This window comes from Methylosinus sp. RM1, assembly GCF_011378635.1.
GTDB classification, from domain to species: domain Bacteria; phylum Pseudomonadota; class Alphaproteobacteria; order Rhizobiales; family Beijerinckiaceae; genus Methylosinus; species Methylosinus sporium.
The window spans coordinates 53,832-108,370 of record NZ_WOVC01000007.1 but is presented as its reverse complement, the minus strand read 5'-3'; the positions used below and the strand labels follow the sequence as shown (position 1 = coordinate 108,370).

The window sequence follows — 54,539 nt, the reverse complement described above, 5'->3', positions numbered from 1 at the left end:
TCCTCGCTATGCAATTTCGTGCAGATTGCTTCGAGCAAATCCACGGGCCCGCTCAGATGGACCACTGGATTTTCGCGATCCGCGATCAAGACTCGTAATGTCTCTATGAGGCCGGCCAGCATCCGCTCTCGGATCTCGCGCACCACGAAAGGCTCGAGTATGTGCTCGACATCATCGCCGATGCGCGCGGAGAAACGGCTCAACGCGTCTCGAAAATCGCGAGCGAGCTTTTCGCCTTCCTCACGCGACCAGCGGCGACGCTCCTCCTCCAAGCGCTGGGCGAAGGTTGCGCGCTCGCGCTCGATTTCTTCATCGAATTGGAGCTCGGCGGCCGCTCGCCCCTCCTCGAGCAATTGCTCCCGCAGTTCATCGGTCAGCCGCGGCCACAAATCTTCCGGCTCGGCCTCTGGGATTTCGAGCTCCGGCTCCGGCTCTACGACCTCTAGCGCGAGCGCGAGCGGAGGCGGTTCGGGCGCGATGATCGTCGGCGGCTCGTCGAAGCGCGGGAGATAAAAGGCGACCGAGCGCGCCATCAGACGCGTCCCTCCGCATACATCCATTGCTTCAATATCGCTACAGCCTGCATCTCATCGGCTTCGATCAGCTGCTCAAGCCGTTTCTGCTGAGTGAATTTTCCGTGATCGGCGATGTCTTCGATGAGACCTGTGTCGACGGCCGCGGCCATTGTGAATTCCGGCGCTTCGAGCGGCGTGAAGGGCAGCTCCACCGCATTATCCATATCGAGCATCGGCGCGGCATCTTGGGCGAGAGCCGTCGCCGGCGTCTCGGCGAGCAAAGCGCGCGACGCCGGACGCAGACCGAAAACGACGAGCATCACAGTGACGGCGATCAGCGCAAAGGCGTTGATGACCGAGCCGAGCTGGTGGGTGAGCGCGTCGGCCCAGCCCGGCGCCTCGACCGGGCCCATGTCGTTCTCATTCGGCATGAAGTCGACGGCCGAGACCTTGACAGTGTCGCCACGCTCCTTGCGCAGGCCGGCCGCGGTGGAGACCAATTGCTCGATCTCCTTGATCTGTCGCTCGATGGCTTCAGGCTTGGGTCCGTCTTTGCCCGGCCCGCCGAGGCTCGCGCGATTGACCAGCACCGCGATCGAAATGCCTTCCACCGTATAGCCGCCGCTCACCGTGGTGATCGTCTTGGACGAGAGCTCGAAATTGGTGAGCTCTTCGTTTTTCTTGTTCTCGTCGTTGGACTGCTTTCCCTCGGAGGCGGATGGCCTATTGTCCTGCGGAATGTTGCGGTCCGCGCCGGCGGCGCCGGTGGTGCTGTTGTTCTGCGACGTCGAGTTCTCCTTGACGACGCGCACCGATCGCTCGATCCGCGATTCGGGATCGAAGATCGTCTCATTTGTCTGCTTGCGATCGGTGTTGATGCGCGTTCGCACGCTGACCTGGAAATTAGACATGCGCAGATAGGGCGTCAGCGTGCGACGGATATTGTCCTGAATGTCCTTGGCGACCGTGCGCTCCAGCGTCAGCGTCTTGCTCGGCACGGCTTCGTTCTCGTCGCCGGCGGAAGTGGTGAGCAGCATTCCGTCGGTGTTGAGCACCGTCACCTGATCGACCGACATGCCGGGAATGGAGGCGGCGACAAGATGGCGTATAGCGTGCGCCGCCTTCGAATCGTCCGGACTCTCGGTACGAATCACGACGGAGGCCGAGGGCGGCTGCTTGGCGCGGCGGAAGGAGCCCTCGTCGGCGAGGACGATATGGACGCGCGCCGCCTTCACTCCGCGAATCAGCTGAATGGTACGGGCGAGTTCGCCCTCGAGCGCGCGAATGCGCGTGACCTCTTGCATGAAAGAAGTGAGGCCGAGCGATCCGACCTTGTCGAAGAGCTCGTAGCCCGCATTGGCGCTCTGCGGAAGGCCGCGTTCGGCGAGCATCATGCGCGCCGGCGCAGTCTGACCATAATGGACCGAGACGGCGTTGCCCTCGGGATTGATATCGAAAGGAATGCCGCTCGACTTCAATGCGGCGCCGATACGGCTCACATCCTCGCGATCGAGGCCCGCATAGAGCACTTCGAAGTTCGGACGCGAAAGATAATAGGCCCCGACCCCGGTCACCGCCAGGACGAGGACGAAGATCATGGCGAGGGCCGCGAGCTTGCGGGGACCCAGTCCGAGCAGATTGTCTCGCAGCTGATTTAGGCGGTCCATCGGGAGCGTTTCATCGGGTTGACGCGATGCGGTGCCCCAATGTGCCGCCTGTGGCTTGTGCGAACTTTGCCGAGCGTCTCAATTCAAAAGAGCGAGGGCCTCGTCGCCCCGGCGAGGCCCTCGCTCGAATGCCGGTCAGCGCTCACTGGAAGAGCTTGAGGATGATCTGGCTGTTCTGGTTCGCGATCGACAGGGACTGCACGCCGAGCTGCTGCTGCGTCTGCAGCGCCTGCAGGCGCGTCGAGGCCTCGTTCATATCGGCGTCGACCAGCGAGCTGACGCCATTGGTGAGCGCTTCGTTCAGCGTCTTCACGAAGGCTGCCTGACCAGTGACAGTCGTCTGCGTCGCGCCGATCTGGGCGGCGTATTTGGTGAGATCGGAGATCGCCTTGTCGGCGTTGGTCAGAGTGTCGGTAATGACCGAAGTCGAGCCGACATCGGTCGCCGTCAAATTGGTTAAATCGGTCGCCGCCGTGGCTCCTACGCCCTGAGCGGCTTCGAGAATGCCCGAGCCGGCCGGGACGGTCGGCGAGGCGCCGCCGCCGCCGATCAGCGCGGTCGCGGTGAGATTGATCGTGTTGAGCGCCGAGGCCGTCGCGCCGCCGCCATCGGTGTAGGAGGCGATGAAGGCGAAGGAGCTTTGCGAGCCGTCGAGAATGTTGAGCCCGTTGAAGCTCGCCGAGGCGACGATGCTGCGGAGCTGATTGCTGAGGCCGGTGAGGCTGGTGCCGATCTTGGCCGTGTCGGCGCCCGGCTGAGCCGCCTGCGCCACCGCCGATTTGATGTTGTTGAGCACCGAGATCGCATTGGTGACGGCGGTCTGAGCAATGTTGAGAAGGGACGAGCTCACCGCCATCGAATCGCCGATCGTCGACAGCACGCCCTGATCGGACTTCATCGTCTCGGCGATCGACCAGGTGGAGGCGTTGTCGCTGGCGCTCGAAATCTTGAGACCCGTCGAGACTTCCTTCTGCGTGTTCGCGAGCGCCTGCTGCGTCGAGCGAAGCGATTGAAGGGCCGTTATGGCCGAGGAGTTAGTGAGAATGCTGGACATGACTCATCGATCCCTTTTGGGGTGAAACTAGTGACGAATGGCATCCCGGAATTTCACCGGCTCGACGGAAACGGCATCATGCCTTTGGGCTCATAAGCCCTATCCGAAGCAGTCATCGGCGGAGCGCCGGCGCATCGCGGGAGCCGATCCACTCGACGACCCGTCGAAACCAGCACGGTCTCGACGGCTACAGCACAGCCTGCACGGTGGTTAACCTAACTAGATAACCTTAATAAAAATCTAAACGACCAGAGCCTTCGCGTTGTGCAAACGACAAAAAAGCCGCGCCCCGAAGGGCGCGGCTTCCGTGAATTGAGAAGAGGTAGGAGAGCAACGGATTACTGGAACAGGCGCAGGATGATCTGGCTGTTCTGATTGGCGATCGACAGCGACTGCACGCCGAGCTGCTGCTGTGTCTGCAACGCCTGCAGGCGGGTCGAGGCTTCGTTCATGTCGGCGTCGACCAGCGAGCTGACGCCGGCCGTCAGACCCTCGTTCAGCGTCTTGATGAAGGCGGCCTGACCATTCACGCTGCTCTGCGTGGCGCCGATCTGTGACGCGTATTTCGTGAGATCGGCGATCACCTTGTCCGCGTTGGACAGAGTGTCGGTGATCGCCGTGCTCGAGGCGACGTCGGCGGAAGAGAGGTTCGTGAAATTCGTCACTCCGCCGGCGCCGACCTGAGCGGCCTCGAGAATTCCCCCGCCGGCCGCGACCGCCGGAGTGGCGCCGCCGCCGCCGATCAACGCAGTCGCGGTGAGATTGATCGTGTTCAGGGACGAAGCCGCAGTGCCGGATCCGTCGCTATAAGACGCGATGGATTTGAAGTCGGCCCGCGAACCATCGAGCAGGTTCAAGCCGTTGAAATTCGCCGAGGTGACGATGCTCTTGAGCTGGTCGCTGAGGCCGGAGAGGCTGGTGCCGATCTTGGCCGTGTCGGCGCCCGGCTGCGCGGCCTGCGCGACCGCGGATTTGATGTTGTTGATCACCGAAATGGCGTTGGTGACCGCCGCGGTGGCGACATTCAGCACCGAGGAGCTGACCGACAGCGAGTCGCTGATGGTGGAGAGAACGCCCTGGTCCGATTTCATGGTCTGGGCGATCGACCAGGTGGAGGCGTTGTCCGTGGCCGAGGAAACCTTCAGGCCGGTCGAAATCTCCTTCTGAGTCGAAGCGAGGGACGATTGAACCGAGCGCAGCGACTGCAGAGCGGTAATGGCGGAGGAGTTGGTCAGAATGCTGGTCATGACTCGTCGATCCTTGGATGAGGTGAACGCGACATCCCGGAAATTCACCGGCTCGACGGAAGCGGCATCATGCCTTGGGCGCCCTCGCCCTATCCGAAGAACTCTGTCCACGGCGCGTCTGCGGTCTCGCAAGGCCGCGCCGGACAATCGGATATTACACGCAGGGCGAAGGACCGCCACAATTCGCAGAAAATGCGATTAATGAAGGCCTAACAGAGAGTTGTGCCGGCGGAGCCGGGCGCAGCGCGCACGCCTATGAATAGGATCGAATAAGGCTGCCGACGAGCAGATTCCACCCGTCGATCAAAATGAAGAACAGCACTTTTATGGGAAGCGAAATGGCCGTCGGCGGCAGCATCATCATGCCCATCGACATTGTGATGACGGCGACGATCATATCGATGACGAGAAATGGCAGGACGATGAGAAACCCGATCTCGAAGCCGCGGCGCAGCTCCGAAATCATGAAGGCCGGGGCGAGCACTTGAAGTCCGAGCTTGTCATAGTCGGCGGTGGGCGCTTTGTCCTTGGTGAGATTCTCGAACAGCTTAATGTCCTTGTCGCGGACATTGGCGATCATGAAGCGTCGGAACGGCTGCGAAATCTTCTCGAACGCCTCGACCTCGGTGATCTTATTGTCCATCAATGGCTTCAGTCCGTCCTTCCAGGCCGCGTCGAAGGTCGGCGCCATGACGTAGAAGGTCATGAACAAGGCGAGGCTGATGAGAACGAGATTGGCCGGCGTGCTCTGCAACCCCAGTCCGCTGCGCAGAAACGACAGCGCAATGGCGAAACGAGTGAAGCTCGTCACCATTATGAGCAGACCGGGCGCAATGGAGAGCACCGTCAATATCACGAGGAGTTGCACGATCCTCCCGCTCGCCGAGCCCCCTCCGGAAGGCAGCAGAGCGTTGAGATCGAGCCCCTGCGCAAAGACGGCCGTCGGCGCGAGCAGAAGAATGAGAATCGCAGCCGCGCGCTTCATTGAACGACCAGCGCTTGAATAATGACCTCCTGAATATGTCCCTCGGAACGGATCGCCGCCCGATCTGTCAGATCTTCATGCAGCCGCCGCAGGCCGTCGGAGCCCTCGAGCGAGGCAAGCGTCATCGTCCGCAAAAAAGCGACAATGTCCGCGGTCACCTGCGAGATCAATATGTCGGGCTGCGGCACGGCTTGGGAATCATAGACGATGGACGCCTGCAGCCGCACCCAGCCGGTTTCCGGCGAAGCCAGATTGGTGACGATCGGCGCCAGCTCCTTGAGCTTCATCTTCGCCTGCCCCGCCCCATCTTTCCCGCCATCGCTCTGCGCCACGGCGCCATGTCCGCCGCCATGTCCCTTATCCGCCGGCTCGGCGCTCTTTTTCGGCGCCGAGGACTCATGCTGCGGCTCCACCGCCGGCGATTTGGCGGTCGCCGCCGGATCGCCCGTCAGCGTAAAGCCGAGAAAGCCGCCTCCGCCGGCGCCCAGCGCCGTCGCCACGATGAGCGCGAGCGCCAGCTGCCCAGAGGAGGACGATTGTGAATTGGCGGCGGTGGTGGAGGCAGGCGGCGCGGCCAAATTCCCCTCCCTGTCTCAGAACGGCGCGAATATGTCATAGGCCTGCTGGCCCCATGCGGGCTGCTGGACCTCCGACAATCTGCCGCGTCCGCCATAGGAGACGCGCGCCTCGGCGATTTTGTCGTAAGAGATCGTATTGTCCTTGCCGATGTCGCGCGGTCGCGCAATGCCGGCGATCGTCAGCACGCGCAGCTCGTAGTTGACACGAATCTCCTGCGATCCGCGCAGCATGAGATTGCCATTGGGCAGAACCGCAGTGACGACCGCGGCGACCGACAAGCGAATCTGCTCCGACCGATTGATCGACCCCTGCCCTTGAGTCGAGCTGCTCGACTGCAGATCATTATTGACCGAACCCGTCCATTTTCGTTCGGGCGGCGTCGAAGACGCGCCAGCGAGGAAGTCGAACAGAAACGACCACGTCGTCTTGACCTTGGCGTCGCGCGAGCGATCCGTCGAATTGCCGAGCACGGCCTTGTCGTCCATCGAAATATTGACAGTCACGACGTCGCCGACCGCCATCGCCCGAACATCGCGATAGAGATTGACTCGGTTGTCGTCGAGGCGCATTTGCGGCCCGAGCGCCGGCGGCCGCGTTGCGCCCGTCGGCAGCTGATCGTCATAGGACGACAGACCGCTGCCGACGGGACTCATATGCGGCTCACGCCCTATGTCGCGCGGGTCGGTGGCGCATCCGGCGAGCGCAAGAACCGAACCGATCGCCATACCCAGTCTCTTCATTGCTTCTTTCCGCCGCCGACGAGACTCGACAATGAGGCCACCTTTTTGGTCAGCAGGACCGCGCGCGACGCCTCCATCTCGTTGAGAATCGCGCTGGACTGCTTGGGTTGCAGCCGCATCAGCATCGCCGCCGCCATGTCTTCTTCCATATTGGCGAATTGCGCCGCGGCGGCTTCCGGCCGCATACGTCCATATATAGACACCAGCCGCTCATCGGTCTGCTTGAGCAGCGTGTCATAGCGATCCAGAACCTCCTGCAGCTCGGCGCGTTTGGCTTCGAGATCGGCGGTCCGCTTGGCGATTCGCTGCTCTATGTCGAGCAGCTCCTTCTCCTGCCGCGCATTGCGAGCCGCGCCCGCAGCGGCTGCGACGTCGGCGCAATATTGACGCGCATCGGACGGCGGCGGCGCGACGCGCGCTTCGCGCACGCGCGGCGCCTCCTCTTTGGCGCTCGGCTCCGCCTTTTTCTGCTCCGCCCCGATGGCGAAGGCGCAGGAAACGAACGCTGTCGCCACGACGAGCGGAAGCGCCTTTCGCAAATTTGACATTGGCTTGGCTCGACGTCGATCTTTGACGGAGCACAGGCTGCCCGATCCACCTTGCGTGTGGCTTGCACCGCGCCAGATCGACGAGCGCGGCGCCGACTCGCGCTCGTAAAAGAAGCATCGCTTTATTTGGTTACTATTTCGTTGACGCCGCGGAATCGATGCGGCTAAGTAGTCGCTATAGTGATTCGCGCAGATTGCCAGGGCGAGACGCATGTCAAGGGGACGGCAATGTTCATAATCGTCGATGAGCGTGAACTGGTGACGAGTGGGTATGCGCGCCACTTCGGCCAGGAGGGAATCTCCTCGGCGGGGTTCTGTTCCGGGCAATTCATCGATTGGGTCGACTCCGCCGTCGAGACGGACATGCTCGCCGTCGAAGCCTTTTTGATCGGAGAATGCCCGGAGCGCGAAGAGCTGCCGAAGCTCATTCGCAAACGCTCCCAAGCTCCCGTGATCGCGATGAACGAGGCGCCGTCGCTCGAGCAGACGCTGGGACTGTTCACGGCCGGCGTCGACGATGTCGTGCGCAAGCCGATTCATGTGAAAGAGATTCTCGCGCGCGTCTACGCCATTCGGCGCCGCGCAGAAACCCGTCGCGATCATGCGGTCGTGGGGCCGATGCAGGTGTTCTTCGACGGCCGAGATCCGCTGGTGCGCGGCGAGGCTTTCAACCTGCCGCGCCGTGAACGCAGAATTCTCGAATATTTCGTGATGAATCGCGGACGCCGTCTGACCAAGTCGCAGATCTTCAACGCCGTCTACGGGCTCTTCGACGATGTCGTCGAAGAGAATGTCGTCGAAAGCCATGTGAGCAAGCTGCGTAAGAAGCTGCGCGCCCGCCTCGGATATGATCCGATCGATTCTCAACGCTTCCTCGGCTATATGCTCGTCGGTTGAAGCGTCTTTTCGAAAGTCGTCACAACTGAAGGCTCGGCCGGCGTTTCGCCGGCCGAGCCTTCTTTCGTTTAGTTCTAGTGTGGGATATCGTCCTTCGGGACAAAGGCGAAGCTTTTGACCAGTGTCTCGCGAACGAGTTCCGCGCCGAGGCGCTGATTGATGCTCTTGGTGAGTTCCCTGGTCAACGAATTGAGATCGTATTTTTCGATTCGTCGAAAATCGAGGCTATTATCGGCATAGAGGCGGCGAAACGCTTCATCCATTACATAGCTGTCCGCATCGACTGCGCCGCCTCCACTGCCGTGCGACGTGTTCGAGGCTTCCACGACATAAGCGAATTCGGCGGAAATATAGCCTTTCAGCATTCCGTCCGAAATAATCGGAACCGTGATCGGCTTGACCTTTTTGACTTCGAGCTTTTCGATATGCGCCGCGGGCTCCGCCGGCGCGCTGTGATGGGATTTCCAGTAGGACGCGCCGAAGGTCGAAGCCAGCGTAACCACACAGGCCCAAATTCCGATCAACACCATACGCATCATCGACGGGGCTCCAATTTCAACGTTCCGCCGACGACCTTGTGGAATAGGTTCCGTCGGACTCCGACATTTCGATCGTGCAGATCATTATGCCCGCGATCTCTCTCATAGCGCGCAGGCGGCGTTCCAGCAGCTTCCCATTCTCGACGAGCGTGGAGCGCAGGCTTTCGATCTTCGCTTCGATCGCCGAGGAACGCGGCGCCGAATAGGCGCGCGACGCACGCGAGAATTCCAAAAGCGCGTGAGTCTTGCGCGCATTGAAGTCCTCGAAGTCCACGTTGCCGCGCGATCGCAGCGCGTCGCTCTCGCGCTCGATGACGCGCGTCAACCGATCCACGCAGCTGATGAAGGCCGCGCGCCTCGCCTCCTGAGCGTGGTCGTTCCGAAAACCCGCTCCACTCACTTTTTCTTCGCTATGCCGATGCCCAGCCATTTCCTTGATCCATTCGAATCGCGTCCCGACCCTAGTCGTCGACGCACTCACTAAGTTTTCGTTCTTTCCGCCCGCAACGCTAAATCGTGATCGAGCAGCTTGCGTAGACCGAGTCCGCCCGCCTTCGCGATCTGATCGCCGATTTGTTCCGCGATCATGGATCGCCAGACGTCGCCCGCCGTTCCGCGACCAAAAAATCCTCCTTCCGACTTCGGAAGAATCGCCTCGAGCGAGGATTGAATTATGAAGGCCTCGAATTTCTGTGTCGCGTCGGCTGAACGAATGTCGCGCGACGCCGTCGCGGCGGCATCGATCATGACCGGCCTTGCAGTGATTGTCGGCGTCGCCGTCGAAGACGCATCACGACGATCTGCAACGAGCGTCGCGAAACCGTCGACCGAATTCGGCGTCGCGTTGGAAATCTCGCTGAGGCGCGCCACGGCCGCATTGCGACGCGCGGGCTCTGCAGCCTTGGCGACTTCGGTCACGAGGTCGGTAGCGGGAAAGATCGACATGGATCTCCAATCCTTCGACGTCGGATCTCATATATGAGAAGACTTACGGCGCGCTGAAGTCGCGCTGCGTCGCGTAATGTTCGATGACCTCATGAAGCTCCTCGAGTTCCATGATACGATCTCGCTCCATCTGTGCATCCGCGACGAGCCGCTCCGCCTGCTTCACGCGCTTGGCCTGTTCCAACGTGACCTCAGTCTGCCGATCGACCTCATTGCGCAGATCCTGTTGCTGACGGATGTTGGCCTTCAAGCGTTGCAGAACGACTTCCGGAAAAAGCGCGATCAAGTTTCGATTGCCGTCGAGACATTCGACAATACGCGCTTCCTCAGCCTTCAGTTCCCGCGCCTTGCGTTCAAGCCGCGACAATCTCCCGACCTCTATGCGATGCAACTGCTCATGCACCGCGAGAATTCGTCGTTGATTTTTCCAATTCATCGCCCTTATCCCGACAAGAGCCAAGCGCCGAACGCCGACGTGAATGCCGTGAAGAAATCGTCCGCCATCACATAAAACCAATAAATGCCGAGCGCGATCAGCAGAGGCGTCGAAACGAAATACACCGGCACCGATGGAGACATTCGATTGAGAAAGCCGAAAGCGAGATTCACGATAAATCCAAACAGCAGAAACGGGCTGCTGATCCGCAGCGCGAGAAGGAACGCCTGCGACAGAGCCTTCATATACTCCCGCAACATTCCATCCGTCGCTATTCCATCCCTGACTGGTATCGCTGTATAAGATGCGAATAGCCCGCGGATCATTTCCCAATGCTGGTCGAGCACGAAGACGAGAGTCGTGGCTCCGAGCATAATGAACGAGCTCATCGCCGGAAGCTGCTCCGCCTCCTCCATCGAAGCTCCCAATATGTTGCCGAGGCCCGTCGTCATCGCCGCCGCTGTGGTCATTGTCTCCAGCGCAAAGAAGAAAAGGCGCGCCATCGAGCCGATCAGCGCGCCGATGAAGAGCTCACCGAGCAGCACGAACAGCACGCCCGCCGGCGTCGCTTCGACCACGACGGGCGCCACGGCCTCCGAAAGCGCCGGAGCCAGCGCGAGCGTCACGGCGATCGCAGTATAGAGCCGCGCACGCACGGGAATCCGCTGGCTGGAAAATCCGGGTATGGTCATGATGCAGGCGCCTATCCTGCAAAACAGCACGAACAGCGTCGTGACGACGTCCGTGAGGCTCATCGTCACGCAATTGTCCCGAGCGATTTGATCTCCACGCCGCGAGCGATTTCGAGATGCGAAAGAACCGGAAGCGCAGCGAACAGGCGACCGATGATCATCTTCACATAAGGACGCGCCTCCGGCGTCGTCACCACGGCAAAAATGTCCCCGCGCTCGATCCGTTCACGAATCGCTGTGGCAGCCTCCTGACCAAATTGCTCGATGAGCGATGGCTCGGCGTTGAATTCGACGATTTCTCCCTTTGCGTCGCGACGGAGACTCTCGTGGAAAAATAAATCCCACCGAGCGCCGAGTCGCAGAACGCTCAACGAACCGTTCACCGCTATCTCTCCGCAAATCTGCGGCGCGAGGCGCGTCCGGACATGCTCGACGATCGGCTCTGCACGACGCGCATAGGGCGCGACTTCGCCGACCGCCTCGAGAATGAGATCGAGATTGCGAATTGACACGCGCTCGGCGAGCAGCAGCTTGAGCACCGAATGGAGGCCTGAATTGGAGATGAGATTTGGAACCATTTCATCGATCAGCTTGCGGTACTCCGGCTCGAGGCGATCGAGCAACATACGTGCGTCGCGATACGACAGCAGCTGCGAGAGATTATTGCGCAGCACTTCGGAGAGATGCGTGAGCAGCACCGAGATCGGATCGACGGGCTCGAAACCTTCACGCCTCGCCTCCGCCACCAGCGCGTCCGGAATCCAAAAGGATTTGAGACCGAAGGCGGGATCCACCGTCTCGTCGCCCGGCAGATCGGGCTGACGTCCCTGCCCTACGATGATGAGATGTTGACCGAGCTGCAGTTCCTGCGTCGTGACGACCGTACCGTGAATCTTGATCTGATAGCTCTTCTGCTTCAATGCGAGATCGTCGGTAAGCTTGATCTCGGGTATCACGAAGCCATATTGGCGAGCGAAATTTCGACGCATCTTGCCGACACGATGCGCGAGCTCGTCCTGTGACATCAAGAGACGGGCGGAGAGCTGCTTGCCGAGGCACAGCTCGACGCCCGGCGTCTTCAAGTATTCACGGATCGAGTCCTTGGCTTCCGCCTGAGTCCGCTTGTCGTCTTCGGCCTTTTTCGCTTCTTCGGTGGCGCGCAGCTTGGCCGCCTGCTTCGGCATCGAATAGGCGACGAAGGCCATAGCGCCTCCGAGCATCATGAAAGGCGTGAGCGGCAACCCCGGCATCAAGGCCAGCACGAACAGCAAGGACGACGCGACATATAGCGCTTTGGGATAATTGCCGAGCTGCCGAACGATATTCTGCTCGGTCGATCCGCGCGTGCCGCCTTTCGACACGAGAAGACCCGCCGCCAAGGAAACGATGAGCGCTGGGATCTGTGACACCAGACCCTCGCCGACCGACAGCTTGGTGAATACGTCAGCGGCGCTCGACAGCGGCATTCCATGGCGCGTGACGCCGATGACAATGCCGCCGAAAATATTGACAGCGAGAATGACGAGACCAGCAATGGCGTCGCCGCGAACGAATTTCGATGCGCCGTCCATCGAGCCGAAGAAGGAGCTCTCCTCTTCGAGCTCCCGTCGCCGCAGCTGCGCTTGCTTCTCGTCGATCAAACCGGCGTTGAGGTCCGCGTCGATCGCCATCTGCTTGCCGGGAATCGAGTCGAGGGTGAAACGCGCGCCGACTTCGGCGATTCGCGTCGCGCCCTTGGTGATGACGAGAAAATTGACTGTGACGATGATCGCGAACACCGTCAAACCGATGACGAAGTCTCCGCTCATCACGAGCTTGGAGAATCCGGCGATGATATAGCCGGCCGCCGCCGTTCCCTCGGCGCCATGCCCGAGGATGAGGCGCGTCGTCGCGATGTTGAGCGACAGCCGCAATATCGTCGCGACGAGAAGAATTGTCGGGAACGCGGAGAATTCGAGAGGTTTCTGGATCCAGAGAGAGACCATCAAAATCAGCACTGCGAGCGCAATGGAGAATGCGAGACCCATATCGATGAGAAACGGCGGAATCGGCAGAAAGAAAATGCATAGGATGAAGATGATCGCCAGAGCGAATCCGACGTCCTTCGCACGTCCCTCCGGTGCGGCTCCAACCAATGCGACGTCCGTCATAGAATTGTCCCCTGCAGCGCCTCGCGTCCCGCGACGTCGCGGGAGCGGTCGCGCTCAGAATCCCTTCTCGATGCGAGAATACGCGTACTCGGTGAATGCCTGAATCTGAGCGCCGACAAATGGCGCCGATAGCCCCAGAGCGACAAAGATCACAATGATCTTCGGCACGAAGGTCAAGGTCATTTCCTGGACCTGAGTGAGAGCCTGGAGGAGCGCGATAACGATGCCGACCGCCATGGCCGCGCCCACGATCGGACTCGAAACGACGAGCACGGTGAAGATCGCGCGCTGCATGATTTCGAGGGCGTCGGCCTCGTTCATTCGCGCACCGTGACGCCGGCGTCGAGGGAAATGGTCGACCCGTCAGTGAGCGTCGCGGTTGCTCCGGAACTCGATGTCGAGACCGAAGCGACGACGCCGGACGTCGATCCGTCGGTGGACGAGACTGTCTTGCCGATCAACGAGCTCGCCTGGGTGAGCAAATTGGAGTTCAGGATCGAAGTGAGCGTCGTATTTGTTTTGACTGCCTGCTCCACCGACGAAAACGATGCGAGCTGGGAAACCGTTTCAGTCGCATCCATCGGCTCGGTCGGGTCCTGATACTTCATCTCGGTGATGAGAAGCGTCAGAAACTGATCATAGCCCAACGTCTGCGTCGAGCTGCTGGTGGAGGATGTCGTTGTCGAACTGGACGTCGCGGTCGCATTGGTGATGGCTGTCGTCGAAGACACAGTCACGGTATCGCCTCCTCAGGCTGCTTTGCCGCTGTCCTGCGTCGAGCTCGGATTCAAAATCTCCGATTCGAGTGGGAACAGCGTGCGGATTGTCTTCAACGCGTCGAACATGCGCTTGTCGTCGACATATTTGGCGACGAGCGCCAGACCGTTGAGGATTCGCGGATCGGGAAAGGCGGTGTTGAGCGAAGCGAGCATACCGCGGCACATGTCGATCGCCGCCGCGGCGTCATTCGGCGACATGAGCATCAGCTGCACCACGAAATAGAGCTGTCGTAGCGGCGATGTAGCGTCCTTTGCCTGCATCACGTGATTTTCGAGCAGAAACGTCACGTCATTGAGAAGCTCGATGCAGACTTTCCGATCGGCGCGAATGACCGCGCCATTTAGATAGAGCTTTTCGCCCCGCCGTAACGAAATGTTCATGCCGCCCTCAGCTCAGCCCATCGGCGATCATCTGATTGATTTCGATGACCCCGTCGAAATTGTCCGACCTACCGCAGTCGATCGCTTCGAGCTCGCGCAAAATCCAGAGGCCGATAGAAATGAGCGAGGCGCGAAGCGCTTCCGGAAGCGCATTCCCATCGCTGCCGAGGTCTTCGATGAACACCGTCCAAATTCGCCGCATGTTCGCCGTCGCCTCGAATGACTCGCTGCTTCTCACGCCTTTGACCTTGGCGACGGCGAGTAGCCGGATCGCGCGTTCGAGCAACGCGCGTTCGCGATGCCGCGCAGCGGCGGGAGATTCTTCTACCGTCTGAGCGTAGACATTACGATACATGCGATTCTCTTCGGGTCATTCGTGCGCTCAGATATATTTCGACAGAGTCAGCTGTTGAATCTTTCCCGTCAGCGTATACGAGGTCTCGAGCTGAGTGGTGAGATTGTTCACCCGCGTCGAAGCCTCGAACGGATCGACGTTTTCGAGCGAGCCGATCTGCGTCGCGATCATATCGCGTTGCGCCGACAGCGATTCATTCGCGTCTGATACGCCTTTTTGCATCACGCCGACTTTTGCGCGCAATGTCGTCAGTTCCGAAATAGCGTCGGACATTGCCACTGACGCCGTTTCGAGAATCTGCCGATAGGCCGAACTGCTCATCGTTTCGACGCCGAGATCGGCGACCATCGTATAGGCCTGCGCGATCTTTCGCAGCGCTGCTTCATTCGCCGACACGGATGTTTCGGAAGTCTGCGATAGAGATATCCTGTTCTTCGTGGTCTCATCCGTCGCGCTGGACCAATCGCTGCTCCAGGACGTCGACGAGAATAGATCCGCGAATGGCCCGGACAGGAATGTCTGGATCTGCTGATCAGTGATAGAGGCGGCGCCGGCGTCTCCCTGGGCAACTCCGAAGGCGCCGAAAAACGCCTGATCGACGGCCTGTTTCGCCGTCGATGGCGGATCGGAGAAGTAATCTGAAAGCGGCGCCACATCAGTGTTGACGCCTCCGAAAATCTGCACCCCGTCGACGCTGGTGTCGAGCGTGGAGATCAGCGACTTCAAGCCTGTCTCGGCATAGCCGCGTATGGCGCCGGGATCGCTTCCGGCGGCGGATTGCGCGCTGATCAACGTCTCGAGAAAATTCTGCGCGGTGCTCGCGATGGAACTCAACGCCGTATCAGTCGCGCTGAGGCGCGTCGAGACGACATTATTGCTGGCTGTGAGCGCCGCGAGATCATCGGAGCGAAATCCATAGGCATAGTCCCGTTGAATCGCAGCGCCGAGACCAAGACCAAGGTCCGCGATGCGTCCGGTCGAGACTTCGGCCTGAGCTTTCGACAATTGCGTCTGAACGTCGAGAACGGACCGCCTCAGCGCATTGGTGAGCGTTTGGGTCGATGTGATCGAGACCATTTGTCCGTCCGTTCGTCAGAGCGCTTGGAAGAGCGCGGTATACATGGCGTCGATCGCAGAGATGAGCTTCGCCGACGCCTGATAGGAATTTTCGAGATCGAGCATTTTCGACATTTGGTCGTCGAGATTGACGCCAGTCGCGTTGGAAAGGGCGTCGGTCGTCTGCGACAACAGCGTCGACTGATAGGATTCGGTCTCGCTGGCCTGCTGGCGTTGCGCCTCGAACCAGCCGAGCGATGACGTCGCATAATCCATCAGTGATAGACTGGAGCCGAGGCCCGCGGCAGGATCGAAGCCCTGAGCCGTCGAAAAGGATGCGACGAGCTCGTTGATTCGATCGGTGTATCCTGCCGCGCCGGTCGTCGTGTAGATATAGGCGGAATTTGTCGGATCCGAAATGCCTCCGTCGCGTAGTCGGTCGAGATCGCCGCCCTGGCTCGGATCCGCATTCGGATTGACGATGATCTGACCGGCGAGACCGGGAACGACGCTCGCGCCGGGCACGGACGTGGCCCCGGAATAAGTGAACAAGCCGGGAGCCGGCGAGCCCAGTCCGGATTGGTCGGTTTCAGCAAAGGCGGCGATCAGCCCGCGCGCGGTCTCGTCGAGCTGATTCTGATATTGAGGAGCGACCACATCACGAAGCTGAGTGAGCCCCTGCAATTTTCCCGATTGGATCGCCATCGCGGCGGAGGCGCCTGTTACAGGGACGCCGTCGACATAGACCGCGTTTCCTGTCGTCGACGCCGTATAGGAGCCGTTCGCCTGGAATGTGACGGAGCGCGGGCTCGTTTCGAAGAGCGTGGCGCCGCCATCGGCGTAGATCACCATATCATTATTAGCTCGCGTGACCGTCGTCACGCCGATTTCGGTCGACAGCGATTTGAGCAGAGCGTCTCGCTGGTCGAGCGCCGACGTCACATCGCGCCCGGCGTTCGTTCCGGCGACGACCTCCGAATTCACCTGCTGGAACTGCGAGAGAATCGAATTGATATTCGCGACCGACGCCGCAATGTCGCTGTCGGATTGCGCGCGCAATTGCTGCACGGTCATATCGGCGGTGTTGAGCGCCTGCGCTACCGCCTTGGCGCTCGAAAGCACATTTTGCGCGACAGTCGTATCGGATGGCGACGCACTGTAGCTCTGCAGCGCGCCTTTCAGCGCGGACAGCAGCGCTGCGGGCGAGCGATTTGTGGAGGTATCGGTCGCCGTCCCGGACGATAGTCCCAGAGCCTGATCGATCTGGTCGAGCCCGGATGACAGCACCGCCGCGGCCGCTTCGGTAGCGGAGGCTTGAAGGGAGTTCTGGAACAGCGCGGCATTGGTGGCGCGCGCTACGCCGCCGACCTGAGCCGCGCCATTGGAGGTGGTCGAAACGAGAGCCGTCTTGGTCGCATAGCCGGAGACATTCACTCCGGCTATGTTGCGCGAGACGACACTTATTTGAGCTGCGATCGTTCCGAGCGACTGGTTGGCGATCGCTCCGGCATTAGTGAGTGACATGGAGACCGCCCATCATTGCGTCGCTTACTTCAGATTGTTGAGCACTTGCATCACTTCCGACGCGACCTGAAACACTTGACTGTTCGCCGTGAAGGAGCGTTGCGCGACGATCATGTTCGACAATTGGGTCGCGAGATCGACAGTCGAGCCCTCGAGCGTGGATGACGCGATCGATCCCATGCTTCCGGAATTCGCATCGCCGAGATAGGCCACCCCCGAGTCCTTGGTGACGGCGAATATATTGCCGGATTGCGCTTGCAAATTGGTGGGGCTGGCGACCCTGGCGAGAGGGATTTTGCTCGCAGCCACCGACTGGTCATTGCCGAGCACATAGCTCAGCGTGCCGTCCTTCGAGATGTTGACGCTGGTGACCTGCGAAGCGGCGTTGCCATTGATCGTCGGATTGACGACAGAGAAGGAACTGCCGCGCTGCGTCATTGCGCTGAGATCGAGTGTGAGCGTGGAGCCATTGGGAACGTCGATCGAGGCGCTGGAGCCGCCGGTGAGGCTTCCGTCCGTCGAGGAGAAGGTGAGAGACTGCGTGGTGAGCGGACCAGACGAATAGGGGAAGCCGCCATCGGTCGCTGTCGACGCGTCGAACACCGACATTTCCCATTCATTGTCGGATGTCTTGGAGAAGTAGACATCGAGCGTGACGGCATTGCCGAGATTGTCATAGGCGGTAGCGGATGTCTTCTTTGAATAGGTAGAGGTCGAGGCGTTCGCCGAAGGGAGATCGGCGGCGCCGACTACATCGGCGGTCTGCGGAAGATTGGCGCTGAGCGTTCCTTCGGTGGATGGCGTGCTGATCGTCGTCCCATAGGGGATCGTGATCACCTGCAAGCCCGCGGGATCGGATGGCGCGGATGCCGCCGAGGCGCTGTAGCCCATGAGATAGTAGCCGGCCGTATTGTAGAGCCGGCCTTGCGTATCGGGAAGGAAGGAGCCTGCGCGCGTCAAATAGGTGTTGCCGCTCGCATCGCTCACGACGAAAAAGCCCTCGCCTGAGATAGCGAGATCGGTCGCCGATGTCGTGTTGAGCGTGCTGCCGGCTTTGGTGATTTCGATGACATTGCTCGCAGAGACGCCGCCGTCGATGTCGGCGCCGCCCTGCACGCTCGACAGAAGCGTCTGAAACTGCGTCGTCGCTTCCTTATAGCCGACGGTTCCCGAATTCGCGATGTTTTCCGCGACCGCGCTGAGCGCCGTGGTCTGCGCCGACATGCCCATAACCGACGTGTTGAAAAGCGCGCTCGCCGTCATCTGCCGTTCCTTCATATCCGTGAGACGTCGGGATTAGAAGTCTCAAAGCTTGCGTGAAGCTGTCGACTGCGCACGAATGGACCATGCGAGGAAAACGGTTAACCTTGAAATAATCTCGTTCTCATATCTTGCGACTGCCAGCGCGGGTTCTGCATTTCCAGGTTCGTTCGGCGCAACCGACAGAGGGACATTCGAGGTGAAGAGACGAGATGCGATCAAGCCACTGCTACATGGAGCGAAGGCGAACGAGATAAGCGCCGGCGCATGGCTTCGGCGGGTCACGTCTCGAATGCTTCCACGCGAAGGCGTCGTCACCTACTCGGTCGTCGTGGAAGAGCGGCCCTCCTTCGTCGAAAGGCGACGAGAAGCGCGGCGCCCGGTGCATTTGCAATCGGGCAAAATTCTCGATGGCGGCGAGCGCTTCCTCACAGAGTTTCTCTATAAGAACCGCACCGGCGGAGGAATCAGGCTGCGCCTCGCGCAGCGCGTCCCGCTCCCCCGCTCCATTCTTCTCTACGATGATCAGCAGGGAGCGCTGCTCGCTGCGAATGTGGTTTGGCAGAGCGGCGTCGACGCCGGCTGCCGGATGAGAGGGCGGTGGCCGCACAATGAGAAACTGCTCCTGCGAATGAGCGGTCCATACTATGCCGTTCAATGATCAGCGGGGCGGAGGCGTAAGCCTCACACCAGATTTGATTACTAATTTCTTAACGACCCGCCGTTCCTGGGAGACCTCCATATGCATCCGATCAATGAACTGAAGCAGCTCCGTGAGCAGATGATCGAACAGCTCACTCAGATACCCGAGTATCAGGCGTTGAAGGCTATGGAGCGGTTCATCGGCGAGCTGTCGAACATCTATGAGGGCGCCAACGCTCCCGCGCAGAACGAGGCCTCCCTTCACAAGGCGACAGTGGCCGCGCTCGACAGCCGCCACAAGAACGACGTTTCGAGCGGGTCTCCGCGCGTCACTCCTTATATCCCAGCGCATCGCGTGGCCTGATCCGTTTTTTTGGGCGATGCGCCGAGCGCTCGGCGCATCGGCGTGTCCCATATCGCGGAGCGCTCGCTTACGGCGGGCGTTCCTCGCTCGCTAATGAAGATTTAACCGCCCATCGCTAGGCTGAAAGCATATCGGGTTGGCCAAACGCGTTCGAGCGTCGGTCAAAAGCATGACGCTGCCTCGATATGCCGGCGATCCGGCATGTCCCCGTCGGGGCGCCTCCCTCCACACGATCAGTCGAACCCGCGCGACGCCGCTCTTTGCGAAAGAGCCGTGTGCGCACGACGAGACATCTCGTCCTTTCGCCTGTCCGAGGAATCGAGAGGTCGCACGCTGCGACGGAGCCCGGTCGTCTTTACATCAGCAGCGAGGGCAGAGCGGTGAAATTCTACGCGACTCTTTTTCCGCCCGTCATCGGGATGGCGATCGGACCGCTCGTGTCGCTCGGTCCTCACACGCTGCTGAGCGGCGCCGCCTTCGATCCTCTTTGGGGAGCCGCCGGAGCGGGCGTCACGCTTCTCGGCGCCGTCGGCGCCTACCGCGCGATTGCGAGCCGCGTGGCCAGTCCCGCGGCGCAAATCGTCGCCTCGCTCGATCGAATTCGCAGCGGCGATATAGAAACGCCGATCGCGCCGGGCGGCAAAGGCGGCGAGCTCGACGCCGCTTTCGACGCGTTGGAAAAGCTTCGCGCCGCATTGCAGGACGACACGCGTCGACGCGCCGAGGCGGAGAGCGCCGAGCGGCGTGCGGCCGACGAAAGGCGCATAGCGCGCGACGCCGAGTCGCGCGGCTATATCGATGCGCATGAATTCTTCATGAAATCCTTCACCGAAGGCTTGGAGCGCCTCGCCGCGGGCGGTCTCGCGCATCGGCTCGACGCTCCATTTTCCGCGGATTACGAGAAAATCCGACACTGCTACAATTTGGCGGTCGATAGGCTGCGCGGCGCCTTTGTGGATATAATGGACCATATCGACGGTCTGACGTCGCGAACGCGGGAAATCGCCGGCGCGGCCGATGCGCTGGCGCAGCGCACAGAGCAACAGGCGGCGAGCCTCGAGCAGACATCCGCGGCGCTCGAAGAAATCACCTCCACGGTTCACAAGACCTCCGATGGAGCGCAGCGCGCCGCCGGCGTCGTGTCCGAAGCTCAGGCCGATGCGACGCGCAGCAGCGAAATCGTGCGCAATGCGATCGAGGCGATGGGGCGGATCGAGACGTCCTCGCGCCAGATCGGCCAGATCATCGGCGTGATCGACGAGATTGCGTTTCAGACCAATCTCCTCGCCTTGAACGCCGGCGTCGAGGCGGCGCGGGCGGGGGAAGCCGGACGCGGATTCGCCGTCGTCGCCTCCGAAGTGCGCGCGCTCGCGCAGCGTTCCGCGGAAGCGGCGCGCGAGATCAAGAGCCTCATTTCGACATCATCCTCTCAAGTCGAAGACGGCGTCGCTCTGGTCGCGCAGACCGGCAAGTCGCTCGGTCGCATCGTCGATCAGGTAGTGGAGGCGAACAAGGTCGTCGTCGAAATCGCCAATGGCGCGCGCGAGCAGGCGACGGGCCTCGCCGAGGTCAATACGGCTGTCGCGCAAATGGATCAATTCACGCAGCAGAACGCCGCAATGGTCGAGGAGACCACGGCTGCGAGCCATGGCCTGAAAAGCGACATAGAGCGGCTGTCGATATCGGTCGCCGCGTTCGATCTCGGCGAGCGCCCAGAATCTGGCGCCGGCGCCGTGAAGCGGATGAAGCCGCAATCGGCGAGCAAAGCGTCGCCGCAGCGGCGTGTCGCGACGCGTGGCGCAGCGCTTCCGAAGGAGCAGGCGACGCCGATCGAAGAGGGCTGGGAGGAGTTTTGATCATGGCCGAGGCATTTTCCCGCGTGGCGACGAGCGAGGCGAAGGAATTCATCGCCTTTCATATCGGCGCGCAGACATTCTGCATCGACATTATGGCGGTTCGCGAAATCCGCGGCTGGACGCCGGCGACGCCTTTGCCACATGCGCCGAACTTCGTGCGCGGCGTCATCAATCTGCGCGGCGCCGTGCTGCCGGTCGTCGATCTCGCCACGCGCCTCGGCCTGACGCAGAGCGAGCCGACCGCGCGCCATGCGGTCATCGTGGTGCAATCGGCCGGTCAGATCGTCGGCCTTCTCGTCGACGCAGTGTCGAATATTTTGACGTTGACGCCCGACGCGATCCAGCCGACCCCGGAAGTCGCCTCGGAAATCGCGCGGACTTTCGTGAAGGGCGTCGTCGCCGCGGGTGACGAGATGATCAGCGTGCTGACCATCCAGAATCTCCTGCCGGAGCCGGTTCTCGACGCGGCGTGAGCTCGAGCCGGCGCCCCTCCCGCAACGACATCGAGACGAGCCCATGATCATTGTCCGTCTACCCGAAATCCTCGACATACGCGCGGCCTCTCCGCTCGCCGCGGAGCTTCTTCATGCGCGCGGCAATCCGCTCACCATCGACGCATCCGACGTCGCCAAGGTCGGCACACAGTGCATTCAAGTGCTGCTGTCCGCACATGCCACCTGGACTGCGGACGGCTTGCCGCTGAACGTCGCGCATCCATCCGAGACTCTGCTCGACGCCCTGGAGACGCTCGGCATTCCCTTCACCAAAATTTCCGAACAGGAAAGCACGAAATGAGCAAGACCATTCTGACCGTCGACGATTCTCGAACCATGCGCGAAATGCTGATGCTCGCGCTCTCCGAGGCGGGCTTCAGCGTCGTGCAGGCAGAGGACGGCGTGCATGGGCTCGAAGTGCTCGAGAAGGCGACGCCCGATGTGATCGTCACCGATATAAACATGCCGCGCATGGATGGTTTCGGATTCATCGAAGGCGTGCGCCGGCACGAGAAGCATCGCGGCGTTCCGATTCTCGTGCTGACGACCGAGAGCGACGGCGAGAAGAAGGACCGCGCGCGCAGAGCCGGCGCGACCGGCTGGATCGTCAAGCCGTTCAATCCCGTGAAGCTCGTCGACGCGATTCGTCGCGTGGCCGTTTGAGAACGTAGCCTTGTAAGGGAGTGCGCCCGTGGATCCGATGGCCGCCATCAAGCAGACATTCTTTCAAGAATGCGAGGAGCAACTCGTCGAATTGGAGAGCGGACTGCTGCGAATGGAGGACGGCGACGACGATCTCGAGACCGTCAACGCCGTGTTTCGCGCCGTCCACTCGATCAAAGGCGGCGCGGGCGCCTTCGGCTTCGACGAACTCGTCGAATTCGTCCATGTCTTCGAGACCACGCTCGATCTCATACGCTCCGCCAAGCTCGCCGCGACGCCGGCGGTGACAAAGACGCTGCTTCGCGCGTCCGATGTGCTCGCCGATCTCGTTCGCGCTGCGCGTGAAGGCGGCAGCGCCGACGCCGGCGCCGTGAAAATCATCGCCGACGAGCTCAGCGCGCTGCTCGGCGGCGCGCCGCGGCAGGACGACGACGGCAAGGTCAGCGTCGACTCTCTCGACTTCGAGCCTGTCTGCATCTCGCTCGACTCGATTTTCGACATCGGCGAGCCCGAAGCCCCCGCGACGCAGGATTTCATCCTGCGCTTCAAGCCGGCCGTCGGACTCTACGCCAAGGCCAATGAAACGCTGCGCCTGCTGCGCGAGCTCGGCCGGCTCGGCGAGACGACCGTCGAATGCGACACGACCGAGATTCCGCTGTTGACCGAGCTCGATCCCGAAGGCGCTTATCTCTGCTGGACAATCCATCTGACGACGAGCGCGCCCGAACAGCAAGTACGCGGGATATTCGAATTCGTCGAGTGGGATTGCGAGCTTTCGGTGGAAACGGCCGATGTCGGCAAGCTGCTCGAGGCTTTGCAGGAGTCGCTCGAGCCGCATGAGGCGCCGCCAGCGCCGATCGCCGTCGCGGAGCTGCGGGATACCAGCGTCGCCACCGATCCCGCGCCGACCTCCTTCGCCGCGCCGAGCGACGATCATCCCGTCGCCGCCAGGGCGGAAGCGGCCAAAGGCGAGGGCTCCGGCGCGGTTCAGGCGACGATCCGCGTCGATCTCGATCGCGTCGATCGCCTCATCAATCTCGTCGGCGAACTGGTCATCAATCAAGCGATGCTGTCGCAGCGCGTGTCCGAGGCCGGCCTCTCGCGCGCCTCTTCCGTCGCGATCGGACTCGACGAGCTCGAGCAGCTGACGCGCGATATTCAGGACAGCGTGATGGCGATCCGCGCGCAACCGGTGAAGCCCGTGTTTCAGCGCATGTCGCGCACTGTGCGCGAGGTCGCGTCCATGACCGGAAAGTCGGTGCGGCTCGTCATGGACGGCGAGACGACCGAAGTCGACAAGACCGTCGTCGAGCGTCTGACCGATCCGCTCACACATATGATTCGCAACGCCGTCGATCACGGAATCGAAAAGGCGGAAGACAGAATCGCCGCCGGCAAGCCCGAGGAAGGCTCGCTGCGCCTCTCGGCGACGCATCGCTCCGGCCGCATCGTGATCGAGGTCGCCGACGACGGCGCCGGCATCAATCGCGCGCGCGTGCGCCAGATCGCCGTCGACAAGGGCCTCATTCCGGCGGAAGCCAATCTCACCGACGACGAGATCGACAATCTCATCTTTCTTCCCGGCTTCTCCACCGCCTCCTCCATCTCCAACATCTCCGGCCGCGGCGTCGGCATGGATGTGGTCAAGCGCGCGATCCAGGCGCTCGGCGGCCGCATCTCCATCTCTTCGGTTCCCGGACGCGGCTCGACCTTCTCGATGAGCCTTCCGCTCACGCTCGCCGTTCTCGACGGAATGGTCGTCACTGTCGGCGGCCAGACCCTGGTCGTTCCACTGACTGCGATCATCGAGACTCTGCAGCCCAAGAAGGAGAGCGTGCACGAGCTCGGCAGCGGCGCGCGCGTCATCGCCACGCGCAATACATTCACCCCGCTGATCGATGTCGGCGCCGTGCTGCTCTACCGCGACGAGCCGATCGAGCCGACGTCGCAGGTCGCGCTTCTCGTCGAGTCGGAGAGCGGCGCCAAATGCGCATTGCTCGTCGACGCCATCCAGGGCCAGCGGCAGGTGGTGATCAAGAGCCTCGAGACCAATTACGGCCATGTTCACGGCATTGCGGCGGCGACGATATTGGGCGACGGCCGCGTCGCTCTCATCCTCGATGTCGATGCGATCGTCGCACGCCCGCGCGCCGATATGATCGTCGCCGACATGCCCGCTGCGGCCGAATAAAGTGTTTTTTGGACGCCGGCGCGTGGAATGCGCGACATGACAAAAGCCGAAGTCTTTCCTCGTCTCGCGAGAGCGCGGAAAGACTGGAGGCCGCCCCGCCATCGACATCGCGCCCCGCCTCGAGAGGGGCCCACGACAAAAAGAACGTAAGCAGCCGCATGAAAAACCGCCACTTCGCCACGGCTCCGCTCGTCCCTGGGGAATTTCTGCTGACGCAGGAGGATTTCCGCCGGATCGCCTCGATTCTGCACGAGGACGCCGGCATCTATCTGCCGGACTCCAAAGCCACGCTGGTCTATTCGCGCCTGGCCAAGCGGCTGCGCAGCCTCGGGCTCGAGAATTTTCGCGACTATTGCGCGCTCATCGTCAGCGATGACGGCGTCGACGAACGCCAGAAAATGATGGCCGCGCTCACCACCAATGTCACGCGCTTCTTCCGCGAGCCGCATCACTTCAAGCATCTCGAGGAAAATGTCCTCGCCAAGCGCGCGGCCGCGGTGCGCAAAGGCGCGCGTCTGCGCATCTGGTCGGCGGCCTGCTCCAATGGCCAGGAGCCCTACTCCATCGCCATGTCGATCCTCTCCGTCATACCAGAGGCGGCGGAGCTCGATGTCAAGGTTCTGGCGACGGACATAGATCCGAACATGGTCGCCGCCGGCGCCAATGGCGTCTACGGCCGCGATGTCATCGAGGCGGTGCCCACGCAACTGCGCAGCCGCTGGTTCACGCCGCTCGGCGGCGGTCGCGACGAATGGGGCGTGACGGAGGAGCTCGCTTCGCTCGTCTCCTTCCGCGAGCTCAATCTCATCGGCCATTGGCCGATGACGGGACGTTTCGACGCCATCTTCTGCCGCAACGTCGTGATCTATTTCGAAGAGAAAACGCAAGAAAACATTTGGAGCCGCTTCGTTCCGCTCTTCAATCCGGACGGGCGGCTCTACATCGGCCATTCCGAACGCGTTTCGGGCGCGGCCGCATCCGCCTTCGAATATGACGGCGTCACCACTTATCGGCTTCGGTCCAGAGGAAATTCGTAAGATGGCTGTTCGTGTGCTGATCGTCGACGATTCCCCAACCATGCGCGGCCTCATCGCAGCGACGCTCTGTCGGGATCCTGCAATCTCCGTCGTCGGCGAGGCGGCCGATCCACTCGAGGCGCGCCAGGCCATCAAGACCCTCGATCCGGATGTGGTGACGCTCGACGTCGAAATGCCGAATATGAACGGACTCGATTTTCTCGAGAAGATCATGCGGCTGCGCCCGACGCGCGTGATCATGGTCTCGACGATGACGGAGCGCGGCGCCGCGACGACGATCAAGGCGCTCGAGATCGGCGCCTTCGACTGCGTCGCCAAGCCTTCGTCCAAGGATCCGCGCTCTTTCGACGAGCTGCCCGCGAAGATCAAGGCGATCGCGGCCACGCCTATCGGCCGCTACGAGCCGCATCGCGCCGAGCCGATCCGCGTCGAGCCGGCGGCGCTGCGTCGCGAGCCGCAGTCCGCGGCGTCACGCTATTCGCCTGACGGGCGATTGGTCGCGATCGGCTCCTCCACCGGAGGCGTCGAGGCGTTGCTCACGATTCTCTCGCAGTTCCCGGAAAATTGTCCGCCCACGGTCGTCACGCAGCACATGCCGCCCGTGTTCACGGCGAGCTTCGCCGCGCGTCTCGATCGCATGTGCAAGCCGCAGGTCGCGGAAGCCGTGGACGGCGCGCAGATCCTGCCCGGCCGAGTCTATCTCGCGCCCGGCGGCGCCGCTCATCTCGAAGTGGTGAAGCATGTCGGCGGCTATCGCTGCCGCCTCACCAATACGGAAGCGGTCAACGGCCATCGTCCCTCCGTCGACGTTCTGTTCAACTCCGTCGCGCAATGCGCCGGCCGCAACGCGCTCGGCGTGATCCTCACCGGCATGGGCCGCGACGGCGCGCAAGGCTTGCTCGCATTGCGCGATGCGGGCGCCGAGACAATCGGCCAGGACGAGGCGAGCTCGCTCGTCTATGGAATGCCGAAGGCGGCCTTCGAGATCGGCGGCGTCGCCAAGCAGCTCACGCTGCAGCGCATCGCCGCGCACATACTCACTTCGACGAACCAGTAAAAGCAAGGGGGGAATCCATGTCCATCGCCGCCCAATTGAGAGTCTTGATCGTGGACGACACGAGCACGAGCCGTATGCTCATTCGCGACGGCCTCGAGGAGCTCGGCGTGCGCAATATCTTCTTCGCCGGCGACGGCGAGCAGGCCCTGCAATTCATGATGGCCACTCCCGCGCATCTCGTCATCTCCGACTTCAACATGCCCAAGCTCGACGGCCTCGGCCTCCTGAAGGCGATCCGCAATTACAATCCCACCAAGAAAGTGCCGTTCATCATGCTCACCGGGCGCGCCGACAAGGCGCTGCTCGAGAATGCGGTGAAGCTCGGCGTCAACAACTTCCTCACCAAGCCCTTCACCGTTCCGGCTCTGAAAAAAGCGCTCGAAGCGATCATCGGCAAACTCGCGTGATTCGAATGAACGCCGGCACGAAGCGAATACACATCATCCAGGGCGAGTATCGGGTGATCGACGATCCGAGCGTCGTCATCGCGACAGTTCTCGGCTCTTGCGTCGCCGCCTGTATCAGGGACGCGGATGCCGGCGTCGGAGGAATGAATCATTTTCTGCTGCCCGGCGATTTCACCTCGTCGCGCAATGGCGAGGCCGAACGCTATGGCGTTCATCTCATGGAGCTGCTCGTCAACGGCCTCTTGAAGAAGGGCGCGCGGCGCGACCGACTCGAAGGCAAGCTGTTCGGCGGCGCGCGCATGATGGAAGGGCTCTCCGACATCGGCGCGAGAAACGCCGAATTCGCGAAGCGGTTTTTGCAGAACGAAGGCATTCGCCTCGTGGCCGAGCATCTCGGCGGCGACCGCGGCCGACGCGTCGAATATGAGCCGGTGTCCGGCCGCGCCAGGCAGAGCCTTCTCTCCGGCCCGACGCCGCAGACCGTGTCGGCGCCGGCAGTCATGCCGAAACTGCCGGCGGCGGGCTCACTGGAGCTGTTCTGATGACGGAGCCGAAGACGACCTCGCCCTGCGGCGCGAATGAGCGAGCCCAACCGCTCGTCGAGGTCCTCTCGCGGCTGGCGGCGGAGCTGCGCAACACGGCCAAGGAGACGGATCGTCTCCATTGTCTCGTCGACGGCGTACAATGGAGCAATGTGGAGGAGAAGCACGAGCTCATCCACTCGGCGCAGGCGATCGACGCGATCGAGCAGACGCTCTCGGCCCTCTCCGATTTCGTCTCGGCGCTCGCAGAGCTCGCGCCGGCCGATTGGGAAATCGCCGGCGGAATTGCGTCGCGCAGCGTCAAGCTCGCAGAGCTCGCCGCGCGTCTCGGCGATCACGCGGACGATGGGCGAACGGATCACCCGGCCGGCGAAATGGAATTTTTCTGAACGCCGTCGGAGCGTTCACTCTTCCGCGGCCAGCAGATCACGTAGCTTGCGGCTTCGCGCCCATTGGGCGACATCCTCGGCGACATCCTTGAACGCGGCGACATCGGCGGGCTCATGCGCGCGCTCGGCGGCCGTCTCCATCAGCCCGGCGGCGACCGAGAGCAGCACCGTCGCAGAGGCGCGCAGAAATGTCGGGGCATCCCCCTTTGCGTCGTCCACCTCCGCCAGCAGGCGATTGACGATCCCGCGCAGCTCGTAATCGAGCGTCTCCAATTCGCGACGCAGCTGCGCGTCGAGATCGCGGCATTCGGCGATGGAATAGGGACGCAGGCCGCCAGCAGCGCCAGGCTCTCCGTCACCGTCCGGGGAAGACGGTCGATCGACACGCGTCACGGCGACCTCCAATCGCAGACCGGCGATAGCCGCTCTTTTCGAGCCCTATCGTAACGCCTCGCTGGAATCAATCCAGAGGACAACTCATCGTTGTGGCGGCGTCGCCGCTTCGCCTCGCTGCGTCTCCTCATCGGAAATCGGGTCCGCAGCGCTGCGCGTCCATTTGCGCGTTGACTGCGTGCAGCTCGCCTTTGAGCCGCGCGATCTGAGGCTCCCGGTCGGCGTCGAAGGGCGTTCCCATCGGCGTCGGCACGCCGAATGTGCGCGTGCGATCATCGGCGGCCAGCTGATCCTGCGCGGAGCCGGCGAAAATCAGCGCCTGCGCGATGCGCGCGCGCCGCGCGACGAGCTGCGGGCAATCGGCCCCGATGAAGAGTCCCGGATCGACCGGCGCCGGCTCTATTTCCCGCGTCGGCTTGGCGCAGGCCGCGAGGCCGAAGGCGGCGGCGACCGCGAGAGCCGGCGAAAGCGCCCGACAGTGGATCTGAAATTGTCTCTTATGGCTCATTTCTCACGATATCCCGCGGCGGTCGCTCAGAAGTCCGTCCAGGCTCTGCTGCGACGATCGCTCGCGCCGACGCGCCGGTCCAGCGGTTCTATGCGCCGCGTCGGGAGCTCTTCGCGCTCGGAAGCGACGAGGCGAGGCCCGCTCGCACGGGGCGCCGCGACCACGCCCTCCCGGGCGATGCGGAAGCGCGAGATCAATTCGATGAGCTGTCGCGTCTTCTCGCTGAGGCCATGGCTGACGGCGGTGGTCTGCTCCGCCATCGCCGCATTCTGCTGCGTGATCAAATCCATCTGGCGGACGGTTCCATTCACCTCGTTGAGCGCCGCCGCCTGCTGGCGCGCGCGATCGGCGATCTCCGCCACCACGCCATTGACGCGCGCGACCTCCTCGACGATATGCGACAGCGCTTCGCCGGCGCCGCCGACGAGCGAGACGCCGCGGCCGATCTGCGCGTTGGACACGGAGATCAACGTGTCGATCTCCTTGGCGGCCTTGGCGCTGCGGCGCGCGAGATCACGGATTTCGGCGGCCACCACGGCGAAGCCGCGTCCCGCTTCGCCGGCGCGCGCGGCTTCCACGCCCGCATTCAGGGCCAGAAGATTGGTCTGCGTCGCGATCGAGTCGATGACGCCGATGATCTGCGCGATCTTCTTGGACGATTGCTCGATATCGCCCATGGCGCCGATCGCCTGGCGCACGATGCCGCCGCTCGCCTGCGCCTCCGTGCTCATATCGGAGACGATCTGGCGCGCATTCCCGGCGTCCTCCGCCGTCCGCGTGACTGTCTCCGTGATCTGCGCGAGCGCCGCGGCCGTCTCCTCGAGATTGGCGGCCTGGCTCTCCGTGCGCCGCGACAGATCGTCGGCCGCGGCCACGGTCTCCTGCATTCCGGCGCCGAGCAGCTTGGTGCTCTCCGCCATTTCGCCGATCGCCTCGGACAATTGGCCGACGGCGGTGTTGAAGTCTATCTGCAGCCGCCGATAGGCGCCGGGGACCTCGTCGGTCAGCCGCGAGGTCAAATCCTTCTCGGCGATTCTGGCGAGCCCGTCGCCCAGCAGCTGGACGATGCGCGCCTGTGCGGCGTTCGCTTCGGCGATCAGGCTCTCATCGGCCCGATGGTCGAGAATGACCTGACGAAGATTGACGAAAGCGTCGGCGAGGCGCCGCACACTATCGGCGCATTCGTCGATCTCGAGACGGTAGGATGTGTCGCCGTCGGCGAGCCGGCGGATCGCTTCGGTCACAACGGCGAGCGGCTGCACCACGCGCGTGCGAATTGCGACGCCGCCCAGAATGCACAGAAGCGCGATGAGGGCCGGACCGACAAAGAGCGCCGCCAATCTCGGGTCACGCGCCGTCACCCAGTCGCTGCCGTCGGCGAAGAGGCGCCAGCTCACGACGGCCTGCGCGAATGCGATCGCCGCGATGACGGACAGCAGCACGGCCGACCGTAGGCGCAATCCCCTCGGAACAAAATCGCGCAAGCTGTTCACCCTCTAAATTCCCGCGCCCACCCGCAACGAATGGTGGATCGCGACGCGTCGCGACGGGCCGGATCGCAGAGGCGAGCGCCGCTCCGGGGGCGCCGCCCGGCCGAACGGAATGCTGAACCGCCGCCAGACAGTAATGGCAGAGGCCACGTTAAGTTAAGGTTAATAGAAACCTATTGCGCGCCGGCGAGCGCGGCGGCGCGCGTCTGCGCGAGCGCTTTCTCGATCTCGGGAAGCAGCGTCTCTTCCAGAGCCTGCCGGGTCAAAGGCCCGACGTATTTATAGGCGATGGCGCCATCGCCGCGGATGACGAAAGTCTCCGGCACGCCATAGACGCCGAAATCGATCGCCACGCGGCCGGCGAGATCGACGCCGATGGAGGCGTAAGGATTGCCGACGTCCTCGAGGAAGCGCAGCGCATTGGCGGGCTCGTCCTTATAGGCGAGGCCGGCGAGCGTCACGCCTTTGCCGGCGAGAGCGGGATCCTTGGCGAGCGCCAGCAATTGCGCATGTTCCGCCCGGCAGGGCGCGCACCAGGAGGCGAACACATTCACCACACTCACATGGCCTTTGCGCAGATCATCGCCGACGAGGCCGCCGACGCCGGCGAGCCCCGGCAAGGCGGGAAGCGCGAATTGCGGCGCCTGCTTGCCGATGAGCGCCGAGGGCAGACGCGACGCGTCGCCCGCGAACAGCCGCGCCAGGAAGAGAAGGGCGAGAGCCGCGAAAACGGCCAGCGGCAGGAACAGCGCCAGCCGGCCGCGCGGCGCGTCTTGCGCGCTCATAGCGTCTCCTCGCGAGCGCCGGCGGTCTTCTCCAGTCGCGCCAGCTCGGCGGAAAGACGTCTGTTCTCGAGCAGAATGCGCGCCAGCAGGACGAGCACCGTCGCCGCCGTCACCCCATAGGCCAACAGAATATAACCCCAATGTTCGTCGGTCACTGCGCCGGCTCCAGCAATTCCGCAGCCCCGCCCTCTTCTCCGGCGGCGGCCGCCTGCAGCGTCAGCCGCGCGACGCGGCGACGCAAAATCTCATTGCGGATCGCCATCAGATGCAGGGCGAGAAACAGCGCCGTTGCGCCGAGCGCCATGATCAGCAGCGGCCACAGCATGGCGGCGGCGATGGTCGGTCCGCCGGCGCGCAGCACAGAGGCCGGCTGATGCAGCGTGTTCCACCAATCGACCGAGAATTTGATGATCGGAATATCGACGAAGCCGACCAGAGTCATGATCGCCGCTATGCGCGCCCCCCGCGGGGAGTCTTCCATCGTCTGACGCAGCGCGATCAGGCCGAGATAGAGCAGGAAGAGGATCAGCATGGAGGTGAGACGCGCGTCCCACACCCAATAGGTCCCCCACATGGGCTTGCCCCACAGCGAGCCCGTCACCAGACAGATGAAGGTGAAGGCCGCGCCGAGCGTGGCGGCGGTCTTTTGCGCGGCGTCGGCCAGCGGATGACGCCAGACCAGCACGCCGAGCGAGGCCGATGTCATGACCATATAGGCGAACATTGCGAGCCAGGCGGCCGGCACGTGGATATACATGATCTTGACCGTCTCGCCCTGCTGATAATCAGCGGGCGAGACGAAGAAGACGAGATAGAGGCCGAGGCCCGAGAGCAGAGCGCTCGCCGCGCCGAGCCAGGGCAGGACGCGCCGCGTCAGCCGCAGAAAGACGGCGGGATTGGCGAGAGACGAAAACGCGATCATGACGGCCTGCGCAAACGAGACGCGACGGGCGGAGAGGGAAACGCCCTCTCCGCCCGCGTGATCAGTTGGAGATTTTGGACTTGGGCTGCTCGGCCGGCTTCGCCTGCTCGGCCGTCTGCGGCTTGAACTTGCCGTGCAGAATCTCGACCGCGGCGATCAGCTGCTTGTCCTTCTTGGGGTCCGGCGGCACATAGGCCTGCGAGCCGCTCTTCTCGTCCTCGCCATTCTTGAGATGGCCCTTGAGCGAGGCTTCGCCCTTGGTGTCGTCCTTGCCCTTCAGCTCGTCCGGCACATCCTGCAGCAGATTGATGTCCGGGTCGATGCCCTTGGCCTGAATGGAGCGGCCCGACGGCGTGTAATAGCGCGCCGTGGTCAGGCGCAGCGCCCCATTGGCGCCGCCGAGCGGGATGATGGTCTGCACCGAGCCCTTGCCGAAGGAGCGCGTGCCGAGAATGGTGGCGCGCTTGTGATCCTGCAACGCGCCGGCGACGATCTCCGAGGCCGAGGCGGACCCGCCATTGATCAGCACCACCACCGGCTTGCCGCGCGAAATATCGCCAGCCGCCCGCGCATTGTAGCGCTGCGTCTCATCGGCCGTGCGGCCGCGCGTGGAGACGATCTCGCCATGGTCGATGAAACTGTTCACCACTTGGATCGACTGATCGAGCAAGCCGCCGGGATTGTTGCGCAGATCGACGATATAGCCCTTGAGCTTGTCGCCGGGCATCTCCTGCTGGAACTTCTGGATCGCCGTGCGCAGCCCGTCCGAGGTCTCCTCGTTGAACTGGGAGATGCGGATATAACCGATATCCTCGTCTTCCTTGTGCGAGCGCACCGATTTGATATGGATCTCGGCGCGCGTGAGCTTGACCTCGATCTTCTCCCGGTCCTTGCCGCGCAGAATGGTGAGCTTCACCGAGGTGTTGATCTGGCCGCGCATCTTGTCGACGGCCTGATTGAGCGTGAGGCCCTGCACATTGTCGTCGTCGATCGCGAAGATGAGGTCGCCGGACATGATGCCGGCCTTGGACGCGGGCGTGTCGTCGATCGGCGTCACCACCTTGACGAGGCCGTCCTCCTGCGTGACCTCTATGCCGAGGCCGCCGAACTTGCCCTCGGTCTGCGTCCGCATGTCCTTGAAGCCCTTGGCGTCGAGGTAGCTCGAATGCGGATCGAGCGAGGTGAGCATCCCGTTGATCGCCGATTCGACCAGCTTCTGCTCGTCCGGCTTCTCCACATAATCGGCGCGGACCTTGTCGAAGACGTCGCCGAACAGGCTCAAATTCTTATAGGTGTCGGCGGCGGCGGCGAAGGCCGGGGAGCCGATCAATAGGCGCGCATTCTGTCCGAGCGTGGCGCATCCCGCCCCGATGACGATTCCCGTTATGATCAATGAGGCCTTGCGCATCATCCGCCAACCTTCTGAAGTTCCGGCTTCGCCCACCATGGGCCCGGATCGATGGACGTTCCGTCCTTGCGAAACTCTACATAGAGAATGGGCTGTTTCGCGCCGATAGCAATGGCCGCCGCAGTCCTGACGGCGCCGCCGCCCATGTTCGCCACCGGCTCGCCGGCGAGGACGAATTGTCCCACGGCGACGGATATCCGCTCCATTCCGGCCAGGGTGACATAATAGCCGCCGCCGGCGTTGATGATCAAGAGTTGACCATAGGATCGGTAGCGCCCTGCGAAAACCACCCAGCCGTCGCTGGGCGCGGCCACGATCGCGTTTTCGCGCGCCGCTATCGACAGGCCCTTCTCGGCTCCGCCCTGACCGTCCGAGGCGCCGAAGCGCTTGACGACAGGCCCCGCGGTCGGCGGCGCCAATCGACCTTTCAGATCGGCGAAGGCGACGGCTGGAGCGAGACGGGCGGGATCCTTGAACGGAGCCGCCAGCGCCTTGGCGCGGCTCTCCTGCGACATTGCGGCGTCCGCCGCGGCGCGCTCGGAATCGGCGCGTCGCGCCGCTTCGGCCGCGCGCCGGCCCTCCTCCACCTCGCTCTCCATGCGAGAGATCAGCTCCTTGAGGTTGGTCGCCTTGGACGCCAGCGCGCGCGCCCGCTCCGCCTCGAAATCCAGCGCGCTCTGCGCCAGCATCAGCGCCTTCTGCCGCGTCTCGACGAGCGCCTCGAGCCGCACGCGCTCCTCCTTCAAATGCTCGAGCTCGGCGATGAGGCTCGTCTTCTCCGCCTCTACGCGGCCGCGCAGCGTGACGAGGTCGGCGAGATCGGTCTTGAGCGTCTCCACCTCGGCGCGCATTTGCGGCAGCATCGAGCCGAGCAGCATGGCGGCGCGAATGCTCTCCAGAATATCCTCCGGCCGCGCCAGCAGCGCCGGCGGCGGCTTGCGCCCCATGCGCTGCAGCACGAGCAGCACCTCGCCGATCAGCGCGCGACGGCCGGCCAGCGATTTGACCAGCGCCCGCTCGCTCTGCACCGACGTCTCGAGCTTGGCGCTCACATCCTCCGCGCGCTTTTCCAGCACGCCGACCCGCTGCACGGCGTCGACCAGCGCGGCGTTGAACTTGGCGCGATCGGCGCGCAGCGTCTCGATCTCAGTCTCGATTTTGCGGCGGCTCTCGGCGGAGACCGTGATCGTGTCCTCGAGGCTGCGCAGCTCCGAACGTTTTCCGGAAATATCGGGGGAATCCGGATTGTCGGCGGCGTCTCGCGTCTCGACGACAGGAACCGGCTTCAACGTCGTCGTCGTCAGAGCGCCGCGCAGATTTTCCGCTCGCGCGGGATTTGCGATGGCCGTCAGCACGAGGCCGAGGACGGGAAGACAGACTTTGGGAAAGCAGCCGCTTGGCTCCCGACGCTCCACTCCCCGTCGCATGATCCCGCCGCTCGACCTATGCCTCATGAACGGCGTCCGCTTCGCCCGCGACTCTTTGCGCCCGCCGGAAGCCGGCGCGCGAATCTCGCGGCAGTTTGGCTATTCAATAGCGTCCACATTGCGGCGAAGGCGGCGCCTATCGGCGCGGCGACAGCAGGAAATCGACGCCGCTCCCGCTTTCGCCCTCCGGCGCGCCTTTGGCGACCGGCTTGCCGCTCTCGCCGGCGACGGAAAGACGCCCACGCTCGACGCCCATGCGGCCGAGATAATCGACGACGCGGGCGGCCCGGTCGCGCGCCTGCTCCCGCGCGGCCCGATCGCCGCCCTCGGCGCGCACGCGCACGTCCACATCGGTCTGTGGACAGCGTTGCAGCAGGCCCACCGCTTTGTCCAACGCGCCGGTCGCGCCGCGCTGGACGCCGCCGCGCCGGCTGAAGCGCACCGGCTCGCCGGCCAGCGCCGCGGTCACGGCCTTCTGACAGGCCGGAAGATCGAGCTCTCCGCTCGCCGGAGTGGCGGGCCGAGCTTGTTCGGACGGCTTGCCCGACGCGGAAGACTCGCCGGGTGCGGAGGGCGCGCCGGGCGCGGAAGGCCTGCCGGGCTCCGCCGATTTGGGAGTTTCGGGAGATCGGGAAGATTCGGAGGTCCGCTCGTCCGCGAAGGGCCGCACGAGCTCCGGGGCGGCCGCCGAAGGAGTCGAAGGCGCGGGCTTCACCCCTCCCCGCGCCGGCTCCTTGGACTTGGCGACGCCGCCATTCCGCGTTGACGGAGCGTTCGGCGGCGGGCCGTTTTGTGGGGCCTCCTCCGGGCCGGCGGCGCCATTCGGCCCGCGCTCGGGCGCCTCGCTTTCGCGGGCTGCGCGTCGCGCAATGGCGGCGTTCTCGTAATTCTTGGCGGCCGCGCCCGTCAGAGCGTCCACATCGGCGATTCCCCGCACGCCGGGAATATGCGCGATCTCCTCCGCCGCAGCGGCGCGGTTCGGCGCATCGCGGGGCAAGAGGACATCGCGGCCGGCGACGTCGACATAGGCGGGATCGCCGCCGATTTTCTCGATCGCGCTCGCCGCCTTGCGCCGCAAATCCTGCTCCGTCGAGCGGCCGGCCAGAAAGCCGGCGGCGAGCCAGATCAGCGCCAGCGGGACGAGGCCGAGCGCCCAGCCCTCATTGTCGCGCAGAGAATGCCGGCCGAGCAGCGCGCCGGCCGCCGCGCCGGCGAGAAAGGCGGGAAACAGCAGCAGCGCCGTCTCGAGCCAGAAGCCCGAGCGCCCGGGCAGGAGGCCGAGCGCAGCGACGGGAACGCCCGCCGCGAAAGCGAGAACGAACCACACCAGCCAGCCGGCGACCGGCCCGCGCTCGGAGCGCCGCACGATGGAGAGCGCCGTCGCGACTCCGACCGCGAAGGCCGAGGCGCCCCAGGCCCAAAAATGCATGAGGAGATAGGTCATGGCGTTCGCATGGTCCGGCCGACGCGGCGAGATTGCGTCACGGCCCTATCTTTGGCAAGGCTCGGGCTTTCATCGGGAGACGCGCGTGACGCGGACATTTTCGCTTCCCCTTCTGATCGCCCTTCTGCTCGTCGCGCGCCTGGCCGGCGCGCCGGCCGCTGCGCTCGAGGCGGGCGGCGCGACACAGGGGCCCGTCCTTCCCGTGGAGCGGACGCCCTTCCATGTCCCAGCCTTCCGCAATGACGCGGTCTCCATGTTGAATGTGTGGCTGCCGCCGCATCGCGTCGCGCCCTATCACGAGCATTCGCGCGACTTCGCTTATGTGGTGGTGCGCGAGAGCCCGACCCTCGTTCAAAATTGGGGCGACGCCGCGCCGACGTCGATCATTTGGCCGCGCGGCGCGGTGGGCTTCGGCGCTTTTTCCAAACAGAGCCTCACTCACCGAGCCGAAAATGTCGGCGATATGCCTCTGAGCATCGTCGGCTTCGAGCTTTTGGAGCCGGCGCCGAAAGGCCGCGCGCCCTCGGAACGTCCCGCCGGCTTTACGCAGATCATCGACAATGAGCGCCTGCGCGGATGGCGCCTCGCGCTGAAGCCCGGAGAGATCACGCCCGCCTTCACGCAACGCGCGCCCGGCGTGCGGATCGTGGTGGAGGGAGGCGAGCTGATCGAGACGGATGCGGATGGCGCCGGGCAGAACATGGCCTTGCAGCCGGGCGATTTCCAATGGCGCGACGCCGGCCCCGCCCGCGCGCTGCGCAACGCCGGCGCGACGACGATAGAGTTGGTGGAATTCGAGGTGAAGTGACGAGGCCCCTAGAAAGGCGGCGCACATGACATATGACGATTACAACGCGTTCTGCAGCGCATTGCCGGCGGCCAGCCATGTGGTGCAATGGGGCGGCTCGCATGTCTGGAAGGTCGGCGGGAAGGTTTTCGCTATCGGCGGCTGGGACGAAGGCCAGCCGCGTTTCACCTTCAAGGTCGGCGACGTCGCCTATGAGATGCTCAAGGAGCAACCCGGCCTGCGTCCCGCGCCCTATCTCGCCTCCCGCGGCTTGAAATGGATACAGCATTTCGCGGAGCCTGGCCTCTCGGACGCCGAGCTGCGCGACTACATCCGCGAATCGTATTCGATCGTCTCGCGAGGGCTCCCACGGAAGAAGCGCGTTGAGCTCGGACTGAACAACGCCTGAAATCTCGCAACCGTCGAGAGCCGGTTCCCCTCCGCCCGTGCGGCCTCACACCCGCATCGGCATCAGCACATAGAGCGCGCTCGCGCCGTCGCGGTCCTGGATCAGCGTCGGCGAGCCGGGATCGGCGAGGCGGAACAGAGCCGTGTCGCTGTCGAGCTGATCGGCTATGTCCAGCAGATAGCGGGAGTTGAAGCCGATATCGATCGGCGGCCCGTCATAATCGGCCTCGATCTCCTCCACCGCCGAGCCCTGATCGGGATTGGTGACGGAGAGAACCAGCCGACCTTCCGAAAGCGCCAGCTTCACGGCGCGGCCGCGCTCCGAAGAAATGGTCGAGACGCGGTCCACCGCCTCGCGGAACACGCCGCGCTCGACGGTGAGGCGCTTGTCGTTATTGGCCGGAATGACGCGGCCATAATCGGGGAAAGTGCCGTCGATGAGCTTGGTCGTCAGCACCGTCTCGCCGAAGGAGAAACGCATCTTATTGGTGGAGAGCTCGATCGCCACCGCGCCCTCGGCGTCCTCGACGAGGCGCAGAATCTCATTCACCGCCTTGCGCGGCAGGATCACGCCCGGCATTCCGGCGGAGCCGGCCGGCGCCGGCAGCTCGACGCGGGCGAGGCGATGGCCGTCGGTGGCCACGGCGCGCAGCAGCTGATGGCCCTCGACCTCGGCCACATGCAGGAAGATGCCGTTGAGATAATAGCGCGTCTCCTCGCTGGAGATGGCGAATTGCGTCTTCAATATCAGCTTCTTGAGGTCCGCCGGCGGCAGCGAGAAGCTGTGCGAGAACTCCCCCGAGGTGACGTCGGGAAAATCGCTCTCCGGCAGGCTCTGCAGATTGAAGCGCGAGCGGCCCGAGCGCAGCGTGAGCTGACCCTGCTCGCCGCTTCCCTCGATCGAGACCTGCGCGCCCTCCGGCAGCTTGCGGACGATGTCATAAAGAGTATGGGCGGGCAGCGTCGTCGCGCTCGGCTGGCCGATGTCCGCGGAGACTTTCTCGATGATCTCGAGATCGAGATCGGTCGCCTTGAGCATCAGCGTCCCGGCGGAGGCGTCGATGAGCACATTGGCGAGGATCGGAATGGTCGTGCGCCGCTCCACCACTCTGTGAACATGGCCGAGGGCGCGCAGCAGCGCCGCTCTCTCGATGGTGACTTTCATTGCGCTCGATCCGTGACGCTGTTTTTCGCTCCAAGGGCGAGACTTTCGCAAGCCGCAACGAATAGCGCAAGAGCCGCAAGGGGATCGGCCGGAGCCTGTGCATAAGTTCCTATCGCGACGAAGAGTAGCGGCCTCCTTGCTTAACCGGCCCTTAAATCGACAGCATTAATGCTAGTGTCGGCGTCGGCCGTGCGCTTCCATGCCGCGGCGCGACGGAACCCGAGGCGGCGGACCAAAATGGCGCGCGAGAAGCAACGTCGCGAACCACGTTTCGACGGCGACGGGGGCGGCGATCTACGCGCCGACCCGCGAGAGGATCGCATGGCGAAACCCAAACGCAAAGGCAAGAGCGCACCGGGCAAGAGCGCGCCGCCGCCAGAGGACGACGACGCGCCGCCGCAACGCTCCATGCCCAAAAAAGCCAAAAAGGGCGGCCGCTTCGGCCTCGGCGGGCTCGTCTATTGGGGCGCCGTGCTCTCCATCTGGGGCGCGATCGGCGTCGGCGGCCTGTTCATCTATCATGCGGCGCAGCTTCCGCCGATCGACACTCTGGCGGTGCCCAAAAGGCCGCCCAATATCGCCATTCTGGCTGCCGATGGGGAATTGCTGGCCAATCGCGGCGACACGGGCGGAGCCGCGGTGCGCCTGCGCGATCTGCCGCCCTATCTGCCCAAGGCCTTCGTCGCCATAGAAGATCGTCGCTTCTATTCCCATTGGGGCGTCGATCCGATCGGCATCGCCCGCGCGCTGACGCGCAACCTCACCGGGCGCGGCGGAATGCAGGGCGGCTCGACGCTCACCCAGCAGCTCGCCAAGAATTTGTTCCTGACCCAGGAGCGCACCCTCTCACGCAAGATGCAGGAGGCGATCCTCGCCCTCTGGCTCGAGCACAAATATTCCAAAGACCAGATTCTCGAGCTCTACCTCAACCGCGTCTATTTCGGCTCCGGCGCCTATGGCGTGGAGGCGGCGGCGCAGCGCTATTTCGGCCATGGCGCCGCCCAGGTGACGCTCGCGGAGGCGGCCGTGCTCGCCGGGCTGATGAAGGCGCCGAGCAAGCTCGCGCCCGACCGCAACCCGGAAGGGGCGACCGAACGCGCGGCGCAGGTCGTCACCGCAATGGCGCAGGAAGGCCATATCACCGAGGCCATGGCGAAGCTCGCACTCGGCCGGCCGGCCTTGGCGCGACGGGAGCGCGGCGCCGGTTCCATCAATTACGCCGCCGATTATGTGATGGACATGCTCGACGACACGATCGGCGCCATCGACCAGGACATTGTGGTCACGACGACGCTCGATCGAAGGCTCCAGGAAGTGGGCGAGAAGTCAATCGCCGAGGAGCTCGACAAGAAGGGCGAGAAATTCGGAGTCAGCCAGGGCGCGCTGGTGGCGCTCGATCCCAACGGCGCCATTCGCGCTCTCGTCGGCGGCCGCAATTACGCCGAGAGCCAATTCGACCGCGCTGTTTCCGCCAAAAGGCAGCCGGGCTCGGCCTTCAAGCCTTTCGTCTATCTCGCGGGGCTCGAGCATGGCTTGACGCCGGACACGGTGCGCGAGGACGGGCCGATCAATGTCAAAGGCTGGCAGCCGGAGAATTACAGCCGTGAATATTTCGGCCCGGTCACGCTCACCAAGGCGCTGGCGCTGTCGCTCAACACAGTGGCGGTGCGCGTCGGCCTCGAGGCCGGGCCGAAGGCCGTGGTCAAGATCGCGCATCGGCTCGGCGTCGCCTCCGAGTTGCAGCCCAACGCCTCCATCGCGCTCGGCACTTCGGAGGTGACGCCGCTGGAGCTGGTGACGGCCTATGCGCCCTTCGCCAATGGCGGCGTCGGCGTGCAGCCGCATATCATCGTCAAGGTGCGCACCGCCGGCGGCAAGCAGATCTACGCGCGCAGAGGCTCGAGCAATGGCCGCGTGATCGAGCCGCAATATGTGGCGATGATGAACACGATGATGGAGGAGACTCTCTCCACAGGCACGGCGCGCAAGGCGGAGCTGCCCGGCTGGCGCGCCGCCGGCAAGACCGGCACCAGCCAGGATTTCCGCGACGCCTGGTTCGTCGGCTACACGCCGCATCTCGTCGCCGGCGTCTGGCTCGGCAATGACGACAATTCGCCCACCAAGAAAGTCTCGGGCGGCAATCTGCCGGTCGAGGTCTGGAGCCGCTTCATGAAAGCGGCGCATCAGGGCGTGCCGGTCGCGGCCCTGCCCTCCGGCTCCTGGCGCTCGGCCGCGGCGCCGGCGGACAGCCTCTCGCCCATCGCGCCGCTGCTCGATTTTTTCTCCTCCGATCCAGAGCCGGAGGCCCCGCCGCCGCGGCCCTCGCGCCGCCGTCAGGTCCGCGACGAGGACGAGGATGTCGCGCCCGGCTCGGTTCATGGGCTCGAGGCGCTGATGCCGCCCGCCGACATTCCGAGCCAGACGCCCCGCCCGCGGCGCGGCCCGTCGCGGGAGGAAAAGAATATTTTCGAGAAATTATTCGGCGGTTGAGACCGCCGAACGACCGTTTCGTTTTCCTTCAAATTGTGAGACGCGCGGCATGACAATTGCGAAGCTCGGGGCGAGAACCTGTCCCGCATGTCGCTTTTGTCGCAAAAGCGGCGTGCATTTCGCAAAGTGGAGAAAGCGATATGAGACTGGCGGAGGCTTTTGCTTCGGCGACGCTCGATGATGTCAAGGCGGCGCTCGACGGCGGCAAACTGGTTCTGTATTCGACCGGACGTCCGATCGGACCGGACCATAAGATCACCCGCAGCGAGGTGATGGCGACCTTCACCTTCCAGTCTCCCGCTTTCGGGCCGGATGGCGCCGACGGCGCCGCCGCCCCGCTGTTCGCCGAGTCGTCGGTCATCGCCACCGGCATCGGCACGCCCGGCTGGGCGCGCCTCTCCAAGGCCGACGGCACGCCGGTCGTCGATCTCTCGGTCGGTCCCGGCAATACGGAAATCAAGCTGGCGAGCGTTTCCGCCACCAAGGATTTCCCCATCGCCATCACGGCGCTGAAGTTCCAGCCGGCCGAGTCCGTCGAGTGGAACAAGACCGAATTCGGCCATGCGTTCATGACGAACCACGAGAACCCCTTCCGCAAGGTCTCCGTTCGCGGCTGATCTTCTAGCCCTCGCTTCGACGAGTCTCCAGCCGAACCGGCCTCCGCTTCGGCTGGAGACACTCTAAAGCCAGCGACGCCGCCACGCCCAGCCGCGTCGTTCTCGCGCGGTCCAGCGACGCATTCCCGGCGTCCGCGGACCGCGCGTTTCATTTGGCGATTTCGGCGAGCCAGCGCGCGATGAAGCGTCGGCTGCGTTCCTGCAGGCCAGGCGCTTTGGCCGCGGCCACGGCGCGCAGCCCCGCGATGGAGACGCCGGCGGATGAAAGCTCCGCCGTATGGCCGATGAACCAGCGCTCGAGGCTGTCCTTCTCCGCTTCCGGATGGAATTGCAGCGCGAGACCGCGCCGCCCCATCGCAAAGGCTTGATGCGGATAGAGCGCCGAAGACGCGAGCAGCGTCGCCTTCTCTGGAAGATCGAAAGTGTCGCCGTGCCAGTGCAGCACATCCGCCTCGGGCTCGACGAGCGCGGCGAGCGCGCTGTCGCGCCCCGCCTCCGTCAGCGTGATCGGCGCAAAGCCGATTTCCTTGCCGGCGCCGCCCGGATAGACACGGGCCCCGAGCGCCGCGGCCATGAGCTGGCAGCCGAGACAAACGCCCAAAGTCGGCGCGTCGCGCCCGAGCCGCGCGCGAAGCAGCGCCGCCTCCTGCGCCAAAAAAGGATAGTCCTCGGTCTGATAGACGCCGATCGGCCCGCCGAGCACGATGAGAAGATCGGCCTCGGCCGCCTCGGCGGGGATATTCTGCATCCCCGCCTCGACATAATGGATCCGATAACCCGCCTCGGCGAGCGGCTCGGCGAAACTGCCGAGATCCTCGAAGGCGATATGACGTATGACGAGCGCGGTCTTCATCGTTCCCCCGCTGGGCGATTCCGGACGGCGCAGTCTATGCCGACGTCCATCACGCAAAAAGGCCCAGCGATGAGAATCGAGGGGAGCCAGCGCGGCTCAGTCGGCGGTGATGACGACCTCCGGATAGACGTCGTTCTCCTCGCGGTCGAGACCGTCTTCCTCGGCGATGGTCACGCCCGTGACGCAGACTTCATTGTCGTCTATGACCACCTCGACCTTCTCGAGCTGAGCGCCGACGCAGGGACCGTCGTTGCAGACGCCGGTCGGAATGTCGAATTGCGCGCCATGCTTGCCGCACAGCAGGAAGCGCTGCGTCGGGTCCAGGAAGGACTTCGGCTCGAAGTCGAGACGGCTGCCCTGGTGCGGGCAGCGGTTGACATAGCCGTAATATTTGCCGACGTGACGCACGATGACGACCGGGAAGGGCACGGTCTTGCCCTCATCATTGACGCGGGCCAGCACATAGCCGACGGCCCGGCGTTTTGCGACATCGTTCACATGGCAAACGGCGAAGATTTCGCGTGTCGGCTCTTCCATACCGTTCCTCCTCGGAATCGCTACAAAGTCCGGAAGGGTGAAGCAATCTCGGCGCCGGTCAGCCCTGCCGGCCGCCTGGAAGCGGCCGCGGAGCCGGCGCCTCGGTCGGACCATCGCCTCCCCCGCGCCGGGCGTATTCGGCCGCCATATCCGCAACCGCAGCGTGGAGCGCCTTTTCGCTCAGCACATTCAGTCGCGCCTCCAGGCCTTGGATCCTGGCCTGTAGCTCGGCCTCGGCCTTTATTCTCTCCCGCTCGATACGATCGATCTTGTCGCTCTGCCGCTCGAGCAGGCGTTTGAACTCGTCGATCGATTCTTTTGTGTATTGACGCAACCCGTCGAATTGCACCCTTGTCGTCACCATATCGGCATAGAGATCGGCGAGCTTCTTCGCGCCTACGAACACTCGCCCGAACATGTCGACGCTCTTTCGATATTATATGAAATTCTTCGCCCAAGCCGCGTAACTGCGCAGCTCTTCTCGATATTCCTGCATCGATTTCGCGAGCTTATGCACTTGGTCCGAGATCGCCGCGATTTCCGCTTTTCGAACAGGCGTCGGCTCTCTCAGCGCGGTCGCCGCCACGGGCGTGACGACGTCGGACGGCGCGATCGCCAGCGCGAGGCCATAGCGCTCGAGCCGCCGCGTTTCGGGAAAGACACTCGATAGGAGACGCACCGAATTGGCCGTGTCGACCAAGGTGGCGAGCAGGTCGGGCGCGAGCTTTTTGCGGCCCTCATCCGAGTCGTAGGCGCGGCGATCCGCCTCGAGCGAATGGAAAGAGGACAGGAGAAGACCGATGCGGACGTCTTCCAGCGAATCGCCCAGATGCTTTTCCAACCGCTCGATCGAGCGGCGCAAATGCGGGGCCGCCGCCGTTTCGGTGAGGCGCTTGCGAAGCTCCGCTGTCTTGCGCTTCGCCTCGGCGTGCAAATCGGTCGCGATTTCACGGTCGATCGACCATGCGTCGCCCGCCGGCGCCGTGATCGTCGTATTTCGGAAGGCGGCCTGGGGCGAGGCGTCCGTCATGAAACTACCCTTTGGACCATCGGACCAAAAACGTTGCTTCAGATAGGCTACACCATGCGCGCCCGCCCGTCAGCCTCAGTGGAGGCTGACGGTCTGCAGCTGCTGCTGCCAGGCGTTGGCGAGGGCCCCCTCTTCCGTGTCGGCGAGGACGATCGGCGTGCCGTCCGCGCCGAGCAGCGCGAAAAGCGTCAGGCCGGGCTCTATGGCCGGGGCCTGAGGGTAGAGCCGCTTGACATCCTCCGAGCGCATCGTCCGCACATAGGCGATCGCTCCATCGCCCAAATGCGCGAACTGCTCGGGGGTCAGCAGGGGGATTCTTCTCTCGGTCGCGGTCTTGCCTTCCATCTCACACTCCTCGGCGGTCGTATCGACCCGCCCGGCGGACGCCTACTCGCGTAGCACGGGAGATATCTGTGCATTGCGGCGCCCGATTTTCAGGGGCGCCGCCGGAATTTTCGTGGAGCCGTCACAAATCGAGCACGAGCCGCGCCGGGTCCTCGAGCTGCTCCTTGACCCGCACCAGGAAAGTGACCGCCTCTTTGCCGTCGACGATGCGGTGATCATAGGAAAGCGCGAGATACATCATGGGACGTATCTCGATCTTGCCGGCGACGACGACCGGCCGCTCCTCGATCTTGTGCATCCCCAATATGCCCGATTGCGGGGCGTTGAGAATAGGCGTCGACATCAGCGAGCCGTAGATGCCGCCATTGGAAATGGTGAAGGTGCCGCCGGTCAGATCTTCGAGATCGAGCTTGCCTTCGCGCGCCTTGCGCCCGAAATCGCCGATCGCCTTTTCGATCTCGGCGACGCTCATGCGATCGGCGTCGCGCACCACCGGCACGACGAGGCCTTTGTCCGTGCCCACGGCCACGCCTATGTGGCAATAGTGCTTGTAGATGACGTCGGAACCGTCGATCTCGGCGTTGACGGCCGGCACTTCCTCCAGCGCCTTGCAGCAGGCTTTCACAAAGAAGCCCATGAAGCCGAGCTTCACCTGATGCTTCTTCTCGAACAGCTCCTTGTAGCGATTGCGCAGCGCCATCACCGACGACATGTCGACCTCGTTGAAGGTCGTCAGCATCGCGGCGTTGGATTGCGCCTCTTTCAACCGCTTGGCGATGGTCTGACGCAGGCGCGACATGCGCACGCGCTCCTCGCGCTCGGCGTCGGCCGGCGGGGCGGTCGGGCGCGGCGCCGGCGGGGCGATCGCCGGCTCGGGCGCAGCGGGGGCGGGTCGCGCCGCGAGAGCGAGAACATCGCCCTTCAGCACCTGACCCTGCTTGCCGGAGCCGACGATCCCGGACAGATCGACGCCTTGTTCCTTCGCGATCTTGGCGGCGGACGGCGCCGGCGGACGGGAGGGCGCTTCGGCGGCGGGGGCCGCGCTCGACGCGGCAGGCGGCGGCGCGACGATCGACGCCGCAGGCGCCGGACGCGGCGCGCCGGCGGCGCCCTCGGCGATCTGCCCGAGCAGCGCGCCGGGCGTGACCGTCTCGCCATCCTTGGCGACGACATCGGTCAGCACGCCGGCGGCGGGGGCGTTGACTTCGAGCGTCACCTTGTCGGTCTCGAGCTCGACCAGCGCCTCATCGGCCGCGACCGTGTCGCCGGGCTTTTTGAACCAACGGCCGATCGTCGCCTCGCTCACCGACTCGCCCAGGGTCGGAACGCGAATTTCCGTCATGATCACTCCGCCGCCAGAGAAATGCGCGCCGCGAAAGCCTCGTCGAGGAAAGCCCGCAGCTGCGCCTGATGCTTGGACATTGTGCCCGCCGCCGTGGAGGCCGAAGCCGGCCGGCCGATATAGCGGGCGCGTTTGCTCTTGCCGCCGACCTGCGTCAGCACCCATTCGAGATAGGGCTCGACGAAGAACCATGCTCCCATGTTCTTGGGCTCTTCCTGGCACCAGAAGACGTCGGCGTTCTTGAAGCGCGACATCATCGTCACCAGCCCCTTCAGCGGGAAGGGATAGAGCTGCTCGACGCGCAAGAGATACACATCGTCGACGCCGCGCGATTCGCGCTCCTCGAGCAGATCGTAATAGACCTTGCCGGAGCACAGAATCACGCGCGCGATCTTGTCGTCGGGCGCGAGGCGGAGCTTGTCCGAGGGATGCAATTCCGCGTCATCGGAGATGAAGCGATGGAACATCGTTCCCTCGCCCATTTCCTCGAGCCGCGAGACACAGCGCTTGTGACGCAGCAGCGATTTCGGCGACATCAGCACCAAGGGCTTGCGAATGTCGCGATGCAATTGCCGGCGCAGAATATGGAAGTAATTGGCTGGCGTCGTGCAATTGGCGACTTGCAGATTATCTTCCGCGCAGAGCTGCAGATAACGCTCGAGGCGCGCGGAAGAATGCTCCGGCCCCTGCCCCTCATAGCCATGCGGCAGCAGGCAGACGAGGCCCGACATGCGCAGCCATTTGCGCTCGCCCGCGGAAAGAAACTGATCGAAGACCACCTGCGCGCCATTGGCGAAATCGCCGAATTGCGCCTCCCATAGAACGAGCGAGCGCGGCTCGGCGAGCGAATAGCCATATTCGAAGCCGAGCACCGCCTCTTCCGAGAGCATCGAATTGATGACCTCGAAACGCCCCTGCCCGACGCCGACATGGTCGAGCGGCAGATAGCGGGATTCGTCCTCCTGATCGATCAGCACGGAATGGCGCTGCGAGAAGGTGCCGCGCTCGCTGTCCTGGCCGGAGAGGCGGACATTGTAGCCTTCCGCCAGCAGCGAGCCGAAGGCCAGCGCCTCCGCCGTCGCCCAATCTATGCCGGCGCCGCTCGAGATCGCCGTGCGGCGCGCGTCGAGGAAGCGCTGAATGGTGCGGTGAATGTGGAAATTCTCCGGGACCGTGGTCAGCTCCATGCCGATGCGGCGCAGAGATTCCACCGGCACGCCGGTCTTGCCGCGCCGCTCGTCCTCGGAGGATTGATAGCCCGGCTTCACGCCCGCCCAGCGTCCGTCGAGCCAATCCGCCTTATTGGGCTTATAGGATTGCGACGCCTCCATCTCCTGCTCGAGCCGCTGGCGCCATTCGTTCTTGATCGCGTCGACATCCTCGCGCGTCAGCAGCCCTTCGGCGATCAGCTTCTCGCTATAGAGCTCCAGCGTCGTCTTATGCGCGCGGATTTTCTTATACATCAGCGGCTGGGTGAAGGCCGGCTCGTCGCCCTCATTGTGGCCGAAGCGGCGATAGCACCACATGTCGATGACGACGGGCTTTTGGAACTGCTGCCGAAACTCCGTCGCGATGCGCGCGGCGTAGACCACCGCTTCGGGATCGTCGCCATTCACATGGAAGATCGGCGCCTCGACCGTCTTCGCCACATCCGAAGGATAGGGCGAGGAGCGCGAGTAGCGCGGATAGGTGGTGAAGCCGATCTGATTATTGATGATGAAATGGACCGAGCCGCCGGTGCGATGGCCCTTGAGCCCCGAAAGGCCGAAGCATTCCGCGACGACGCCCTGGCCCGCGAAAGCCGCGTCGCCATGAATGAGCAGCGGCATCACCACGCGCCGCTCGGTCTCCGTGCAGCGATATTGATCCTGCTTGGCGCGCGCCTTGCCGAGCACCACCGGATCGACGATCTCGAGATGCGACGGATTGGCGGTCAGCGAAAGATGCACCTTGTTGTTGTCGAACTCGCGATCGGACGAAGCGCCCAAATGATATTTGACGTCGCCCGAGCCTTCGACCTCGTCCGGCAGAAAAGAGCCGCCCTTGAATTCGTGGAACAGAGCGCGATGCGGCTTGGCCATCACCTGGCAGAGGATATTCAGCCTGCCGCGATGCGCCATGCCGAGCACGATCTCCTTCGCGCCGAGCGCGCCGCCGCGCTTGATGATCTGCTCCATCGCCGGCACGATGGCCTCCGAGCCGTCGAGCCCGAAGCGCTTGGTGCCGGTATATTTGACGTCCAGAAATTTCTCGAAGCCCTCCGCCTCGACCAGCTTGCGCAAAATCGCCTTCTTGCCTTCCTCGGTGAAGACGATCTCCTTCTTCGGACCTTCGATGCGCGCTTGAATCCAGGCCTTCTCCTCCGGATTGGAGATATGCATGAACTCATAGCCGATGGGCCCGCAATAGGTGCGGCGCAGGATCGCCACCATCTCGAAGACGCTGGCGTATTTCATGCCCATCACGCCGTCGATGAAGATCTTGCGATCATAATCCTCATCGGTGAAGCCATAGGTCTCGGGATGCAGTTCGCCATGGTCGTGGCGTTGCTCGAGGCCGAGCGGATCGAGATCGGCGTGCAAATGGCCGCGCATACGATAGGCGCGGATCATCATCAGCGCGCGCACGCTGTCGCGCGCGGCGCGTTGAATCTCCTCGTCCAGAGGCGCGCGCTCCGCAGGCGCGCCCTTGCCGGCCGCCGCAGGCGCGGTCTTGGCGCTCTCGCGCGCGACGCCGCCGAGCGCCGCGACGAGATCGTCGGCGGGCGTCGCCGGCCAGCCGGGACGCGACCAGGACGGACCGCTCGCCGCCGGCGCGGCTTCCGCGCCGAGGCTCGCGAAATAGTCGCGCCAAGCCGGGCCGACCGCGGAGGGGTCGGCCTCATAGGCCGCGAGCAGATGTTCGAGGTAACGCGCGTCGACGCTCTGCAGAAGCGAGTTCTGCGCAGAAGCATTCGCACGCGGCGAGGGCCGCCGGTCGCCGCCCGCCGATCCGCCATTCGTCTCGAGACGCGCCATTCTGTTCAGTCTCCCGAGCGCAGAACTTTCTCGAAGTTGAGCGAAATCATTTTGACAATTCTTTAAAGATTTCGTCTCGCGCTCATATTTTGGGGGAACGCGCCGGCGATTCGCCGACGCGCGCATTCGCCGAACCTCAGCGGTTCAGCGTTTCGACCAATGTCTTGCCGAGTCGCGCCGGAGACGGCGAGACCACGATCCCGGCCGCTTCCATCGCCGCGATCTTGCTCTCGGCGTCGCCTTTGCCGCCGGAGACGATCGCGCCCGCATGGCCCATGCGCCGCCCCGGAGGAGCGGTGCGGCCCGCGATGAAACCGACCATCGGCTTCTTACGGCCCCGCTTGGCTTCGTCTATCAAGAACTGGGCCGCGTCTTCCTCGGCGGAACCGCCGATCTCGCCGATCATGACGATGGATTTGGTGGCGTCGTCGGCCAGAAACAACTCCAGCACCTCGATGAAGTCGGTTCCCTTGACCGGATCGCCGCCGATGCCGACGGCGCTGGTCTGGCCGAGACCTTCGCGGGTCGTCTGGAAAACGGCCTCATAAGTCAGCGTGCCCGAGCGCGAGACGACGCCGACGGAGCCTCTGCTGAAAATATTGCCGGGCATGATGCCGATCTTGCTCTCGCCCGCGGTGACGACGCCCGGGCAATTGGGCCCGATGAGGCGGGATTTGGAGCCCGACAGAGCGCGCTTGACGCGGATCATGTCATGGACCGGAACGCCCTCGGTGATGGCGACGATCAGCGGAATCTCGGCGTCGATCGCCTCGCAAATGGCGTCGGCCGCGCCCGGCGGCGGCACATAGATGACTGAAGCGTCGGCGCCGGTCTTCTCCCGCGCTTGCGCTACCGTGTCGAAGACGGGAAGATCGAGATGCGTCGAGCCGCCCTTGCCGGGCGAGACGCCGCCGACCATGCGGGTGCCGTAGCGCACCGCCTGCTCGGAGTGGAAAGTGCCGGTCTTGCCGGTAAAGCCTTGACAGATGACCTTGGTGTTCTTGTCGATGAGGACGGACATTCGAGCCCCTGGGGCGTCGGGGCGCAAAAGCGCCGCCAGTCTTGTTCGGGAAACGCGCCCGCTCGAATCACGGGCGGCGCGATGATCTGCTCGATCGAAACGAGATTTTCCGCTTCGAAGAGCCGCAACATGCAAATTATTGAGAATTGCGCCGCACATCAAGGCTGACTGACGCGGAAGCGGGCTCGGCTCCTGCGCGAAATTGCGGCAATCCGCCCAGCGGCTGTCGAGGCGGCGGAATTTCTAGGCGCCGCCCAGGCGGGGGAAGACATTCCGGCGCCGCGGCGCCATATCCGCGAAGCGGCCGCTCGCGTGGGGCGAGAAGCGGAAACCGGGGGCGCGAATGGATGATGCGAGCGTGCGGCGCGAAAGCCGATTTCTCGCCGCGACGGATGGGCTGCGGCTCCACTATGTCGATTACGCTCCCGCGGGCGGCGACGCGGCTATTCCCGTGGTCTGTCTCGCCGGCCTCACCCGCTCGGCGGTGGATTTCGACGCTCTGGCGCAGGCGCTCGCGCGGCGCGGGAGGCGTGTGCTGGCGCTGGACTATCGCGGCCGCGGCCTCTCGCAATGGGACGCGGATTGGAAACGCTACAGCCTCGATGTGGAGGAGGACGATATTCTGGCCACGCTCGCGGCGGCCGGCGTGGACAAAGCGGTTTTCGTCGGAACCTCGCGCGGCGGCATTCATACGATGCGCCTCGCCGCCCGGCGCCCGGAGCTTTTGAAGGCAGCGGTCGTCAACGACATCGGCCCGGTGATCGACGCCGGCGGTCTGCTGCGCATAAAGGGCTATGTCGGCCGTCAGCCCGGCTCCGCCACGATGGCGATCGCTCTCGCCGCGCTGAAGCTCGTCGCCGGCCCGCAATTCACCAGCCTCGGCCAAGCGGAATGGGAGGAATGGGCGCACGCCACTTTCGTCGAAAAGGACGGCCGGCTGCAACTGCGCTATGATCCGGCGCTCGCGCATACGCTCGACGAAGTGGGGCCCGACAGCGGTCCGATCCTGTTCCACGACGAATGGAAGGCGATGGCGGCCATTCCGACGCTCGTCATCCGCGGCGGCAATTCCGATCTTCTCTCGACCGAAACCTTCGCGGCCATGGGCGACGGCCATCCTCTGCTCGAACGCCTCACCGTGCCCGGCCAAGGCCATGCGCCGCTGCTGCTGGATGAAGGGACGATTCGAGCGATCGGGGAATTTGTGGAGAGAGTGAGCGAATAGCGAGATCGCGTCGCCTGTGGGCGACTATTCGCTACTCGCTGCGTTCAGCGGATGCAGATCGCGCACCATGGCGCGGATGCGCTCGTCGAGCACATGCGTGTAGATTTGCGTCGTCGAAATATCGGCGTGGCCGAGCAGCTCCTGCACGACGCGCAGATCCGCGCCATTTTGCAGCAGATGGCTGGCGAAGGCGTGGCGCAGCCCATGCGGGCTGATGTCGCGCGCGGGAAGTCCGGCCGCCGCGGCCGCCGATTTCAAGTCGCGCGCGAAGGCCTGGCGCGTGAGATGTCCTTCCGCCGCATCGGAGGGAAACAGGAAGGGCGACGCCGCGAGGCCCGGCGAATGTTTCGACAGCAGCGAGCGATAAACGACGAGCGCCGCGCGCGCCTGGTCCGAGAGCGGAACGAGCCGCTCTTTCGAGCCTTTGCCACGCACGGTGACGAAAGGCTCACGCGCCCGCGCAGCGCTCGCCGGCAGAGAGACCAATTCCGAAACGCGCAGACCGCTGGCATAGAGAGTCTCGAGCGCGGCGTAGAGGCGCGCGGCGCGCATACGCTCGCCCATGGGGCGCGACTCGTCGTCGATCCCCTCCCGCGCCGTATCGAGAAGGCGCGTCACTTCATCGACGGAGAGAATATCCGGCGCGCTGCGATGGCGGCGCGGCCCCTCGAGCGAGGCGGCCGGATCATCGGCGCGATAGCGGTCGACATAGAGGAATTTGTGAAACTGCTTGAGAGCGGACAAACGCCGCGCGGCTGTGGCGCCGGTCATGCCGCGCGCCTCCAGCGCCGCGAGATAGGCGCGCAGGCCCTCCGTCCCGACGCGCAGCGGATCGGCGGCGGATTTCTTCAAAAAATCGAAATAATCTTCGAGGTCGCGGCGATAGGCGTCGAGCGTGTTGCGCGCGGCGCCGCGCTCGGCGGCCAGCATGTCGAGAAAGGCGGCGATCAGCGGATGGCGCTTGCCGTCGCCCATGGCGGGTCTCACTTGTTGAGGCGCTGCGGCGAGATCGTCTGCGTCATCTCGCGCGGCTGCGGCGAGACATAGGCGACGATCGCCAGCATCCCCGCATAGGCGAGGGCGGCCAGCACGCCGACAATGACCAGAAAGCGGATGAGACTGGGCAAGAATCGGCCCCTTTCGAGGAAAATACAAGGCAGCTATCGCCCGAAGCCGGTTGTTTTGCAACCACCCGCGCGTCTCGGGAAATAAGCGCGCGGTCGCCACTCCGCCACCGGCGATCGCTCGCCAGAGTCAACGAACCACAACCTTGGTTCCGACATGGACACGGTCGTAGAGATCGACGACGTCGTCGTTCATCATGCGAATGCAGCCGGACGAGACGTTCTGGCCGATCGTATAGGGCTCGTTGGTGCCGTGGATGCGGTAGAGCGAGGAGCCGAGATACATGGCGCGCGCGCCGAGCGGATTGGCCGGGCCGCCGTCCATATGGCGCGGCAGATCGGGCCGGCGGGCCAGCATTTCGCCGGGTGGCGTCCAATCCGGCCATTCGGCCTTGCGGGAGATGGTCTTGACGCCGGCCCAGGTGAAGCCCGGACGGCCGACGCCTATGCCATAGCGCAGCGCCCGTCCGCCCCCTTGCACGAGATAGAGAAACTTATTCGAAGAATCGATGACGATCGTGCCCGCGCGCTCGGCGCCGGCGTAATCGACCTCGGCGCGGAGGAAGACCGGATCGATCTGGCGCTGGACATTGGCATCGCCCGCGCCGAGGGCGGCGACGCGCCGGCGCGCCTGCGGCTCCGGCGTCTGGCCGGTGACGAGCAATTCGATGAAGCCGCCGCCGTAGGCGCCGGGAGCCACCGGCTCGGCGCGCGCCGTCACCAGACGCGGTTGCGGCGCCGGCCACGGCTCGACATAGGCGGGGGCCGGCGGAGGCGGCGCCAATCGGGCGCGGGTCGGGAGCGGAGCGACATAGGCCGGCTCTTGCGCCGGCTCCTCGGCCGGGGCGGCGGGAAAGAGCCGGCCGGCTTCGCGCTCGCCTATCCCGGTGATGACCCGCGGAGCCGCGGCGGCGACGCCGATCGAAGACGAAAATAGAAGAAAGGCGAGGAAACGAGAGACTCTTCTGGACATGAACGCACCGCCCGACGCGCCGCCGGAGGTTCGGCGCGATCATCTTGCTGTAGCTGGACCAGACCGAGAATATACTTTGAATTTTAATCGTAAATCTGAAGCGATTTTTATGGTTGACGATTGGAAAACACCCGCGCCGGGGACTGCCCCCGCCAGTGACTTGCCGTCGCTAACGCCGAACCGGCTTTCGCGCCAGCTGGAAGAGCGTCGGCCTTCCGCCGAGCCTATGGGCGATGATCGTTTTCATCGCTCTCCTCCTCGACGTCCGGCACAGGCAACCAAACGCATATTCGCGCGCCGCCGCTCGGTCGATTCTCGACAGTCATCCGCCCGCCGAGCGCTTGCGCGCGCTCGCGCATCCCGAGCAGGCCGCGGCCGCCTCCGCCCGGCCGATCCGGCATTCCGACGCCATCGTCCTCCACGACGATCGCCAGGACCGAGCCGCCGTCGCCCTCCTCGTTCGCCGCGAATTCCACCGCGACCAGCGCGCGGCGCGCGCCGGAATGGCGAAACACATTGGTCGTCGCCTCCTGAACGATGCGATAGGCGGCGGAAAGAACAGGCTCCTCGAGCGAGGAGAGGTCATGCGGCGTGACCAGCTCGCAAAAGACATCCGGGCGCTTCGACCGCCATGACGCGACGAGCTCGGCGAGCGCCGCGGCGAGGCCGAATTCCGCGAGCCCGCGCGGCGTCAGCCGGCCGAGCAGGCCGCGGACGAGCGCCTGCATCGCTTCGCTCGCCTCGTCCATCTCGACGCCGATACGGCGCAAGCGCGCGAGATCCGGCGTGGGAGCGGCCGCCGCCTCGGAGAGCGCGACCACGCCCGCCCGGATGGAGAAGAGACAAGGGCCCGCCTCGTCGTGCAGATCGCGGGCGATCTCTCGGCGCTCTTTCTCCTGAACGCTGAACAGCTCGGCCATCAAGCCGCGATTTTCGGCCTTCACCTGATCCAGCGTCGCGGCGAGCGAGTTCAATGCGATCGAAATGCCGCGGAATTCGCTCGCGCCGCGCAGGACGACGCGCACATTGGTTCGGCCGGCCTCGAGATCGGCGAGCGCCCGGCGCATGTCCTCGAACGGCGCCAGCGAGACATGGACGAGCCAGAGAACGAGCGCGAAGAAGAGCAAGGCGGCCGCGAAGCTGACGAAGGCGAGCCAGGACAGATCGGACCAGATTTCCGCCAATTCGTCGACCGGATTGGAGACGATGGCGATGCGGCCGTCATCGACGCCGCGGA

General features: G+C 63.9%; 62 protein-coding genes (2 of these 62 cut by a window edge). 19 read left to right on the top strand and 43 right to left on the bottom strand.

Annotated features, from left to right (window positions below; all coding sequences use genetic code 11):
• The 8 genes from FMZ75_RS06880 to FMZ75_RS06845 form a co-directional block, all read right to left on the bottom strand.
• A protein-coding gene (locus FMZ75_RS06880) for a hypothetical protein (RefSeq protein WP_166141806.1) crosses the window boundary here: on the bottom strand, window positions 1–533 show its 5' portion. Its footprint begins 124 nt before the window's first position; only the first 533 of its 657 coding nucleotides appear in the window; it begins with the start codon at window positions 531–533; its stop codon lies off the left edge, out of view.
• Window positions 533–2,182 (bottom strand): flagellar basal-body MS-ring/collar protein FliF, encoded by a 1,650-nt coding sequence (gene fliF, locus FMZ75_RS06875; RefSeq protein WP_166141805.1) that lies wholly within the window; start codon window positions 2,180–2,182, stop codon window positions 533–535. Before fliF ends, FMZ75_RS06880 begins: the two co-directional genes overlap by 1 nt.
• Window positions 2,183–2,324: 142 nt before the next feature.
• Window positions 2,325–3,236, bottom strand: a complete 912-nt coding sequence (locus FMZ75_RS06870; RefSeq protein WP_166141804.1) for a flagellin — start codon at window positions 3,234–3,236, stop codon at window positions 2,325–2,327.
• 338 nt (window positions 3,237–3,574) lie between these two features.
• Window positions 3,575–4,483, bottom strand: coding sequence for a flagellin (locus FMZ75_RS06865; protein WP_166141803.1), 909 nt, complete (start codon window positions 4,481–4,483; stop codon window positions 3,575–3,577).
• Between the two features lie 253 nt (window positions 4,484–4,736).
• A complete protein-coding gene (fliP, locus tag FMZ75_RS06860; RefSeq protein ID WP_108916833.1) occupies window positions 4,737–5,468 on the bottom strand; it encodes a flagellar type III secretion system pore protein FliP in 732 nt (243 codons plus the stop codon).
• Entirely contained in the window at window positions 5,465–6,046 is a 582-nt protein-coding gene (locus tag FMZ75_RS06855) for a flagellar basal body-associated FliL family protein (RefSeq protein ID WP_166141802.1), read from the bottom strand. The genes fliP and FMZ75_RS06855 overlap by 4 nt, the downstream gene beginning before the upstream one ends.
• A 15-nt stretch (window positions 6,047–6,061) precedes the next feature.
• The gene (gene flgH, locus FMZ75_RS06850; RefSeq protein WP_108916835.1) at window positions 6,062–6,787 is read right to left on the bottom strand and encodes a flagellar basal body L-ring protein FlgH; all 726 of its coding nucleotides are present in this window, start codon (window positions 6,785–6,787) and stop codon (window positions 6,062–6,064) included.
• On the bottom strand, window positions 6,784–7,335 hold the full coding sequence (locus tag FMZ75_RS06845) for a MotE family protein (RefSeq protein WP_166141801.1): 552 nt from the start codon (window positions 7,333–7,335) through the stop codon (window positions 6,784–6,786). The genes flgH and FMZ75_RS06845 overlap by 4 nt, the downstream gene beginning before the upstream one ends.
• Before the next feature lie 228 nt (window positions 7,336–7,563).
• Between FMZ75_RS06845 and FMZ75_RS06840 the strand changes: the two genes are divergently transcribed.
• The gene (locus FMZ75_RS06840; RefSeq protein ID WP_108916882.1) at window positions 7,564–8,232 is read left to right on the top strand and encodes a response regulator transcription factor; all 669 of its coding nucleotides are present in this window, start codon (window positions 7,564–7,566) and stop codon (window positions 8,230–8,232) included.
• A 74-nt stretch (window positions 8,233–8,306) separates the two neighbouring features.
• Here the strand turns inward: FMZ75_RS06840 and FMZ75_RS06835 are convergent, their stop codons facing one another.
• Genes FMZ75_RS06835 through FMZ75_RS22120 form a run of 3 tightly spaced genes read right to left on the bottom strand, consistent with a single transcriptional unit; the run spans window position 8,307 to window position 9,518 of the window.
• Window positions 8,307–8,771, bottom strand: a complete 465-nt coding sequence (locus tag FMZ75_RS06835) for a flagellar basal body-associated protein FliL (RefSeq protein ID WP_246728823.1) — start codon at window positions 8,769–8,771, stop codon at window positions 8,307–8,309.
• A gap of 16 nt (window positions 8,772–8,787) precedes the next feature.
• The gene (locus FMZ75_RS06830; RefSeq protein WP_166141800.1) at window positions 8,788–9,201 is read right to left on the bottom strand and encodes a hypothetical protein; all 414 of its coding nucleotides are present in this window, start codon (window positions 9,199–9,201) and stop codon (window positions 8,788–8,790) included.
• 50 nt (window positions 9,202–9,251) lie between these two features.
• Window positions 9,252–9,518 (bottom strand): rod-binding protein, encoded by a 267-nt coding sequence (locus FMZ75_RS22120; RefSeq protein WP_370464684.1) that lies wholly within the window; start codon window positions 9,516–9,518, stop codon window positions 9,252–9,254.
• Between FMZ75_RS22120 and FMZ75_RS21520 the strand changes: the two genes are divergently transcribed.
• Complete coding sequence (locus tag FMZ75_RS21520) at window positions 9,484–9,753, top strand: hypothetical protein (RefSeq protein ID WP_246728821.1); 270 nt, start codon at window positions 9,484–9,486, stop codon at window positions 9,751–9,753. The two genes, FMZ75_RS22120 and FMZ75_RS21520, sit on opposite strands and share 35 nt — an antisense overlap.
• Window positions 9,754–9,759: 6 nt before the next feature.
• On the opposite strand, the gene FMZ75_RS06820 is transcribed toward FMZ75_RS21520, so the two are convergent.
• The 10 genes from FMZ75_RS06820 to FMZ75_RS06775 all read right to left on the bottom strand — a co-directional run bounded on the left by FMZ75_RS06820 (window position 9,760) and on the right by FMZ75_RS06775 (window position 18,352).
• Complete coding sequence (locus FMZ75_RS06820; RefSeq protein WP_246728819.1) at window positions 9,760–10,083, bottom strand: hypothetical protein; 324 nt, start codon at window positions 10,081–10,083, stop codon at window positions 9,760–9,762.
• A gap of 74 nt (window positions 10,084–10,157) precedes the next feature.
• Window positions 10,158–10,907, bottom strand: coding sequence for a flagellar biosynthetic protein FliR (gene fliR, locus FMZ75_RS06815; protein ID WP_166141798.1), 750 nt, complete (start codon window positions 10,905–10,907; stop codon window positions 10,158–10,160).
• Between the two features lie 2 nt (window positions 10,908–10,909).
• Window positions 10,910–12,994 carry a flagellar biosynthesis protein FlhA gene (flhA, locus tag FMZ75_RS06810; protein WP_166141797.1) on the bottom strand — a complete coding sequence of 695 codons (2,085 nt, stop codon included), beginning with the start codon at window positions 12,992–12,994 and terminating at the stop codon, window positions 10,910–10,912.
• A 54-nt stretch (window positions 12,995–13,048) separates the two neighbouring features.
• Window positions 13,049–13,315, bottom strand: coding sequence for a flagellar biosynthesis protein FliQ (gene fliQ, locus FMZ75_RS06805; RefSeq protein ID WP_142862244.1), 267 nt, complete (start codon window positions 13,313–13,315; stop codon window positions 13,049–13,051).
• On the bottom strand, window positions 13,312–13,731 hold the full coding sequence (gene flgD, locus FMZ75_RS06800; protein ID WP_166141796.1) for a flagellar hook assembly protein FlgD: 420 nt from the start codon (window positions 13,729–13,731) through the stop codon (window positions 13,312–13,314). The genes fliQ and flgD overlap by 4 nt, the downstream gene beginning before the upstream one ends.
• Before the next feature lie 12 nt (window positions 13,732–13,743).
• On the bottom strand, window positions 13,744–14,154 hold the full coding sequence (flbT, locus tag FMZ75_RS06795; RefSeq protein WP_108916845.1) for a flagellar biosynthesis repressor FlbT: 411 nt from the start codon (window positions 14,152–14,154) through the stop codon (window positions 13,744–13,746).
• Window positions 14,155–14,161: 7 nt separating this feature from the next.
• The gene (gene flaF / locus FMZ75_RS06790) at window positions 14,162–14,509 is read right to left on the bottom strand and encodes a flagellar biosynthesis regulator FlaF (protein ID WP_108916846.1); all 348 of its coding nucleotides are present in this window, start codon (window positions 14,507–14,509) and stop codon (window positions 14,162–14,164) included.
• A 27-nt stretch (window positions 14,510–14,536) separates the two neighbouring features.
• A complete protein-coding gene (locus tag FMZ75_RS06785) occupies window positions 14,537–15,586 on the bottom strand; it encodes a flagellar hook-associated family protein (protein ID WP_166141795.1) in 1,050 nt (349 codons plus the stop codon).
• Between the two features lie 15 nt (window positions 15,587–15,601).
• Window positions 15,602–17,089 carry a flagellar hook-associated protein FlgK gene (flgK, locus tag FMZ75_RS06780; RefSeq protein ID WP_166141794.1) on the bottom strand — a complete coding sequence of 496 codons (1,488 nt, stop codon included), beginning with the start codon at window positions 17,087–17,089 and terminating at the stop codon, window positions 15,602–15,604.
• 24 nt (window positions 17,090–17,113) lie between these two features.
• Window positions 17,114–18,352, bottom strand: a complete 1,239-nt coding sequence (locus FMZ75_RS06775; protein ID WP_166141793.1) for a flagellar hook protein FlgE — start codon at window positions 18,350–18,352, stop codon at window positions 17,114–17,116.
• Between the two features lie 289 nt (window positions 18,353–18,641).
• Between FMZ75_RS06775 and FMZ75_RS06770 the strand changes: the two genes are divergently transcribed.
• From FMZ75_RS06770 to FMZ75_RS06715, 12 genes are all read left to right on the top strand, one after another.
• Entirely contained in the window at window positions 18,642–19,010 is a 369-nt protein-coding gene (locus FMZ75_RS06770) for a hypothetical protein (RefSeq protein ID WP_108916849.1), read from the top strand.
• An 81-nt stretch (window positions 19,011–19,091) separates the two neighbouring features.
• Complete coding sequence (locus FMZ75_RS06765) at window positions 19,092–19,355, top strand: hypothetical protein (RefSeq protein ID WP_108916850.1); 264 nt, start codon at window positions 19,092–19,094, stop codon at window positions 19,353–19,355.
• 380 nt (window positions 19,356–19,735) lie between these two features.
• Window positions 19,736–21,211, top strand: a complete 1,476-nt coding sequence (locus FMZ75_RS06760; protein ID WP_370464679.1) for a methyl-accepting chemotaxis protein — start codon at window positions 19,736–19,738, stop codon at window positions 21,209–21,211.
• 2 nt (window positions 21,212–21,213) lie between these two features.
• Window positions 21,214–21,684: a chemotaxis protein CheW gene (locus tag FMZ75_RS06755; protein ID WP_108916851.1), complete on the top strand. Its 471-nt coding sequence runs from the start codon at window positions 21,214–21,216 to the stop codon at window positions 21,682–21,684.
• A 43-nt stretch (window positions 21,685–21,727) separates the two neighbouring features.
• Window positions 21,728–22,006, top strand: a complete 279-nt coding sequence (locus tag FMZ75_RS06750) for an STAS domain-containing protein (protein WP_166141792.1) — start codon at window positions 21,728–21,730, stop codon at window positions 22,004–22,006.
• Complete coding sequence (locus FMZ75_RS06745) at window positions 22,003–22,368, top strand: response regulator (protein WP_108916853.1); 366 nt, start codon at window positions 22,003–22,005, stop codon at window positions 22,366–22,368. The genes FMZ75_RS06750 and FMZ75_RS06745 overlap by 4 nt, the downstream gene beginning before the upstream one ends.
• Window positions 22,369–22,405: 37 nt before the next feature.
• A complete protein-coding gene (locus FMZ75_RS06740; protein WP_207783327.1) occupies window positions 22,406–24,559 on the top strand; it encodes a chemotaxis protein CheA in 2,154 nt (717 codons plus the stop codon).
• A 158-nt stretch (window positions 24,560–24,717) separates the two neighbouring features.
• The gene (locus tag FMZ75_RS06735; protein ID WP_108916854.1) at window positions 24,718–25,596 is read left to right on the top strand and encodes a protein-glutamate O-methyltransferase CheR; all 879 of its coding nucleotides are present in this window, start codon (window positions 24,718–24,720) and stop codon (window positions 25,594–25,596) included.
• A gap of 1 nt (window position 25,597) precedes the next feature.
• Window positions 25,598–26,653 (top strand): chemotaxis response regulator protein-glutamate methylesterase, encoded by a 1,056-nt coding sequence (locus tag FMZ75_RS06730; RefSeq protein WP_108916855.1) that lies wholly within the window; start codon window positions 25,598–25,600, stop codon window positions 26,651–26,653.
• 17 nt (window positions 26,654–26,670) lie between these two features.
• A complete protein-coding gene (locus FMZ75_RS06725) occupies window positions 26,671–27,060 on the top strand; it encodes a response regulator (RefSeq protein ID WP_108916856.1) in 390 nt (129 codons plus the stop codon).
• Window positions 27,060–27,602: a chemotaxis protein CheD gene (locus FMZ75_RS06720; protein ID WP_370464683.1), complete on the top strand. Its 543-nt coding sequence runs from the start codon at window positions 27,060–27,062 to the stop codon at window positions 27,600–27,602. Before FMZ75_RS06725 ends, FMZ75_RS06720 begins: the two co-directional genes overlap by 1 nt.
• Window positions 27,602–27,991, top strand: coding sequence for a hypothetical protein (locus FMZ75_RS06715; protein WP_108916858.1), 390 nt, complete (start codon window positions 27,602–27,604; stop codon window positions 27,989–27,991). Before FMZ75_RS06720 ends, FMZ75_RS06715 begins: the two co-directional genes overlap by 1 nt.
• Window positions 27,992–28,006: 15 nt before the next feature.
• Here FMZ75_RS06715 and FMZ75_RS06710 read toward each other — a convergent pair whose 3' ends face one another.
• The 9 genes from FMZ75_RS06710 to FMZ75_RS06670 form a co-directional block, all read right to left on the bottom strand.
• Window positions 28,007–28,384, bottom strand: a complete 378-nt coding sequence (locus tag FMZ75_RS06710) for a hypothetical protein (RefSeq protein ID WP_166141790.1) — start codon at window positions 28,382–28,384, stop codon at window positions 28,007–28,009.
• A 127-nt stretch (window positions 28,385–28,511) separates the two neighbouring features.
• The gene (locus FMZ75_RS06705; protein ID WP_166141789.1) at window positions 28,512–28,892 is read right to left on the bottom strand and encodes a hypothetical protein; all 381 of its coding nucleotides are present in this window, start codon (window positions 28,890–28,892) and stop codon (window positions 28,512–28,514) included.
• A 26-nt stretch (window positions 28,893–28,918) separates the two neighbouring features.
• Window positions 28,919–30,385: a methyl-accepting chemotaxis protein gene (locus FMZ75_RS06700; protein ID WP_370464678.1), complete on the bottom strand. Its 1,467-nt coding sequence runs from the start codon at window positions 30,383–30,385 to the stop codon at window positions 28,919–28,921.
• A 170-nt stretch (window positions 30,386–30,555) separates the two neighbouring features.
• Window positions 30,556–31,167 carry a DsbE family thiol:disulfide interchange protein gene (locus tag FMZ75_RS06695; RefSeq protein WP_142862233.1) on the bottom strand — a complete coding sequence of 204 codons (612 nt, stop codon included), beginning with the start codon at window positions 31,165–31,167 and terminating at the stop codon, window positions 30,556–30,558.
• On the bottom strand, window positions 31,164–31,322 hold the full coding sequence (ccmD, locus tag FMZ75_RS06690; protein ID WP_108916863.1) for a heme exporter protein CcmD: 159 nt from the start codon (window positions 31,320–31,322) through the stop codon (window positions 31,164–31,166). The genes FMZ75_RS06695 and ccmD overlap by 4 nt, the downstream gene beginning before the upstream one ends.
• Window positions 31,319–32,089: a heme ABC transporter permease gene (locus tag FMZ75_RS06685; protein WP_142862232.1), complete on the bottom strand. Its 771-nt coding sequence runs from the start codon at window positions 32,087–32,089 to the stop codon at window positions 31,319–31,321. Before FMZ75_RS06685 ends, ccmD begins: the two co-directional genes overlap by 4 nt.
• A 61-nt stretch (window positions 32,090–32,150) precedes the next feature.
• The gene (locus FMZ75_RS06680) at window positions 32,151–33,500 is read right to left on the bottom strand and encodes a S41 family peptidase (protein ID WP_166141788.1); all 1,350 of its coding nucleotides are present in this window, start codon (window positions 33,498–33,500) and stop codon (window positions 32,151–32,153) included.
• Window positions 33,497–34,924 (bottom strand): murein hydrolase activator EnvC, encoded by a 1,428-nt coding sequence (locus FMZ75_RS06675; RefSeq protein ID WP_246728818.1) that lies wholly within the window; start codon window positions 34,922–34,924, stop codon window positions 33,497–33,499. Before FMZ75_RS06675 ends, FMZ75_RS06680 begins: the two co-directional genes overlap by 4 nt.
• Before the next feature lie 136 nt (window positions 34,925–35,060).
• The gene (locus tag FMZ75_RS06670; protein ID WP_166141787.1) at window positions 35,061–36,368 is read right to left on the bottom strand and encodes a hypothetical protein; all 1,308 of its coding nucleotides are present in this window, start codon (window positions 36,366–36,368) and stop codon (window positions 35,061–35,063) included.
• On the opposite strand from FMZ75_RS06670, the gene FMZ75_RS06665 reads away from it, so the two are divergent.
• Complete coding sequence (locus tag FMZ75_RS06665) at window positions 36,367–37,176, top strand: hypothetical protein (RefSeq protein ID WP_108916867.1); 810 nt, start codon at window positions 36,367–36,369, stop codon at window positions 37,174–37,176. The genes FMZ75_RS06670 and FMZ75_RS06665 overlap by 2 nt on opposite strands.
• A 25-nt stretch (window positions 37,177–37,201) precedes the next feature.
• Complete coding sequence (locus FMZ75_RS06660) at window positions 37,202–37,564, top strand: MmcQ/YjbR family DNA-binding protein (RefSeq protein ID WP_108916868.1); 363 nt, start codon at window positions 37,202–37,204, stop codon at window positions 37,562–37,564.
• A 45-nt stretch (window positions 37,565–37,609) separates the two neighbouring features.
• Here the strand turns inward: FMZ75_RS06660 and dnaN are convergent, their stop codons facing one another.
• Window positions 37,610–38,728, bottom strand: coding sequence for a DNA polymerase III subunit beta (dnaN, locus tag FMZ75_RS06655; protein ID WP_166141786.1), 1,119 nt, complete (start codon window positions 38,726–38,728; stop codon window positions 37,610–37,612).
• A gap of 237 nt (window positions 38,729–38,965) precedes the next feature.
• Here dnaN and FMZ75_RS06650 point away from each other — a divergent pair, with 237 nt between their 5' ends.
• Complete coding sequence (locus tag FMZ75_RS06650; protein ID WP_166141785.1) at window positions 38,966–41,218, top strand: transglycosylase domain-containing protein; 2,253 nt, start codon at window positions 38,966–38,968, stop codon at window positions 41,216–41,218.
• Between the two features lie 140 nt (window positions 41,219–41,358).
• On the top strand, window positions 41,359–41,835 hold the full coding sequence (locus tag FMZ75_RS06645) for a hypothetical protein (protein WP_142862225.1): 477 nt from the start codon (window positions 41,359–41,361) through the stop codon (window positions 41,833–41,835).
• Between the two features lie 148 nt (window positions 41,836–41,983).
• Here the strand turns inward: FMZ75_RS06645 and FMZ75_RS06640 are convergent, their stop codons facing one another.
• The 8 genes from FMZ75_RS06640 to sucD form a co-directional block, all read right to left on the bottom strand.
• Entirely contained in the window at window positions 41,984–42,688 is a 705-nt protein-coding gene (locus FMZ75_RS06640; RefSeq protein WP_166141784.1) for a glutamine amidotransferase, read from the bottom strand.
• Window positions 42,689–42,784: 96 nt separating this feature from the next.
• Window positions 42,785–43,225 (bottom strand): Rieske (2Fe-2S) protein, encoded by a 441-nt coding sequence (locus FMZ75_RS06635; RefSeq protein WP_108916872.1) that lies wholly within the window; start codon window positions 43,223–43,225, stop codon window positions 42,785–42,787.
• 58 nt (window positions 43,226–43,283) lie between these two features.
• Window positions 43,284–43,643: a hypothetical protein gene (locus FMZ75_RS06630; protein WP_166141783.1), complete on the bottom strand. Its 360-nt coding sequence runs from the start codon at window positions 43,641–43,643 to the stop codon at window positions 43,284–43,286.
• 18 nt (window positions 43,644–43,661) lie between these two features.
• The gene (locus FMZ75_RS06625; protein WP_166141782.1) at window positions 43,662–44,255 is read right to left on the bottom strand and encodes a hypothetical protein; all 594 of its coding nucleotides are present in this window, start codon (window positions 44,253–44,255) and stop codon (window positions 43,662–43,664) included.
• A gap of 75 nt (window positions 44,256–44,330) precedes the next feature.
• A complete protein-coding gene (locus tag FMZ75_RS06620) occupies window positions 44,331–44,600 on the bottom strand; it encodes a DUF1150 domain-containing protein (RefSeq protein ID WP_108916875.1) in 270 nt (89 codons plus the stop codon).
• Window positions 44,601–44,721: 121 nt separating this feature from the next.
• Window positions 44,722–45,942: a 2-oxoglutarate dehydrogenase complex dihydrolipoyllysine-residue succinyltransferase gene (gene odhB, locus FMZ75_RS06615; protein WP_142862222.1), complete on the bottom strand. Its 1,221-nt coding sequence runs from the start codon at window positions 45,940–45,942 to the stop codon at window positions 44,722–44,724.
• Between the two features lie 2 nt (window positions 45,943–45,944).
• Window positions 45,945–48,959, bottom strand: coding sequence for a 2-oxoglutarate dehydrogenase E1 component (locus tag FMZ75_RS06610; protein WP_166141781.1), 3,015 nt, complete (start codon window positions 48,957–48,959; stop codon window positions 45,945–45,947).
• 136 nt (window positions 48,960–49,095) lie between these two features.
• A complete protein-coding gene (sucD, locus tag FMZ75_RS06605; protein WP_142862220.1) occupies window positions 49,096–49,980 on the bottom strand; it encodes a succinate--CoA ligase subunit alpha in 885 nt (294 codons plus the stop codon).
• A gap of 343 nt (window positions 49,981–50,323) precedes the next feature.
• Between sucD and FMZ75_RS06600 the strand changes: the two genes are divergently transcribed.
• A complete protein-coding gene (locus tag FMZ75_RS06600; RefSeq protein WP_166141780.1) occupies window positions 50,324–51,205 on the top strand; it encodes an alpha/beta fold hydrolase in 882 nt (293 codons plus the stop codon).
• 24 nt (window positions 51,206–51,229) lie between these two features.
• Here the strand turns inward: FMZ75_RS06600 and FMZ75_RS06595 are convergent, their stop codons facing one another.
• The 4 genes from FMZ75_RS06595 to FMZ75_RS06580 form a co-directional block, all read right to left on the bottom strand.
• Complete coding sequence (locus FMZ75_RS06595) at window positions 51,230–52,180, bottom strand: site-specific tyrosine recombinase XerD (RefSeq protein ID WP_142862218.1); 951 nt, start codon at window positions 52,178–52,180, stop codon at window positions 51,230–51,232.
• Window positions 52,181–52,188: 8 nt separating this feature from the next.
• Window positions 52,189–52,332: an oxidoreductase gene (locus FMZ75_RS06590; protein ID WP_142862217.1), complete on the bottom strand. Its 144-nt coding sequence runs from the start codon at window positions 52,330–52,332 to the stop codon at window positions 52,189–52,191.
• Between the two features lie 127 nt (window positions 52,333–52,459).
• Entirely contained in the window at window positions 52,460–53,302 is an 843-nt protein-coding gene (locus FMZ75_RS06585) for a L,D-transpeptidase (protein ID WP_166141779.1), read from the bottom strand.
• Between the two features lie 224 nt (window positions 53,303–53,526).
• A protein-coding gene (locus FMZ75_RS06580) for an ATP-binding protein (protein ID WP_207783321.1) crosses the window boundary here: on the bottom strand, window positions 53,527–54,539 show its 3' portion. It continues 418 nt past the right edge of the window; 1,013 of the gene's 1,431 nt are visible here — the last part of the coding sequence; its start codon lies off the right edge, out of view; the stop codon is at window positions 53,527–53,529.

Coding starts and splice junctions, on each gene's coding strand:
- FMZ75_RS06625 (WP_166141782.1), bottom strand. CDS start 44,255: ATGACGGACGCCTCGCCCCAGGCCGCCTTCCGAAATACGACGATCACG.
- FMZ75_RS06755 (WP_108916851.1), top strand. CDS start 21,214: ATGGCCGAGGCATTTTCCCGCGTGGCGACGAGCGAGGCGAAGGAATTC.
- FMZ75_RS06600 (WP_166141780.1), top strand. CDS start 50,324: ATGGATGATGCGAGCGTGCGGCGCGAAAGCCGATTTCTCGCCGCGACG.
- FMZ75_RS06830 (WP_166141800.1), bottom strand. CDS start 9,201: ATGGCTGGGCATCGGCATAGCGAAGAAAAAGTGAGTGGAGCGGGTTTT.
- FMZ75_RS06685 (WP_142862232.1), bottom strand. CDS start 32,089: ATGATCGCGTTTTCGTCTCTCGCCAATCCCGCCGTCTTTCTGCGGCTG.
- FMZ75_RS06705 (WP_166141789.1), bottom strand. CDS start 28,892: ATGAGCCATAAGAGACAATTTCAGATCCACTGTCGGGCGCTTTCGCCG.
- FMZ75_RS06725 (WP_108916856.1), top strand. CDS start 26,671: ATGTCCATCGCCGCCCAATTGAGAGTCTTGATCGTGGACGACACGAGC.
- FMZ75_RS06630 (WP_166141783.1), bottom strand. CDS start 43,643: ATGTTCGGGCGAGTGTTCGTAGGCGCGAAGAAGCTCGCCGATCTCTAT.
- FMZ75_RS06870 (WP_166141804.1), bottom strand. CDS start 3,236: ATGTCCAGCATTCTCACTAACTCCTCGGCCATAACGGCCCTTCAATCG.
- FMZ75_RS06675 (WP_246728818.1), bottom strand. CDS start 34,924: ATGCGACGGGGAGTGGAGCGTCGGGAGCCAAGCGGCTGCTTTCCCAAA.
- flgK (WP_166141794.1), bottom strand. CDS start 17,089: ATGTCACTCACTAATGCCGGAGCGATCGCCAACCAGTCGCTCGGAACG.
- FMZ75_RS06640 (WP_166141784.1), bottom strand. CDS start 42,688: ATGAAGACCGCGCTCGTCATACGTCATATCGCCTTCGAGGATCTCGGC.
- FMZ75_RS06620 (WP_108916875.1), bottom strand. CDS start 44,600: ATGGAAGGCAAGACCGCGACCGAGAGAAGAATCCCCCTGCTGACCCCC.
- fliR (WP_166141798.1), bottom strand. CDS start 10,907: ATGAGCCTCACGGACGTCGTCACGACGCTGTTCGTGCTGTTTTGCAGG.
- FMZ75_RS06865 (WP_166141803.1), bottom strand. CDS start 4,483: ATGACCAGCATTCTGACCAACTCCTCCGCCATTACCGCTCTGCAGTCG.
- FMZ75_RS06775 (WP_166141793.1), bottom strand. CDS start 18,352: ATGACGGCGAGCGCGCTTTTCAACACGTCGGTTATGGGCATGTCGGCG.
- FMZ75_RS06635 (WP_108916872.1), bottom strand. CDS start 43,225: ATGGAAGAGCCGACACGCGAAATCTTCGCCGTTTGCCATGTGAACGAT.
- odhB (WP_142862222.1), bottom strand. CDS start 45,942: ATGACGGAAATTCGCGTTCCGACCCTGGGCGAGTCGGTGAGCGAGGCG.
- FMZ75_RS06585 (WP_166141779.1), bottom strand. CDS start 53,302: ATGTCCAGAAGAGTCTCTCGTTTCCTCGCCTTTCTTCTATTTTCGTCT.
- FMZ75_RS06730 (WP_108916855.1), top strand. CDS start 25,598: ATGGCTGTTCGTGTGCTGATCGTCGACGATTCCCCAACCATGCGCGGC.
- FMZ75_RS06660 (WP_108916868.1), top strand. CDS start 37,202: ATGACATATGACGATTACAACGCGTTCTGCAGCGCATTGCCGGCGGCC.
- FMZ75_RS06740 (WP_207783327.1), top strand. CDS start 22,406: ATGGCCGCCATCAAGCAGACATTCTTTCAAGAATGCGAGGAGCAACTC.
- FMZ75_RS06610 (WP_166141781.1), bottom strand. CDS start 48,959: ATGGCGCGTCTCGAGACGAATGGCGGATCGGCGGGCGGCGACCGGCGG.
- FMZ75_RS06670 (WP_166141787.1), bottom strand. CDS start 36,368: ATGACCTATCTCCTCATGCATTTTTGGGCCTGGGGCGCCTCGGCCTTC.
- FMZ75_RS06835 (WP_246728823.1), bottom strand. CDS start 8,771: ATGATGCGTATGGTGTTGATCGGAATTTGGGCCTGTGTGGTTACGCTG.
- fliQ (WP_142862244.1), bottom strand. CDS start 13,315: ATGAACGAGGCCGACGCCCTCGAAATCATGCAGCGCGCGATCTTCACC.
- FMZ75_RS06595 (WP_142862218.1), bottom strand. CDS start 52,180: ATGGGCGACGGCAAGCGCCATCCGCTGATCGCCGCCTTTCTCGACATG.
- sucD (WP_142862220.1), bottom strand. CDS start 49,980: ATGTCCGTCCTCATCGACAAGAACACCAAGGTCATCTGTCAAGGCTTT.
- FMZ75_RS06715 (WP_108916858.1), top strand. CDS start 27,602: ATGACGGAGCCGAAGACGACCTCGCCCTGCGGCGCGAATGAGCGAGCC.
- dnaN (WP_166141786.1), bottom strand. CDS start 38,728: ATGAAAGTCACCATCGAGAGAGCGGCGCTGCTGCGCGCCCTCGGCCAT.
- FMZ75_RS06645 (WP_142862225.1), top strand. CDS start 41,359: ATGAGACTGGCGGAGGCTTTTGCTTCGGCGACGCTCGATGATGTCAAG.
- FMZ75_RS06745 (WP_108916853.1), top strand. CDS start 22,003: ATGAGCAAGACCATTCTGACCGTCGACGATTCTCGAACCATGCGCGAA.
- FMZ75_RS06770 (WP_108916849.1), top strand. CDS start 18,642: ATGCTTCCACGCGAAGGCGTCGTCACCTACTCGGTCGTCGTGGAAGAG.
- FMZ75_RS06665 (WP_108916867.1), top strand. CDS start 36,367: ATGGCGTTCGCATGGTCCGGCCGACGCGGCGAGATTGCGTCACGGCCC.
- FMZ75_RS22120 (WP_370464684.1), bottom strand. CDS start 9,518: ATGATCGATGCCGCCGCGACGGCGTCGCGCGACATTCGTTCAGCCGAC.
- fliP (WP_108916833.1), bottom strand. CDS start 5,468: ATGAAGCGCGCGGCTGCGATTCTCATTCTTCTGCTCGCGCCGACGGCC.
- FMZ75_RS06735 (WP_108916854.1), top strand. CDS start 24,718: ATGAAAAACCGCCACTTCGCCACGGCTCCGCTCGTCCCTGGGGAATTT.
- FMZ75_RS06785 (WP_166141795.1), bottom strand. CDS start 15,586: ATGGTCTCGATCACATCGACCCAAACGCTCACCAATGCGCTGAGGCGG.
- FMZ75_RS06695 (WP_142862233.1), bottom strand. CDS start 31,167: ATGAGCGCGCAAGACGCGCCGCGCGGCCGGCTGGCGCTGTTCCTGCCG.
- fliF (WP_166141805.1), bottom strand. CDS start 2,182: ATGGACCGCCTAAATCAGCTGCGAGACAATCTGCTCGGACTGGGTCCC.
- FMZ75_RS06750 (WP_166141792.1), top strand. CDS start 21,728: ATGATCATTGTCCGTCTACCCGAAATCCTCGACATACGCGCGGCCTCT.
- flgH (WP_108916835.1), bottom strand. CDS start 6,787: ATGAAGAGACTGGGTATGGCGATCGGTTCGGTTCTTGCGCTCGCCGGA.
- FMZ75_RS06680 (WP_166141788.1), bottom strand. CDS start 33,500: ATGATGCGCAAGGCCTCATTGATCATAACGGGAATCGTCATCGGGGCG.
- flaF (WP_108916846.1), bottom strand. CDS start 14,509: ATGTATCGTAATGTCTACGCTCAGACGGTAGAAGAATCTCCCGCCGCT.
- flhA (WP_166141797.1), bottom strand. CDS start 12,994: ATGACGGACGTCGCATTGGTTGGAGCCGCACCGGAGGGACGTGCGAAG.
- FMZ75_RS06765 (WP_108916850.1), top strand. CDS start 19,092: ATGCATCCGATCAATGAACTGAAGCAGCTCCGTGAGCAGATGATCGAA.
- FMZ75_RS06650 (WP_166141785.1), top strand. CDS start 38,966: ATGGCGCGCGAGAAGCAACGTCGCGAACCACGTTTCGACGGCGACGGG.
- flbT (WP_108916845.1), bottom strand. CDS start 14,154: ATGAACATTTCGTTACGGCGGGGCGAAAAGCTCTATCTAAATGGCGCG.
- FMZ75_RS06845 (WP_166141801.1), bottom strand. CDS start 7,335: ATGTCAAATTTGCGAAAGGCGCTTCCGCTCGTCGTGGCGACAGCGTTC.
- FMZ75_RS06840 (WP_108916882.1), top strand. CDS start 7,564: ATGTTCATAATCGTCGATGAGCGTGAACTGGTGACGAGTGGGTATGCG.
- FMZ75_RS21520 (WP_246728821.1), top strand. CDS start 9,484: ATGTCGCGCGACGCCGTCGCGGCGGCATCGATCATGACCGGCCTTGCA.